Raw genomic sequence first — 57046 nt, forward strand, 5'->3', positions numbered from 1 at the left:
CACAAGCCACCTGTCACATCACAATCGATTCATCGATCGCAGGACATGCTCTAGACCGGTCCCGAGAAAGTCACGGAAGCAGCTGCAGGCCCGCCGGTCGCGCAATTCCTAAAGCTTCTTACGCATCGGTTATTGCCGCGTAATGTGTCGCAAATTCCGGGTATTTTACAACGCAGACAATCAAGCGTGAGCGTCAATGAAATGAGAGAAGTTTCTCATACCCTTCAGTGAGAAGAAGCTCTCGATAGGGATTCATGGGAGCGACCGCGCACGCCTGCTGAATTAGGTAACAAGGACGCGATCCATCCCACTACACGGCCGGTTGCGGCAGCGACGTGAGGTCTCCCCGATACTCAAAGGTCCGGCCACCGCGCGAGCACCCCGCTATCAGTGTGTAAAGCAACTCCCCGAGTTCGCGGCCACGATCTTCCACTCGTTCAGTGAGAGGTAGTGTGCCGGTTATGACCAGCCACAATCGGAAAACGGAAGAGTCGAGAACCAGAGCGGCATCGGCGCTAGTCAACATCCGGAAAGCCTGTCCTTGTTCAGGAGGCCTATGAGCCAGATGAGGCGGTGAGCATTGTTGCTCGGCGCCACGGCATCCGGCCGAACCGATTGTTCGACCGGCGTGAGTTGGCAACGAGGGTCGCAAGCCGCCGACAACAGGATGAAAATCAGCCTATCGGCAGTGGCAGCTTCTTGGTGCGGCCTCCGTCCACGACAAAGACCTGCCCCGTCGCGAATGTACTCTCATCGGATGCAAGCCATACTGCGAGATTGCCGATGTCGCGCGGCTCTCCAAGGCGGCCTGCCGGATGCATGGCCAGGAGTTCGCGTCGGATCCGCGCGCTGTCGGGCATGCTTTCCAGGTAGATCTCGCTGAGGTCCGAATTGATCCAGCCCGGCGCGATCGCGTTGCAGCGGATACCGTCCCGCCCATGATCGACGGCGACTGCAGCGGTAAAGCCATGAATGCCGGCCTTCGAGGCTGAATAGGCCGGATGGCCGGGATTGGAGCCGATCCCCTCGATCGAGCCGATATTGATCAAGCTCCCACCGCCGCGAGACCGCATCAGCGGCACGGCCCTCTTGGTGAGCAGGAATGGCGCCTTGAGGTTGACCGTCATCATCTGGTCCCAATCTGCCTCGGACATGTCCTCGACGGTCTTCTCGAACATGATGCCGGCATTGTTCACCAGGATATCGAGGCCGCCGAAGCGCTCGACGGTCCGGTCCACGGCACCGGCTATCTCGTCGGGGAGGGTGAGATCGGCCTGGATGAAGACCGTCTGTTCGCTCAGGATCGAGGGCGGGGGCGCGTTTCGCTGCACGATCGCGATGCGCGCGCCTTCCTCGGCAAAGCGCTGCGTGATGCCCAGCCCGATGCCCCGCCCGCCGCCGGTGATGATCGCAACCTTGCCTTCAAGTCTCTTCGACATGGAACTTCTCTCAATATACCGGCTTGGCGCCATTGACCTCGACGGCGGTGCCCGCGATGTAGCGGGCCGCATCCGACGACAGGAAACAGACCACGTCGGCGATGTCCTCCGGCTCGGCGATCCGGCCGAGGGGGACGCTGCGGTTGAGCTCGTCGATGGCCGTGTCGGGATCGAAGCCGCGCTTGATGAAGCCGGTGCGCAGCATCGGGGTGTTCACCTCGTTGGGGCATACCGCGTTGATCCGGATGCCATCGGGGGCATGGTCGCGCCCCAGGCATTTCGACAACGTGGCGACTGCGCCCTTGCTGGTGCAATAGGCTGGATGGCCCGGGCCGGGATAGAGACCCCAGCAGGACGCGATGTTGACGATGGCACCGCCGCCTGCCGCCTTCATGTGCCCGATCGCCCTGCGGCAGGTATAGAAGACCGCCGTGAGATTGACGTCGAAGGTCCTGATCCAGTCGTCGTCCGAGGTCTCGAGGATGTTGCCGCGCGTGATGATCCCGGCGTTGTTCACCAGAACGTCGATCCGCCCGGTCCTGTCGAGCGCCGCATCGACGAGATCTTCGCAATAGGCCTTGGTTCGAAGATCCCCGGGCACCGCCCAGGCCACCTCGCCGTCAGCGTTGAGGTCCGTACAGAGCGAAGCGAGCTGATCGGCGTCAACATCGCCGAGAACCACGCGAAAGCCGTTCCCGATGAATTTGCGGGCAATCGTGCGCCCGATGCCGCCCGCCGCGCCGGTTATCACTGCAGTCTTGATGATATCGTCAGTCATTCCCATGTCCGTGAACGATGTGCCTGGAATTGGGGCAGGTTTCCCTCAAATCGGGCTGGTTTCCAGTGTCTTGAAGCTGCAAAAGTCTCATGTCTTGGTTGAGTTCCCCGCGCGCCGCACAGGTCTCATGGGCGCGGCCAAAGACGCGGGAACCCCGCGCGGTCTGACCGCACCGTCGCAATGGGTCCCGTGCCGGAAGGGCGTCTCAGGCGGTCGGATCGACCTTCTGGCTGATGCGCTTGGAGAAGCGATCGATGACGATCGCCAGAACCACCACGGCCAGGCCCGCCTCCACCCCCTTGCCGACCTGAAGCCGGGAGATGGAACGGATGATCTCGTCGCCCAGCCCGCCCGCGCCGATCATCGAGGCGATGATGACCATCGACAGGGACATCATGATGCATTGATTGACGCCGGCCATGATCGAGCGGAAGGCCTGCGGCAGCTTGATCAGGAACAGGATGGTCATGCGGCCCGCGCCGAAGGCCTCCCCTGCCTCCACCATTTCGCTTTCGACCATCCTGAGGCCATGCGCCGTGAGACGCGTCGGCAAAGGAATTGCGAAGAAGATCGTGGCGATCACGCCGGGAACCGTGCCGACCCCGAAGAAGAACACCGCGGGGACCAGCAACACGAAGGGCGGCATGGTCTGCATGAAGTCGAGGACCGGTTCGACGACCGCATTGACCTTCTTGGACTCGGCGATGAGCATGCCGAGAGGAATGCCGATCAGGAGGGCGATGAAGGCGGCGGTCAGCACGAGGGAGAGGGTCAGCATCGCCGCCGCCCAGAGGTTCATGGCAAGGATGAAGGTGAGGCCTACCCCGCCGAGAACGGCGAGCGTGATCCGCCCGAGCAGAATGCCGCCGACGACGGCGACGGCGATGATGACCCAGGCCGGGACGCTGGTGAGTGCCGTGGCCAGCGGACCGTTGATACCGTTGATGATCGAGCCGATGAAATCGAAGATGAAGCTGTAGTTCGTCGAAAGATAGGTAGTGAAATCATCGATCGACGTGGCGATCGAGTCGGCGAATTCCGAGAAATCCATCACGCGTCTCCTTGTTCATGCGCCGGGCGCGATGATCAGACTGCTCGCTGCATGGCCTCCGCCACGCCTTTCCTGCTCGACGTGCCGGCGACGGCAGCGGGCTGAGGCTTCCTGTTCGGAGGCGAGATATTGGCCGCCAGCGCCTTGAGCAGGGAGGCGCCGGTGACCTGGCCGGCAAAGCTGCCATCGTCCCGGACCACCGCCAGGGTTTCCGAATCCGACGAGAGCCGGTCGAGGTAGGGCGCGATGAGATCATCGGCGCCGACCTTGACGACATCCTGCTTTTTCCATTCGGCGGCCTGGAAGCCCTCATCCGCCTCCATGACCTGGCCGGCGGTGAGCACCTTGAAGACGTCGATGCCCTTGACGAAGTTGCGCACATAGTCGTTGGCGGGCGACAGCACGATGTCCATCGGCGATCCCTCCTGCACGACTTCGCCCTTCAGGAGGATGGCGATGCGGTCGCCCAGCGTCGCGGCTTCGTTGGGATCATGGGTGACGAAGACGATCGTCTTGTTGAGCGTGGCCTGGAGGCGGAGCAGTTCCTGCTGCATTTCCTCGCGGATGAGCGGATCGAGGGCGCTGAAGGGTTCGTCCATGAGCAGGATGGGCGTATCCATCACCAATGCACGGGCGAGGCCGACCCGCTGGCGCATGCCGCCGCTCAAGCTCGAAGGCTTGCGGTTGTCGAGATCCTTGAGGCCGACCAGTTCCAGCGCCTTGGACGCCTTGGCGCGCCGTTCCCTGCGCGGCATGCCCGCAATGCGCAGCCCGAAAGCCACATTGTCGACGACGGACATGTGGGGGAGCAGCGCGAAATGCTGGAACACCATGCCTATCGTGCTCGAGCGGATCTGCCTGAGATCCTTCTTGCCGGCGCCGATGATCTCGCGCCCGCCGATGAGGATCCGGCCACCGGTTGGATCGATGAGCCGGTTGATACACCGCAGCAGCGTGGACTTGCCGCTGCCCGAAAGCCCCATGATCACGCAGATCTTGCCCGGCTGGATCGAGAGATTGATGTTCCTGAGGGCCACGAAATGCCCTGGCACGCTGGCGGCGCTCGGATCGTCCCTCAGCGCGTCCAGCGCTGTCTGCGGGCTATGGCCGTAGAGCTTGTACAGTCCCTTGATTTCGATGGCCGGTTTGCTGGCGTCCATCCAACCCCTCCCTCGTCAAATGGGATGGCGTTCAGGAACGAAGAGATCCGCTCCCGAACGTCGTGGCGAAGTGAGAAGCAGGATTAGGCGATCCACTGCTCGATGAGGCCCTTACCCTTGTTGTCGTCGATCCACTTGGCAGCGGCTTCCTCGGGCTTCATTCCCTTGTCGATCCAACTCATGACGAGCGCTTCCTGATCGTTGGGAATGTGGAACTTCTGGAAGAATGCGTGCGCCTTCGGGAAGTTGTCCTTGAAGTCCTTGCGCACGGCATGGAAGCAGTAGAACGGCTCTTCCATCATCGTCGCCTTGGGGTCCTTGAGGTAGCGCATCTTGTACTGGGTCCACATCGGCAGCGGCTCCCACGTGGTGACGACGATCCAGTCCTTGCGGCCGACGGCCCGGCCGAAAGCGGCTTCCATGGCCGCTTCGCTGCCCGCCACGAGCTTGAGCTTGAGGTCATAGGCTTTCATGGTCTTGTCGGCCGACTGCATCAGGCCGGAGCCCGCATCGATGCCGACGATGCTGCCGCCGAACTTCTCGGCGTGCGCGTTCAGTTCCTCGATCGAGTTGATCTCGACATAGTCGGGCACCGCCAGGCCCTGCGTCATCGGCCCTTCGGAGACGCCGAGAATCTCGATCGCGCTGGCGACTTTCTTCACATAGTCCGCCTGGCCGCCCTTGTAGTCGCCCTTCAGCGGGCCCATGCCCTGCATGTAGGAATTCGAGAAGGCATCCACCTTGCCGGACTGGAGCGAGGCGTAGATGACGCCGGGATCGGCCTGCAGAGGCTGGACCTTGTAACCAAAATTGTCCTCGATCAGCTTCTTTCCGATAAAGGTAATTGCGAGAGCATCGGACCAATTCGCATAAGCATAGACCAGCGGACGCGAGGCATCAGCAAGAGCTGTTGTTGAAAACCCCGCCGCCGTCAGGGCCACACTACCACCCAACTGTAGAAATTGTCGCCGTGAAGCCTCGAAGCTCGGCATCTTCGACATCGTACCCTCTCCTGGTGATGGTTGCTTGACAATTCATGGATTGCCGAGCTTTTCAGTTTTGTTCAGGCCACCCTTATCAGGTGAGAAATGCGTAACATGGATTTGCTCTAACCAGCGGGCGCAAAAAAGTAGCCTGCCGATTGACTTTATTTCGACTGTCCAAGCGCCCGGACTTCTGTAGCGTCTCTTTGCAATCCTTCCGTGAGCTACAGCGGAGCTAATCCATGTCCTTCAAAGGCGTCATCCCGCCGATCATCACGCCATTCCACGAGGACGGGTCGATCGATCGAGCCGGCTTCGAAACCGTCCTGGAGCATCTCATCGCGGCTGGTGTCCACGGCGTCATCGTCGGTGGAACCACGGGCGAGTACTATGCCCAGTCACGGGACGAACGGGTGGGCCTGCTCAAGCTGGCCGCGAAGATCGCCCATGGCCGTGTGCCGCTGATTGCCGGCGTCGGCGCCATCCGGACCGAGGATTGCATCGAATATGCGCTCATCGCCCGCGATCTGAAATATGACGGTATCCTGATCGGCTCGCCCTATTATGCGGTGCCCACGCAGCAGGAACTCGCCAACCATGCATTGGCGATCGACCGGGCGGCCGACATGCCGATCATGCTCTACAACTACCCCGGCCGCACCGGCACGATGATGGACACCGAGTTCCTCGACCGCGTCGGCCGCAACACCAATTTCCGAGCGATCAAAGAATCCAGCGGCAGCGTGAACCAGTTGCACATCCTGGCGCGCGACTATCCGCATATCGATCTGTTCTGCGGCATGGACGACCAGGCGCTGGAATTCTTCGTCTGGGGGGCCAGGGGCTGGGTGTGCGGCGCGGGCAATTGCCTGCCCGAGGAGCATCTCGCCCTCTACAATGCTTGCGTCGTCGAAAAGGACTTCGCCAAGGGCCGGCTGATCATGTCCGCCCTGCTGCCGTTGATGCGCGTGCTCGAGCAAGGCGGCAAATTCGTCCAGGCCATCAAATATGGCTGCGAGTTGGCGGGATTGCCGGCGGGGCCCGTGCGCAAGCCGATGCGCGGGCTTGAAGAAGACGAGCGGCGGGAACTCGCGAATACGATCCGCACGCTCAAGGCGGTGATCGCTTCCATCGACAACAAGTCCATCAAGAAGGGTGCCCCGAATGTCGTTGCTCTTAACGCGTGATGAGTACGCGGCCCTGGCCCAGAGCCTGCCGCTGCCGACCAATGCGGTGATCGACGGCAAGGCGCGGCCGGCTCTGTCCGCGGATACCTTCGATTCCATCAATCCGGCCACGGGCGAGCGTCTCGCAAGGATCGCTAGCTGTGGCAAGGCTGACGTGGACCTCGCCGTCGAGAAGGCTCGCCAGGTCTTCGAGGCCGGCACCTGGTCGCGGGCCCATCCCAGCGAGCGCAAGGGCGTGCTCAAGCGCTTCGTCAAGCTGCTGCGGGACAACGCCCACGAATTGGCCGTCATCGAGACGCTGGAGAGCGGCAAGCCGATCTTCGACGTCGAGACGATCGATATTCCCGAGGCCGTGCATTGCCTGGAATGGCATGCCGAGGCCGCCGACAAGGTCTACGGCCAGACCTCGCCTTCGGGCGACAACGTGGTCTCGATGATCGTGCGCCAGCCGCTCGGCGTGGTCGCCTGCGTGCTGCCCTGGAATTTCCCGATCCTGATGCTGGCCTGGAAGATCGGGCCGGCGCTCGCCACCGGCAATTCCGTCATCGTCAAGCCGGCTGAGCAGACCAACATGTCGGCGCTGCGCATGGCCGAGCTCGCCCACCAGGCCGGCCTGCCGAGCGGCGTCCTGCAGATCCTGCCCGGCCCCGGCGAGGTGACGGGCCAGGCGCTTGGCCTGCATCCCGATATCGACATGGTCGCGTTCACGGGCTCCACCGATATCGGCCGCAAATTCCTCGAATATTCGGCCAGGAGCAATCTGAAGCGCGTCGTGCTCGAATGCGGCGGCAAGAACCCCTGCATCGTCATGGACGATGCCGAGTGCCTCGATGTCGTGGCCCAGCACGCCACCCAGGCCGTGTTCTGGAACATGGGCGAGAACTGCTCGTCCAACTCCCGGCTTATCGTGCATGAGAAGATCAAGGAGGCGCTCGTCGAGCAGATCATCGCCAAGTTGAGAGACTGGCCGCTCGGCGATCCGCTCGATCCGGCCAACCGGCTCGGCGCTATCGTCTCCAAGGAACAGTTCCAGACGATCATGGACTACATCAAGAAGGGCAAGGCCGAGGGCGCGAAAATCATCGCCGGCGGCGAGGCTCGCAAGATCGGCAAGGGCTATTTCATCGAGCCGACCATCTTCGACGACGTCAAGCCGGGCATGACGATCGCCAGGGAGGAGATCTTCGGCCCCGTCCTGTCGATCATCACGGTGGCAAGCGCCGACGAAGCGGTACGCGTCGCCAACGACAGCCAGTATGGCCTTGCCGCCTCGGTCTTCTCGGCCAATCTCGGCCAGGCGCATCGCATGGCGCGCGATATCCGGGCTGGCACCGTGACCATCAACTGCTATGGCGAGGGTGACATCACCACGCCGTTCGGCGGCTTCAAGCAATCGGGTTTCGGCGGCCGCGACAAGTCCCTGCATGCCCATGACCAGTACACGGAGCTGAAGACGGTCTGGGCCGATATCTCCGACCCCCGCGCGACCAAGACTCTCGACTGAACCGGCTTCGCCATGGCTCTCCACACTGCGATCAGGGCTCCGGCCGACCTGGCCGGATCGGGCTGGTACGAACTCCTGCCAAAACCGCCACCGCCGCGCGTCCTGGAGGGCAGGCGCAGGGCCGATTGGGTCGTCATCGGCGGAGGCTTCGCCGGCATGGCAGCCGTACGCCGCCTGAGCCAGCTGCAGCCCGGCGCCCGCATCGTCGTCCTCGATGCGCAGCGGATCGGATGGGGTGCCGCGGGCCGTAATTCGGGCTTCATGATCGATCTGCCGCACGAACTGGCGAGCGACAACTACGCGGGCGGCCGCGACCACGACATCAAGCAGATCCGCATGAACCGGGCCGCGATCGAATTCGCGGCCGGTGCTGCCGCTGAATACGGGCTGGAACCTCATTTCATTCGGGCCGGCAAATATCATGGCGCCGCCACGGAACGAGGCCAGCGGGTCCTGGCCGAGTTCGAGCAGCATTTGTCCAGCCTCGGCGAGCCGTTCGAAAAACTGGGCGCCGACGATCTGCGCCGCGTGACCGGCACCTCCTACTATGCCGGAGGCACCTTCACGCCGGGCACGGTGATGATACAGCCGGCAGCCTATATTCGCGGTGTCGCCCGCGGCCTCGCCGATAAGGTCGAGATCTTCGAGAATTCGCCAGTCGTCTCGATCAAGAGCGGGGCGACGCATACGGTGTCGACGCCGCAGGGCGAAGTCGAGACTCCCCGCATCATCATGACGGTAAACGGGCAGGTCGAGAGCTTTGGCTTCTTTCGCCGCCGCCTCATGCATATTTTCCTCTATGCGAGCATGTCGCAAAAGCTGAGCTCGTCACAGATGTCGCAGCTCGGCGGCGAGGACTATTGGGGCCTCATCCCGGCCGACCCGCTCGGCTCGACCGTCCGACGCTTCGGAGACCGGATCGTGGTGCGGAATTCCTGCACCTACAATCCCTCGATGCGGGTTTCGGAAGATTTGGTCAAAAACTTTGGCCGGGCACATGACCGCTCCTTCCGCGAGCGGTTCCCGATGCTGCCCGATGTGCAGGCGGAGTTTCGCTGGGCCGGGCATCTGTGCCTTTCCCTCAACAGCGTGCCGGCCTTCGGCGAGGTCGAGCGGGGCATCTATTCGGCCTGCTGCTGCAACGGGCTGGGAACGGTCAAGGGCACGCTCTATGGCAAGCTCATCGCCGACTTGGCGGCCGGCAGCGGCGAGCCGATGGTCGAGGAGACGCTGTCGGAAGCCGCGCCTCGCAAGCTCTATCCCGAACCGTTCATGTCCCTTGGCGCCAAGGCGAAGCTGTGGTGGCTGCAAAGGCGCGCGGGCCGGGAAATGTGAGGGAACAAAGCCCAGGGTGAAACGCGTTCTGCCCGCCGGTCCCGCGTTCAGTTGAAGGCTTGCCGTTCGCTCTCGGCGATCTCTCTCAGCCAGCTACGAAGGGTTTCGGCCGCCGGACTCAGCACCCTATTGTCGTTCCAGGTCAGATAGTAGCCGCCCGGTGCCGGTATTTCCAGGTCCGTCAGGCGCGTGAGCCGCCCCTTCTCGACCAGGGACCGCACCAGTCGATGCCAGCCGACGGCCACGCCCTGGTCGGCCTGGGTGGCCTGAAGCGCGACACTGAACTTCCCGTAGCGCCGGCCCCGCAGGGGACCGTGCGGAATGTTGGACCGGCGCAGGACCTCGTCCCAATCCGACCATTCCGGATCGACCCAATCCACGTGAACGAGCGGCAGTTCGGCCAGCGTTTCGGCAGTTGCATCCCGATGCTCAGCGGCGAAACCTCGGCCGCAAACCGGATAGATGGTGTCGTCGAACAGAAGCTCGGCCGTTTCGTCCGCCCAGGAGCCAAGTCCGTAGCGCACGCGCAACTCGACCTCGGCCCGGCGGAAATCGCGCGGATTGTCGGAGATGAGGTGGTCGACGGTGATCTCGGGGTAGCGCTGCCAGAAGCCGCGCATGCGGGGCACCAGCCACATCGTGGCGAAGGCGTCGGTACAGGCGATGGTGACGTTCCTCGAGCGGTCTCCCCGCTTGATCGTCCGCACGACCTCGGCGGCTCGCGAAAAGCTGTTCGAGAGTACCCCATAGAGATCCTCGCCCGCGCTCGTCAGCGCTACGCCGGTACCGAGGCGCGCAAAGAGCGGCACACCCAATTCGTCCTCGATCGCCTTGATCTGCCGGCTCACCGCACCGGGTGTGACATTGAGCTCGCGGGCGGCAAGCTTGAACGAGAGATGCCGAGCCGAGGCTTCGAAAACCGCCAGGGTGGTAAGAGAGGGCAGATCGTAATAGCGGCGGACCATGCTGAGCCGGGCTTCTTTCCAAGGTCGAATGGGGCAGCAATTAAGTCAACACGCGCGTGAGACTTTTGCATTAGGACATCGCCCTAGCTTGCAGCAATAGTCCCTGTAACTGCAAGGCCTTAGCCGCAGTATTGTTAAGACAAGCGGAGGCGAGCGTGACCATTCAGGAGAGCACAACTCGAAGGAGCGGGCGTGATGCCCGCCGCGCCATCCGAATGGCGCCCAAGGTCGACATGCTCCCCACGCTCAAACGTGCCTTGCCCGTGGTCGAGCCGATGGATGCCGATCAGGTCGAGCGCATCCACCAGGCGTCCTTGGCCATTCTCGAAGAGATCGGGGTGGTGTTTCGCGATCCCGTCGCCCTCGAAGACTGGAAAAAGGTGGGCGCGGATGTACGAGGCGAACGCGTTCATCTCGATCGCGGCCTGGTGATGGACCTGATCGCCACCATCCCGCCCGATATCACCTATCATGCGCGCAACCCGGCCAAGAATGTGGAACTCGGCGGTCCCAATTCCATCTTCGTGCCGATGACCGGCGCGCCCTATCTGCGCGACCTCGACGATGTCAGGCGGCTGCCGACGAACGAGGATCTCGGCACTTTTCATAAGCTCGCTCATATGATGCCGGCGCTGCATTCGTCGGCGCATCACATCGTCGAGCCGATGGACATCGTGGTCGCACACCGCCATCTCCACATCACCTATTCGTCGATGAAGCATTCCGACAAGATCTTCATGGGGATGACCACCTCGGCCAGGAATGCCGAGGACGTGCTCGACATGTGTGATATCCTGTTCGGCGCCGGCTTCCTGGACAATCATGCGGTGACGACCGGCAACTGCAATGGCAACTCGCCGCTGGTATGGGACCAGGTCATGTTGGGCGCGATGCGGGCATTCTGCCGGCGAAACCAGCCGGTATTGTGCTCTCCTTTCGTGCTGGGAGGTGCGAACACGCCGGCGTCGACGGCTGCCGCGGTCGCCCAGCTCAATGCCGAAGCGCTCTCGGCGCTGGCCTATACCCAGGTCATCCGCAAGGGATGCCCGGCGATCTATGGGCATTATCTGTCGACGGTTTCGATGCAATCGGGGGCGCCGATGGCCGGCACGCCCGAGATCTCCCTGATGAATTTCATGATCGGGCAGATGGCGCGGCGCTACAATATCCCCTGGCGCACGTCGAACCTGCTCGGCGGCGCCAAGGTCTTCGACGCCCAGGCCGGCTATGAAAGCGCCATGACCATGATGGCGGTCCTCATGTCGGGCGCCAACTATATCTGGCACTCGGCCGGCTGGAACGAGGCCGGCATGCACTGCTCGATCGCCAAGTTCGTGGTGGATGCCGAAGTCTGCGCCATGGGATATCGCATGACCCAGGGCATCCAGTGGGACGATTTCGAGGAAGCCCTGCAGGCCGTGCGGGATGTCGGTCCGGGCGGACACTATCTTGGCCATCCGCACACGCAGGCCAATTTCCAGACGGCGTTCTTCATCCCAAAGCTCTTCGACAACAATTCGATCGAGCAGTGGAAGGCCGAGGGCGAGAAGGACATCAACCGCCGGGCGCTCGAACACGCCAGGCATCTGTTAGCCGACTATCAGGAGCCGGTGTTGGACCAGGCTAAAGACGAGGAACTGCGTGATTATATCGCGCGGCGCTCCCGCGAAATTCCGGCTGTTGACGCCCTGAACGACGAATATTGAGCCCGACAATGCGCATCAAGACCATCAACGTCTATAAAGTCCTTCTGCCCGTGAAGGGTGGGATCTACCGGATGGCAAGCGATGACGTTCAATCGCTCGATAGTACTCTGGTGGAAGTGGTGGCGGAGGAGGGGCTGACGGGCTGGGGCGAGACGTGTCCCATCGGCCCGGTCTATCAGCCCCAGCATGCCCTCGGTGCTCGTGCAGCGATCGCCGAGATCGCTCCGGGCCTGATCGGTCAGCAGGTGCAGTCCATTCGGCTGCTCGCCAAGCGCATGGATGAGCGTTTGAACGGTCACGGCTATGCCAAGGCCGCGCTCGATATCGCTTTCCTCGATCTCCTCGGCCAGCAGCTCGGCGTTCCGGTTTCGACGCTGCTCGGCGGCGCGCTGACGGATCGCGTCGAGAGCTACTACTCCCTGATCGTCGGCGAGCCGGACGAAACGGCGCGAATTGCCGCCGACAAGGTCAGGGCAGGCTATCCCCGCCTTCAGGTCAAGATCGGCGGCCGCAGCCTCGAGCAGGACGTCGCAACAGTCCGCAAGGTCTGGGAGGCGGTCGGCTTCAAGGCGCGCATCGCCGTCGACGGCAATCGCGGCATGACCGTGGCTGCCGCCATGCAGCTCAGCCATTTGTGCCAGTCCATCCCTTTCGTGCTCGAACAGCCTTGCAACACCATGGAAGAGATCGCCACCCTGAAGGGAAGGGTCAGCCATCCCATCTATCTCGACGAAAGCACCGAGGATCAGAATGCCGTGCTGCGGGCGGTCTCCATGGGCATAGCCGACGGCTTCGGTTTCAAGGTGACCCGGCTCGGCGGTCTGACCAAGATGACGACGGTGCGTGACATATGTGCCATCCGATCCTTGCCCCACACCTGCGACGACGCCTGGGGTGGCGACATTATCGCGGCGGCATGTACGCATCTGGCTTCGACAGTCGAACCGCGCCGTTGCGAAGGGGCCTGGATCGCCCAGGAATATATTGACGGCCATTACGACGGCGCCAACCCGATAAGGATCGTCGAGGGACACATCGCCGTTCCGCAACGCCCCGGCCTTGGCGTCAAGCCGGAACCCGGCATGTTCGGGCCGGCTGTCGCCAGCTATGGGGGATGATTTGCGAATTGTCGCCAAAGCACCACTGCGGCAACGTCGCATACGAAGCAGCGGCCATGCGATCGTTTGACCGCCATAAGTAGGTCATTGCTCGCTGCAGACGAGGATCCGAAGTTCATGCTTCCACGGGGTGCTCAAAAGGATCTGCTCGCTGGTAGACGCGCGGTCGAAGTAACCGATCTGGATGAAGGCGTTTGAACATTCAACGCCAGCATACGATGAACCTATGCGGCGGCATGATCTCTGCCGGAGAAGGCGGCCGGCAGGGATGAGGAGACCTTATTCCGAAGATCTCTGCGGGCGTGCACGGGCTCGATTTGAGGCGGGGGAAACGATCCGCTCCATTGGACTGGCGCTGAAGATCAGCCCGTCCTGCGTCTCGAAGTGGCGCAAACTCAAGGCGGAGACGGGTTCGCTGGAAGGCACATCAGGCCTGGATCAATCTCATCCGCCTCGTCTTCATCGACGAGACCTGGGTGAAGACCAACATGGCGCCGTTACGAGGTTGGGCGCCGCGGGGACAGCACCTTCCAGCTCGCGTACCGCACGGCCGTTCGGAAACGCTCACTTTCATCGCAGCGCTCCGGGCCGATCGCGTCGATGCACCTTGGGTCATCGATGGCCCGATCAACGGCGAGATCTTCACCCTCTACGTCCAGAGGGTTCTCGTCCCGACCCTCGCCAGGGGCGACATCGTCATCCTCGACAACCTCGGCAGCCACAAGGGCCAGGCGGCACGACGCGCCATCCGGCAGGCAGGCGCCCACCTTCTCTTCCTGCCGCCCTACAATCCCGACCTCGATCCGATCGAACAGTTCTTCGCCAAGCTCAAACACCTAATCAGAAAGGCCGAACCCAGAACCGTAGAGACGGCTTGGCGAAAGGTTGGAGACCTGCTCCACGCCTTCTCGCCAAGCGAATGCAATAACTATCTTACAAAATCCGGATATGCCTCCGTCTAAATGAAGCACGCTCTAAATCCATGCTCAGCGAATAATTAAAATCATGCAAAGTTATATTTAAGAATATCTTCATTCAAATATAGAATAGCAAATAAGAAAGAATTCGTTTCTCTGTCGAATATTCGAAAATAAGAAAAGATTCCTCAACGCCATATCGCCGCTATCGGCTGGTTGTAGCCTCTCCATCCTTGGGTTAACCTGCGGAGCGAGTCGATCTACGAATAGCGGCCGGGGTACGGCATGAATGTACTGCGCAGGGCAGGGGGACCACTGCTCGTCGTGTTCGCCCTCCTTCTTTCGCCAGTTTCGCTTGTGCGAGCCCATGCACAGCTCATTACCAACGGAGGTTTTGAGACAAACAATTCCGGTTGGACGTATGGCGGGGGATCCGGGCGAACAGCGGGAACGTTGTTGGTACCGGCGCACGGAGGAGGCAATTTCGGTTCGCTCGCCCTCAATGGCGGCACAATTTCGCAAACTATCAATATTCCGATTGCGGGTTCTTACCGATTGAGTTTCTACCTGGCGCCACAGATTTCGCTTTCGCTAGGCACCCTCAACTTCAGCGTCCAGCTCGGTGGACAGACCTACCTCGGAACCTACAACGTAACGATACTCGGTTTGGGGGGATACAACCTCTATACGCTCACGGTTAGCCTGCCTGCCGGTTTAACGAGCCTTGTCTTTACGAACCTGCCCGGATTGTTGACGGCACCGCTGCGGGTGGACGATGTATCGTTGGTGCAGATTCCCGGCCCCGTCCCCGGTACGAGCATGATCTCCTATTTGGCAGTGGCGCTCCTGGTGCTCTCGTTGGGACGAAAACATGTTGCGGCCGGACTGAAGTGGCTCAGAGACAATTGTCGGCGCTTAGGTCGCAGGCTCCTTCACCGCCATCGTTGGGAGCGATTTGACCGGACTTAGCGGGCGACCCTAGCGCCAGCGCCCCCAAGGTATTGGCGAGATCGCGAATGAAATACAGCAGCACGAGACAGCGGCAATTAGGATGGCTTTTGTAACCTGCGACAATTGAAGCAGATCTTCGGGCCGCACGAGACGCCAGCGCGCCAGAAGCACGCCGGCGTGGAAGCAGCTGGAGAAATGCAGCGCGGAGACGAGGCCGTTTATGTGTGGCTCGGCGCCTGGCCGGCCGCTTGCTGATCGTGGACGAACCCCGAGATTGTGGCCTGGAAAGGGGTCGTCGGCCGCCCGATCAGCCGGGCCAGGTCGCCGCCCTCATCGAGCAGTGCCCCCTTTGCCACGCCGGCATCGGTGTCCGACAGGATCTCGGCAAACATCTCCGGTACGCCCGCGCTGGCGGCCGCCGATCGGAATTCGTCCGGGGTCATGTTCTGGTAGACGATCGGTTTGCCCGAGGCTTCGGACACGACGGCAGCCAATTGGGCCAGTGCGAAGGAGGCGTCACCCGCCAATTCATAGATGCGGCCGGCATGCTCTTCTCCGGCCAGCACCGTCGCCGCAGCCAGGGCATAGTCGGCGCGGGCAGCGGCCGAGATGCGCCCTTCTGCCGCTGCGCCGATGAGCACGCCTTGGCTCAGGGCAGCGGGCAGGCGCCATGTGAAGACCTCGGTATACCAGCCGTTCCGCAACAGCGTGAACGGCACGCCGGCCTCCGCCAGCGCGGCCTCCGTCTGGCGATGCTCATCGGCGAGGAACAGCGGAGACGAATCCGCGTGAAGGATGCTGGTGTAGGCGATCATGCCGACGCCGGCCTCCTTGGCGGCGGTGATGACATTGCGGTGTTGTACCGTTCGCTTGCCGATCTCGCTGCCGGAGATCAGGAGAAGTCGATCCACGCCGGCAAACGCGCTCGTCAGCGTCTCCGGCCTGGAGTAGTCGGCAATACGGACCTCGACGCCTCTGTCCTGGAGCCTGGCTGCAGCTTCCTTGGTGATATCCCGCACGCCCGCCACGATGGCACGGGCAGGCACCATCTCGAGCAGCGCGTCGATGACGAGCGTGCCTAGCTGGCCGGCTGCGCCGGTCACGAAAAGCTTCGGCGTCGTGGGCATGGGTCGTTCTCCTTGTGGTTCATATCTGGCACAAGGTAATTAAGTGAGACCGATGCCGTCGTGAAGGAGGCAGAATTTTGGGACAGGGTGAGACAGAAGTAACCGTGCCGGCACCTGATACCACACCGAGCGGATTGGTATTGGCGCGCCGGCCCGACGGGTCACTCGACTCCCAATGCCCGGTGCGGGATGTTCTGGACCGCATCGGTGACAAATGGTCGACGCTGATCCTGGCCACCCTCGCGGTGGGCCCGCACCGATTCAGCGCTTTCCTGCGGGCGATTCCGGACATATCCAAGCGGATGCTGACGCAGACCCTTCGCGATTTGGAGCGTGACGGCCTGGTCGCGCGCACGGTGTTCCCCACCAAGCCGCCAAGCGTCGAGTACCGGCTGACGCCCCTTGGCGCCACAATTCTTGAACCGTTGGCATCCCTCGTCCAATGGGCCAATCGAAGCCAAGCCGCAATCAAGGTCGCCCGTATGGCGTTCGATGCGGCTGGTTGAAGCTGCCCGTTTGTCCAACTTCGTTTTCGAAAGGGATTGGAAACAATCTCAACAACAAGAAGCGCTCGCGAAGGGCAACTGAGGGGCCGGAAGCGGAATGTCTGGTTTTGGCGCATTTAGAATTGAAGCGGACCAACCAACCAGACGCTTTTTGAACTCCGGCACCCGAACAGCCGCCGCTGGGCGGCAACGACCTTTCCAGGGACCTAGTGCTCACTATCGACGACGGCGAACGCTGGAGTGTAGGTATGATGTGTCCATGCGGCGCCACTATCGAAATGCTCGTCGTCGATGGCGCGAACCCTCGGTGGGACATTGCCGTCAATGCAAACGGTCGGCCGACTTTGCGACCATCGGTCTGGCGAAATACAGGATGCAGATCGCATTTCTGGTTGCGCTCAGGCCGGATTGTTTGGTGCGGCGATTCCGAAACGGCCTAGCCGCTCTGACTACCCGGATCGATCAAACGAGCCGGGTAGTCTTGCTTATTGTCAGAGGCGGTCACGCCTTTGGAACGGCAATCGCCCCCTCGACCTCATGCAGCGTACTGACCACGCTCTCCAGCAGTTGCAAGCCCTGCATGGCGTGTGGCTTTCTATCGTCGACGCCAAGGCGCTCAAGACCACTTTGCACGAGACTGGAACCAAGGTGCGATCCTGCATTGCGAAGATCGTTAAGGCCAAACAGTGGCCCCATCATCTTCCTTGCCTGTTCCTCGGGTAGGATTGTGCCCAACAGCCGCTCAATAGCCTTTAGCGACGCCGGCTTTTTCTCGCCCTTGGCGAGCGGTGGGCAGTGCGCAAGTACGGCATCAACATCAACGCGTTCGGTGAACAGCCGCGTCACCTGCTTGGAAAGGTCCAGCAGCCCCTCCGTCTCCACACAGCGAAACCGGTGAGCCCGCCTGAGAATATCGGATACTTGGGCATTCTCACGCAGCAGTTCCTGACCGTACCTTTCGCGAAAGCTCGAAGCGAGGTTATTAATAGCCTTTTCAATAAGGGCCTCGGGCGCCTTAGTTGATGCCGGCTGCACCATCATCTGCGCTGAGAACAGCTCCTCTGACACGCCCCCATCGGGGGTGACATTGTGGGCCGCCCAAGTCCGCTGCTCCCAGGGCTTGAGCATGCTGATATCCTTGGCAAAAACGGTGATCAGGCCAAGGTCGTTTACGCCAAAATGGACTGTGTCCGAAGTCGCACCAACACCACCGGTATCTCTCGATGCCCAATGGAGCCGTCCACCGCGATGTCGGAGAAGCGCATTGACCACTCCTGCGTCAAAGTAGAGCCAGCCGATATCTCCATCAAGCCGACCTGCTGCCACTCGGGTACCGTCCGGCTTGGTCACAAAAGAGACTTCATCGGTCGCCTTATCGCCGCGGATGCGCGTGCTGATCGTACCGGGGTCCAGCCACTCCGTTCGCCATATGGCACCCCTTGTGAAGAAGGTTCGGTGAGGATGGGGCCAACCCGCCGGCGCGGTAATGTACTCGAGCTGATCTCGGCCTTTTTTCTCATTAATGGGTTTGCGAGACCAGCCATAGCCAGGGTCTTTCTCGGTCACTGCCGTCCGTTCGGTATAACTAGAGCAAAAGAAACGCATGTCCCGCGCCACGAGGTAGTCGTTGAGGAATTCGGTCTTGATCTCAAGGCAAACCGGCTCGCCGGCATCGTTGCGGGTTAGGCGAACGACCTCCGGCCACCCTTCTTCGGGCCGGTACCAGCGATCGCCTTCCCGAATGAGCCGGAGCGCCACCACCAGATCAGGATGCAGATGCCAAATCTCTTTGCTCGGCTCCTCGAGGTGTTGGGCAATGACCAGGTTGATGCCAAGCTCGGTGTCACCCCAGCCGCGGAACACATCCGATGACTGGTAGCCCCATGATTCCATGCCTGCCCGATGCGGGTTGAGCCCGACATCGCCCCATCCCATCGTGTCTACATCAGCTGACTTAGCGGAATGAACCGCAACGGTCGCTATCCCGTGAAATTCGGTTACAGAAATGACGCCAGGCGGGAGATCGTTAAGCGTAGACTTCGTCACCCTCCGCAGGGGTGTCCAGGTGCGCGCCGCAAGCTTTGGCAGGTCAGCCAGATTGAAGAAGGTCTGCTTGATTGTCATATGTTCTCCCTTACCCGCTGGCGCGGACCAAGAATCGGTACCGCAGTGGGCGTCGTCGCACTAAAATTTAGTGAAAACAATGCTCTTTCCCATTGTGTCGACGGGACGCCAAGAAGATAGTTGTACTTCGATCAAAGTGTGGAGCACGTATGTCTGTTCTAGATATCCCTCTCCGAAAGGCGCTGCAGTTGTTCTATTCGCCCAATTCACTGCGACGATCCATTTTGAAAGAGGACATCCGACTTGATCGCAAAAAGGAGGCGGGCGGTACTAGAAGTCGAGGTGGCGACTTCTACCTACCCTTTTGGTCGGACGTTAAGACGCACATCTCTGGCCGAGGTGACCTAACGCAGTTGACCCAGGATCGCATCCTGTCGAACAGGAACTTCAAAAGACTATATCCGCTACTGAGCGACGGAGTCCTCGAACTGCTTAGCGCAAAACTGCGTTGGTCAAACGAGCCTGTAGAGATCGTTCCTACAAGCATGCACGGCAGCCTGCGGATTGAAAGCTTGGGCGCCACAGTTCGGATAAGGGATGCACTCCATGCGCGCGTCCGGGGGGAATACACACGCGTGGTATACCCGTACTTCAGTGAAGAGCCACCGCTCTCAGAAGAAGGCGGGAGGCTAGGGCTCTGGGTAATGCAACAAGTACTAACCGACGCGGACCCCGCTGATATGCGTGTTATCGATGCCCTGCGTCGTACGTTCTTCTCTCCGCAAACGACGCCGCTGCAGGGCAACGAGGAGACAGTTTTTCATGAAAAGTACAGGACGTTGATTGGCGAGTGGGAGCGACTGAAGTTAGAGTGAGCTAGTGCGCAAATGTCGAGCAGGCTGTTTAGCCTTCAGCTGTCATAGGCAACGCCAGTATGAGGTGAGCTCATGGTGACGGCCTGTGCTTAAGTCCCGTAACCACAAATCGCAGCACTATATCCCAAGGAGCTACCTTTCCGCCTGGTGCGATCCGAATACGCCTGCGGGAATGCAGCCATTTGTGTGGACCTTTGATCCTAGTGGCGGCGTCGGCCGCAAACGAGCACCCCAAAACCTGTTCACCGAGACTGACATCTACACGATCTTCGGGCCCGATGGTTCCCGGGATCTGCGGATAGAGTTTGAGCTGGCGAAACTTGAGCAGGGGCTAAAGACACTCATCACAGACTTTGTAGCCGGCCACCGCCAGTTGCCTCGGCTTCGGCAATCGCAGTTGATAGCCTTCATCGCAGCTATGCACGGGCGCACGCCTGAAGCGAGAGAGATCCAGCGGGCGCTTTGGCGGCAGACCTTGGATGCAGCTGAGGCGAAGACCGTCGCCCTGGGCTCAACCGCAAATTCTGAGGCGGAACTGCGCAACCTTCGAAAAGCGGTGGCGTCGCCCATGCAGTTTTTGCTGCCTGGAGCTATGATGGATGGCCTGCCCACGCTCAGTGAAATGACGATGACTATTATGTACTCCGTTGAGCCGGGCTTCATTACCTCAGACAGTCCGGTAACTTGGTTCGATCCAACGGTGCCTAGGCATAGATTCCTAACTCACAAGAGTTCGCTGGCGGACCCGGGCATCGAGGTGGTGATGCCGCTTTCGCCGCGGCATACGATCATCCTGCATCACCCTATGACGCGCTTCGAAAAGTCGGTGCGATACGTCAGGGCGAGTGCAACCACCGTTGCGGCACTGAACAGACGCACAGCCCATTACGCCCACAAGGCGTTAGTGTCGTGGAGAGACGGGTTTGATCCTGCATGGCGAATAGGAGTGCCAGAACGCCCGGATTGACGTGATTCAATGCGAGCACTTTGCCGGCGTATGTCTGCTTTCGGGAATTCAAACTCACAGATCGAACGGCCGGAATGGGGCGCGTTGCGGACAGTCAAATACGGGGCCGGGAGCGAGCTGGCGGCGCCGGCGCTGGCCGTTCGAAAAACCGACATCATGGACGCCTGTGGGCAGTCCATGATCATGCTGTCCATGGGCTGGCGGCTAGCGCCGGAATGTCAGGTGAATGGTGCCGCTCTCTGCGGTTTCCGACTCCGCCGTGTAGCCAAGCTCGAAGCCACGCAGATCGTCCCAAAGGCGGATGCCGCGTCCGAGCAGGATCGGGACGATGGCGACGTGGAGGCGGTCGACGAGCCCCGCCTTGAGGAAATCGCGGACGGTGCTGGCGCCGCCGCCAATCCGCACGTCCTTTCCACCCGCGACGGCAACGGCCTGCCGGAGCGCCTCGGCCGGCGTGGCGTCGAGGAAATGGAATGTCGTGCCGCCGGCCATTTCGATCGAGGGCCGCTTCCTGTGGGTCAGGACGAAGACTGGGACACGGAACGGTGGCTCGTCGCCCCACCACCCCTTCCAGTTCGGGTCATCGGGGAAGCTGTGCAGCCCGAACATGCCGGCGCCCATGATCTCCGCACCTATATTGTCGAAATAGGCCCTGGCATATCTGTCGTCGATGCCGGTCGTGCCTTCACCGCTGGTGTCCTTGAACACGCGCTCCCGCATCGTCCTTGTCGCGATGTAGGCGCCGACGAGGCGCATCCAGTCGGCGCCCATCGGCTGCTCGGGCGTCTGGTCCGTCGTTGTCGCGAAACCGTCGAGCGAGAGGTTGAAATCGACACGAACTGCCACCGGGGCCTCCTTGCGTGTGGTTGCATGCTCGCCCTGTGCGAGCCAAATACTAAGGCAGATACCTTTATGTTTGAACGCAGACACTAAGGCAAGTACCTTTTTGTCGTTGACCGGAATCCGCGACCGCTTTACGGATGCACATGCCTTACCATTCGACCCCCCTCGACCTTGCCTTTCATGCTCTCAGCGATCCGACCCGCCGCGCGGTGGTGTCGCGGCTTGCCGAGGGCGAGGTGCCGGTCAGCGTCCTGGCCGAGCCGTTCGACATGGCGCTGCCCTCGTTCGCCCAGCATCTCAGGGTGCTGGAGGATTGCGGGCTGATCGCCAGCGAGAAGCGCGGGCGCAGCCGCTGGTGCCGGCTGGTGCGGCCGCGTTTCGACGAGGCAGCGAACTGGATGGAAGCGGAGCGCCGGCGCTGGGCCGAACGGCTGGATCGACTGGAAGCCTATCTGGACAAGACGGAAGAGGACGAGGAAAGACATGGCAAGCCAGTTTGAGACCTGGTCGCTTGACCGCGAGATCGTGCTGGTCAAGCTCTTGAACCACCCGCGCGCCAAGGTCTTTGCCGCTTGGATGGATCCCAAGGCACTCGCCCAATGGTTCGGCCCGACCGCCCTCAAGATCGAGAGCCACGAAGCCGATATCCGCGAGGGCGGGGTCTGGCGTTTCGATATGGTCGGCATGTTCGAAGGCAAGGAGCAGCGCTTCCCCAACCTCATGCGTTTCTTGGAAATCGTGCCGAACGAGCGGATCGTGATGGACCATGGCACGCCCGACCCGGACGACCCCAACCGTTTCCGCGTCACGGTGACCTTCGACGAGCAGGCCGATGGCAAGACGGTGCTGACCATGCGCCAGCTCCACCCCAGCCGCGAACGGCGCCAGGCAGTCATCGGCTTCGGCGCGGTGGAATACGGACTGCAGACGCTGGACGGCCTCGCCGCCTGGCTGGACGGGCGAGCAAAAGCTGAGGCCGACTAGTCGGGCCGTGGCTTTCAGGGGCTGCGTCGAAGGCGTCGAATGGCTGAGACGGGGAACGGGCCGAGGACATCGCCCGCCGCGGCACGCTGCTCCAGAGCCTGAATGTCCGTCCGGTGCTCGATGCCAAGGGCTCCGAAACCGGCATGTTCGAGGTACCGGCCGGTGGCCGCCGCTATCAGGCGCTTGCATTGCTCGTGAAGCAAAAGCGTCTGGCCAAGACCACGCCTGTACCCTGCGTCGTGCGCGAGCCCTCGATTTCGATCCTCGCCGAGGACGACAGCCCGGCTGAGAACACCCAGCGCGTGGCGCTCCATCCCCTCGACCAATTCCGCGCTTTCCTTGAGCTGCACACCAAGGGCCTGAGCGAGGAGGCCATCGCCGCCGCCTTCTTCGCCACGGCCCAGGTGGTGAAGCAGCGCCTGCGGCTTGCGGCGGTACGCCGATACGCTCGAGCTTGGGAGCAAGAGCGCGACGCGATCATGGCGCAGGCGTTCATTCCGCTGTGTTTTGCAGAGGGCGATGCCCACCAGTTCGACTGGGGCCGCGAGGCCGTCCTGATCAACAACGCCACGGTGACGGTGAAGGTAGCAAATGTGAGGCTGTGCCACAGCCGGGCCAGGACGGGGATTTTTGGCGTTTTATGATGTCGGAGGTCGGCGATGCCGGTGGCAAACGATTTAGCGGCCTCCTTGCGTATAATACACATTCGTCACCGAAAGCAGGGTTCAAGCTTTGGGCTGTCTGAAAGGCGGCGCCGACCCGTTCCGGTATTCGCCCGCCTGCCGTCCTTATGCTCGCAGTACAGTATTTGGAAAATGATGAGTCCAGATTCTGGATTCTGCTCTCTCCAAGATGAGAGCCTCACGGCCGGTCGCCATGAGCAGTGTGCCGGAAACTAAAGCAACTCATTGTTATATCTTATATATTCATAGTTTTTTCGAGAGTTTCCCGTTGTTGGCACACATCTTGCGGAGGCATTCGCAAGGTCCCTCATGCTGTTGCGGAGAACACAATTGGCGCTGCCTATCCCACCACTCGAACTGCTGATGCGGTTCGGCATCGACATCATTGCCGTGCTTTTGCTGATCTTCGGCATGTACTACCGCCGTCGCTACGATAAGGAATTCGCAACGACGGCGGTGATGTTCAACGTTGCGACATTTTCGGTCCTCATCATCCTGTCTTCGGTCGAGTTCGGTGTCGCTGCCGGTTTTGGCCTCTTTGCAATCCTGGCCTTGTTCCGGCTGCGGTCGGAGCAGTTCGACAAGGTCGAAATCAGCTATTTCTTTGCCTCCATCGCCATCGCGCTGGTCTGCTCAGTAACGGGTACGATGCTCGGGCTGGTCGCCACGGTGGTGGTGTTTCTGCTGCTCAGCGCATTCATTCTCGATCATCCCCGCTTCCTGCAAGCCGTCAGTGGCGTGAAGATCGTACTCGACGAGATCGACCATCGCGCCCTTACCGATGAGCCGGCGATGCGCACTGACCTTGGCAAACGCCTGGGAGTTGAGGTGATCTACTATGAAATCAAGGCATTCGACTATGTGAACGAAACCGCCTTGATCAACGTCTTCTTCCGCAACAAGTGACGCCCTGACAGCGGCGCCAGACAGGCAGTGCCCGGTCGTCCCGTGCGCTCGCGACAATGAGAACTGGAGAGGCTATGCCATGTTCACCAGAGAAAGAGGCTTTCCGATGGGAGGCAGCATTGGCCAAGATGCCGCGGCCCAGGCTGATATGCAGCCCTTGTTCAGTTTTCCGGCGCCTCGCACCATTGTTCCTCGCTGGCTGGTTGAACCCTATCGGCCGATTGGGCTCGAGCAACTCGACGCAAAGGCCGATATGCTGGACCGGCGTGACAACAAATATGTGGTGCGTGCCGATATGCTCCACCAGGCGATCGGTGAACTGATCCAGCAATTCGATATTCTGGAGATCGACGGCAAGCGCAATTTCACATACGATACCTGTTATTTCGACGATGCGGAACGCTCCGCCTATTTTGATCACCACAAGGGGCGGCGTATCCGCTGCAAGGTCCGGATGCGCAAATATGTCGATGCAGATCTTTGCTTTGTCGAAGTCAAGCTCAAGCATATGCGCGGGATGACGATCAAGGAGCGGCTTCAGTGTCCGGTGGAAATGTACGGGACGATGGACGATGAGGCACGTCAGTTCGTCGCCTCCAGTTATCGCGACCTTTACCGGCGCGAGTTCACGCGTGAACTGCAACCCACGCTCGCGATGCGTTATCAGCGCGTGACGCTCGTGGCCAAGCGGGGCGGCGAGCGTGTAACGATCGATACCGGAATTGTGTTTGCGGGCACCTCGGGATCACAAACCATCGACGGCGATCTGATCCTGGTGGAAGTCAAGTCGGGCAACGCCAACGGCATTGCCGACAAGATCCTGCGGCGGCTGCACCAGCATCCTACCAACACCTGTTCGAAATATTGCGTGGCGATGGCGGCATTGAATGAAGTCTCCAAGTCCAACAAGTTCTTGGGCGCCTTGCGCAGGCTGGGTGTGGTTCCGACCTCGAGCGGCGCATGGCTGGCGAAGCCGTCGCAGCCTGTCAAGACCGCCTCGCTCGAACATCGGCATCCGGCAACCTGTTGAGAGGAAGGCCGTTGGCTGGTTGAAAAGCAGGGCCACCACGGCCCGGCTGTTATTGGAATGGACATCTACGTATCATGCTGAGCTATATCGAGTGCTGGACAAGAGCGGATAATCCAGACCCGATGCCGATGCAGCCTGCCCGATAGGGCAACGGGAATCTGCGGAGGGCACACCTTGTCAAGCAAGCGCATATTGATCGTCGACGATGAAGATAGCATTCGTTTTGGGGTGCATGCCTTTCTGGAATCGCAGGGATACCGCGTTTTCGAAGCCGACAGCTGCCAGAAGGCGAAGGAGCTGTTTCAGGCGTCCACACCGGACGCCGCGGTTATCGATTACCGGTTACACGATGGCACCGCCCTCGATCTGTTGCGCGCATTCAAGCAGGTCGACCCCGGTGTTCCCCTCATCGTGCTGACGGCCTATGGCACCATTGAACTGGCGGTTGAGGCGGTCAAGGAAGGCGCCGAGCAATTCCTGACCAAGCCTATCGAACTGCCCGTGCTGCACGCCATCCTGAAGCGCTTGTTCGCCAATCAGCGGCTTCAGCGTCAGCAGCGCGCCGTCGCCACCCGTGAAAGCCGCGAACGTGTCGATCCGTTTGCCGGCCAAAGCGCGGCGATCAAAAAACTGGCGGCTCAAGCGATCAAGATACGTGGTACATCGAGCCCAGTCCTCATTCTGGGAGAGACAGGCAGCGGCAAGAGCCAGCTTGCAAAATGGCTGCATCGCAATGGTCCGCGCGCCGAAGAGCCGTTCGTCGACCTCAACTGCGCGGGATTGTCCCATGACTTTCTCGAAGCCGAGTTATTCGGGCACGAAAAGGGCGCCTTCACCGGCGCCGTAGTCGCCAAGTGCGGGTTGCTGGAAGTCGCCGATGGCGGAACCGTGTTCCTCGACGAGATCGGCGACATGGATATGCGCGTGCAATCCAAATTGCTGAAGGCGCTGGAAGAAAAGCGTTTTCGCCGCCTGGGCGCAGTTCGCGAGCGCGAGATCGACATTGCACTCATTGCAGCCACCCACAAGGATCTGGCCGAGGAAGTCGGGAAAGGCACTTTTCGCAGCGATCTCTATTTTCGGATCAGCGCGATTCCGCTTCTGGTTCCTGCCCTGCGCGATCGGATAGAGGATATTCCCGTGCTTGCCAGCACGTTGCTAGCCCAAATTCCGGCCAGCCGTGGTCGCCAGCTGGACCTTTCCGACGAGGCGATGGGAACTCTCTGCAGCTATGCGTGGCCTGGGAACATACGCGAACTGCGAAATGTGCTCGAGCGTGCGACATTGCTGTGCGAACACGACCGCATCATGCCGCATGACCTGCGCTTCAACCTCATGCTCGGTGGGACCTTGGCCTGCCCCGATACCAACCTCACGCTCGAAGAGGTCGAACGGCAACATATCGAACGCGTCCTGGCGGAAGAGGAGGGCAGGGTGGCGCAGGCGGCGCTACGCCTTGCCGTCCCACGCAGCACGCTGTACCTGAAAATCAAGAGCTACGGCATCAAGACGTCGTAAAAGGCCTGTTACCGGCCGCCATTCCGCAGCTTGGACCTGGGTATTGGCGTCCTTCTGCGGTCGCAGGGGCGATATGTTCAAGGTCAAGATTTATGCCAGCATCACCATCATCGTTACGCTCGGCTTGCTGGTGCTGCTGCACGTCTACCGCAATCTGGACAGTGTCGCCGGCTATTTGGCGACGCTCGACAGCGTCAGCGTGCCGTTCAGTATCGCCGCGCTGGAGATGGAGAAGAATGCCGAGGAATATACGAACGGGGTGTTGCGCTATGTCCGGGACCCCCAGCCCAAAGTCAAAGCCGAGATAGCACGGGACGAAGAGGACTTTACCGGACGCCATGCCATCTACATGCAACTCGCTACGAGCGATCGGGCACGCGGATTGGGGCGCGAGGTCCGTGCACAGCAAAAAAGGCTCGTCGCTGCCGGCGTAGAACTGATGGACGAGCGCGACCGGCTCGACGCGATATTCGGGGACACGACGGCCCTGCTGGAGGAAATCGACACTCTGATCGACGCCCAACACGAAGGGGCGGCACCGGATGGCCGGCCCGACAGGAACGACAGGTTGCTAGCCCTCACCAACATCGAGGCCGAAACCGCTGAAATTGGTTTCTGGCTGACCATGTTCAAGTACCGGACGGCCGATCCGGAACGCCAGTATCTGGTTAAGAAGGTTGGCGAGCAGCACAATGCCCTGGCCCGGTATCGCGAATTGATCTCGGTGGACCGGGACCGGCAACTCCACGAAGGATTGCGCGGGCGGCATCTAAAGGTATTCGCCAACACCAGGGCGCTGATCGCCGGCGAGACCCGGATCAGCGCGGATGCGCGACGGTTCGCCCAACTCGCCGAACAAATAGACGACATTTTTGACGATCAGATCCAGCCGATGCTGACAAGCAATCTGTCGGAGCCCCAGGACAAGGCGGACACCGCCATCGAACATGTGAAGGCGACGCTCCGATACCTCATTCCTGCCTATTTCCTGGTGGCGCTGGCCGTTGGAATATGGCTCGCCCTCGCGACCAATCGACCCCTGAAGAGGCTTGCCGACGGCACCAAAGCGATCAGGGCGGGCGATCTCGATCATCGTATCGACATCCGTGGCCGCGACGAATTCGGCAGGCTTGCCGAACAATTCAATCTCATGACCGAACGGTTGCAGGAGACCACGGTTTCGCGGGATCTGCTGGAGGCGAATGAGCGAGAGTTGCAGCAGAGCGTGGGAGACCTGCGCCAGGAGATTGCCGACCGTAAGCAAGCCGAACGGGAACGGGAAGCGTTGCAGGCGAAACTGCGGCGCAGCGAAACTCTGGCGACTATGGGGCAGTTGGTGGCCGGCGTCGCGCATGAGGTGCGCAATCCCCTGTTCGGGATTTCCTCCACCCTTGATGCGATCGAAGCGAATGCAAAACTCGGCCAGATCAATCCGCGCTTCAGCGGCGTGCTGCGTCGCGAGGTGAACCGGCTGAACAAACTAATGTCCGCCTTGCTCGAATATGGCCGCACATCACCGGATGATCGCGCGGTTGAATCGGTGGCCAAGGGACTCGTGGAGGCCCTCCGCTCCTGCCGGGCGGCTGCCGAGGCCGTGGGTGTCACTCTCGTCAATCGGGTATCGGAAGACGCCCTGGTGATGATGAACTACGACCGCCTGGTGCAGGTGCACGTCAATCTGATCGAAAATGCGCTGCAGCATGCGCCTAGGGGATCGGAGGTGATCGTCACCACGCGGGCGACGGTGGATGAAGGGGGAAGCCGATGGATCGAGTATTGCGTCGCCGATTCAGGCCCCGGGCTTGCGGCTGAGGATTTGCCGCATCTGTTCGATCCATTCTTTACGCGACGACGCGGAGGTACTGGGCTCGGACTCGCCATCGTTCGGCGGATCGTTGACGAGCATCACGGGGTCGTCGAGCCCGGCGACAATCCAAAGGGCGGCACTGTCATGATCGTACGCCTGCCGGCGGCAGTGTCGAAAGATTGAGATGCCGCCGCCTATCGCCGGCCACGGCCGTTCGCCAGCGGTGGCCGGTTTCGCTGCCCAAGGTCTCGGGAGCGATGCCGCCCGAGACGCGGCTGTCGCGTTCGCCCGGCGTCGAGGACATTGATCGCCGAATGGTCCATTGCAGATCCTGAATGCTGTTCTCTTTTTCGACCGGACCTTTACGCGCAACGGTTTTCATCTATGACCGCTATGTGACAATTCTACAGCCGGATTCGATGCATGCTCAGCTGGTTCAAGAAGCTCCTGCCGCGTGAGGACAAGTTCTTTCACCTGTTCGAGCGCCATTCGAAGACGGTCGTCGGCGCAGCAGAGGCGATGAAGGCGATGCTGGCGGGCGAGGGCGATATCGAAAAGCACTGCAGCCGCATCGTGGAGCTCGAAGACGAGGCAGACGAGATCACCCGCGAGGTGCTGCTTGCAACCCGCCGCAGCTTCATAACGCCGTTCGATCGCGGCGACATCAAAGATCTGATCCAGTCCATGGATGATGCGATCGATATGCTCAACAAGACGGTGAAGACCATTCGGCGCTTCGAACAGCACGTATTCGAGCCTGGCATGCGGGAAATGGGTGTGCTGATCGCCGAGGCTGCGCATCTGGTCGCCGAAGCGATACCGCTGCTCACGCAGATCGGGCCGAATTCGGCAAGGCTCAGCGCCCTCGCCGAAGAGGTCACGCGGGTCGAGGACAAATCGGACGAGCTTTACGAAGAGGGGCTGAAGAACCTTTTCCGCATCAACGGCACCAGCAATGCCATGGCCTATCTCATCGGCAGCGAAATCTATGGCGAACTGGAGAAGGTCGTCGACCGCTTCGAAGACGTCGCCAACGAGATCAGCGGCATCGTCATCGAGAACGTCTGATGGAAACAGCTCTCGCCTTGCCGCTCCTGGTCGGTCTCATCACCGTCGGGCTCATTTTCGATTTTCTCAACGGCCTGCACGATGCGGCCAATTCGATCGCCACCATCGTTTCGACACGCGTGCTCAGGCCGCATTATGCCGTGTTCTGGGCGGCATTCTTCAATTTCATCGCCTTCCTTTTCTTCGGCCTGCACGTGGCCGAGACGCTTGGTACCGGCATCATCGATCCCGGCATCGTGACGCCGGCGGTGATCTTTGCCGCTCTCATGGGCGCGATTGTGTGGAACGTGCTCACTTGGCTGCTCGGCATTCCGTCGAGTTCCTCGCACGCACTCGTTGGTGGGCTTGTGGGGGCAGGTCTCGCCAAGACGGGCGGAAGTGCCGTCGTGCTCTCAGGCCTTGCGAAAACGGTCTCGGCGATCTTCCTGTCGCCGGCGATCGGCTTTTTTCTCGCTTTGGTGCTGATTCTGGCGGTGTCCTGGATCTTCGTTCGGCAAACGCCTTTCGCCGTCGACCGTACCTTCCGTATTCTGCAATTCGTCTCCGCTTCGCTCTATTCGCTGGGGCACGGTGGCAATGATGCGCAGAAGACGATGGGCATCATCGCGGTGCTGCTGTTTTCACAAGGCTATCTCGGTTCGAGTTTCTACGTGCCGTTCTGGGTCGTATTGTCCTGTCAGGCGGCAATGGCCCTCGGTACGCTCGCCGGCGGCTGGCGGATCGTGCATACGATGGGATCGAAGATCACGCGGCTCAATCCGATGCAGGGTTTCTGCGCGGAAACCGGCGGTGCTTTGACCCTTTTCGGTGCGACCTGGCTGGGCATTCCGGTCTCGACCACGCATACGATCACGGGTGCCATTGTCGGTGTTGGCGCGGCTCGTCGTGTCTCGGCCGTTCGATGGGGGCTGGCCAGCAATATTGTCGTCGCCTGGGTCGTGACGCTTCCCGCCGCGGCGATCATTTCGGCTCTGGTCTACTTCCTGGCGGCGATGTTTGGCTAAGCGATCATGGACCCGAGCTAGATAGGGCAGCGCGCCCAGATCCGCTACCCCGGCCGCGATGCCGCCGGCAGCGACCAGGGGGCGGTGCGCACAAGGATGGCGGCTTCGTCACCGTCCTGCTGCAGGATACGACGCCGGGCCTGCGTATTCGCACCGAAGAAGGCGTCTGGATCGATGCGCCGCCCGTACCCGGCACCTTCGTCATCAACAGCGGCGAGCTCCTGGAAATGGCGACGAACGGCTTCGTGCGCGCCGACGTTCACGACGTCGTCACGCCGCCGCGCGGCACGGAACGCTTTTCGGTCGCCTTCTTCCTCGGTGCCCGCTATCACGCCAAGATACCGGTTATCCCGTTGCCGGATCAGCTTCGGGGCAGCGAGCGGGGCGTAACGGTCGATCCACTCAACCCGATCTTCCGGGAGGTGGGCATCAACCATCTCAAGAGCCGCCTGCGTTCCCATCCGGATGTTGCCGCCAAACATCATCCGGACCTGCTTCACCTCCTGGAAAAGGCGGGAACTGCGTAGCCCGCCGGCCTTTCGTGTGAGACTCCCCTCGGCTCTCCTGCACGGTACCCATGATCGGCAGGAGCCTGAGGCCGATAACAGGGGCCGCCTGGCCAACTCATCGCCGGTGGGGTGCCGCCGGCTTACAGTGACGCGGCCGGGCGGATGGCCTTCATCGCGACAAGTGGCGTGGCGCGACTATCGCACCGCTACGCTACCTGAGAAATTGGGTGGTCGCCCACGGCTGCCCGCCGGCCATCCCGCGGCACGCTTTCGTCATGGGAATTGATCCACCAAGTCTTCTGTCGCCAAAGCGGCGTCTCCTTCAAAGGCGTTTTAAAGTACGGATATCCGCCAGCGGAGTGCCGTCATTGCTTCGATTGATGCGGCAGCAAAGAAGTCGCAGGTCACGCCGGACATGCAAGGTGCCGAGGTGGACCGTGATCGCCTCGCCCGGATCGAGGTTCGCGAAGTAGGTGATGTCGCGTCGCGCAACGTTGCAGATCCGTGTTGGCGGCGGCGTGAGGGCCCACTCCGTCCTGTCGGCGAAGGCCAGAAAGCTCGTGAAATACAGAAAGCCGGCTCCGTTGAAATCTTGGCTCGGGCACGGCGTGAACTCCAAGCACTCGAAGGTTATCCGAGGGTCATGGTCGGGCATGCGCGGCGCAAGTTGGGGCGGCGTTACGGCAGCAAATGGGGGCAGGCCTGCAACCTCAATGCGGGCAATCGAATGGTTGGAGGCCCCCGCCTTTCGATGCACGAAGACCGAGGTCAGGATGACCGAGCCGATGGAAGCGCCATCGATCGCCAGTTCATGGCAGCTGCGCATCTGCGTGCGCGAGATCCGCGACAGCGCGCTGCGGATATGCAGGACATCATTCTCCCGAGCCTTTTCGAAGGCCGCCTCGCAGACTTCCACCGAACGAAAGGCGGCATAGACGGGTGCACCGGCTGCGTCCCTGAAGTCGGGTACCGGCCGGCCGACCATCTGCGCCAGCATCAGCCAGTGCCGATGCCCCAGTTCCTTGAGCAGCCAGGTCTCCGACAGGCCGTTCAAGGCCAGATGCGGCATGCCGAGGAGCACCGGGCCAAGGCCGGCCTGCGCCTTTTGCGGTTCGTGTGCGAGCGGTCGGTCGATCAGAATCGGAGCGTTCATGGGGAAGTACCTTCAGACGGCCATTCGGGCAGGCGTCGAGCCCATCTCGTTCGCCCGTAGCGCCGCGAGATGATCGACTACGAAGCCGGCGTCCCGGCCGACGCTCAGGAAGCGCCCCGAACCCCAGGTCCAGAGCCAGGGCATGCCGATCACGTAAAGGCCTTGCACATCCGTCACGCCGCGCCGGTGCGCGGGATAGCCGGTCTCGTCGAGGAAGGGCAGGTCCACCCACGACCAATCCGAACGGAAGCCGGTGCTCCATATGATGCCGGTAATGCCGGCGGCTTCCAGGTCGAGGCTGCGTACCGGCTCGCCGGGTTGCCAGACGGGGCTGTAATGCGCCCCTTCCGGCGCAATGATGGCCTTCTCGGCGATGTGTCGGTCGATCAGCGCGCAGATGCCGTTATAGACCGCATCGGCGGCATCGAGGTTGCGGGCGAGGTCGTCGGCGAGTGCCAACCGCCCGTTCTCGATGCCGGTGAGACGGCCATGCAGGACCATGCCTTCGTTCGCAAAGCGGCGCAGGTCGATGTCGCGGCCGCCGCCTCGTCCGGTGAGGTAATGGTTGGCATTGCCTCGGACTTTCTCTCCGAGCGGATGGTCTTCGACCGTCATCTCGTACTGGCCGAGGTCATCGAGCCAGTCCACCGCATCGCGCCCGCGATAGAAGCGAGGGCAGCGCGGTGCGCTGCCGACGACGAGATGCACGGTGCGGCCCGCCAGATGGAGATCCTCCGCGATCTGACAACCTGATTGGCCGGAACCGACGACCAGGATCTTGCCGGACGGCAACTGGTCGGGGTTCTTGTAGGCAGAGGAGTGAATCTGGACGATCCCCTTGGGGACGCCGGCGGCCATGGCCGGGATTTTGGGAATGTGGTAGGCGCTGACGGCGAGGATGACGGCGTCCGCGGTGACATGGCCCTCGCTCGTCTCGACCAGGAACCCTTCGTCTCTCCGGGCCACGCGCGTGACGGCGACGCCTTCCCGGACCGGCACACCGGTCCGCCGTGCAAAGGTCTCGACATAGGCGACGATCTCTTCGCGCGGCATGAAACCGTGCGGCTCTGAACCAGCATAGGGAAAGTCCGGCAGCTGGCATTGCCAGTTCGGGGTCACCAGACAGAAGGCATCCCAGCGCTGGCTGCGCCAGGTGTGGGCAATGCGGTTCTTCTCGAAGACGACATGGTCGATGCCATGCCGCTTGAGATGATAGCTCGCAGACAGGCCAGCCTGCCCGCCGCCGATCACGACGACGCTGTGATGGATGGGAAGAGGGGCACGCATGGGCAGCTCCTTCATTCGATAAAGGTGATGCAGGTGACGAAGGGGGCGGGGTTGTCGGCGAAGCGGCGGGCGCGGACCTCGATGTCGTGCAACTGCCCGAGCGCTCGGGCGCAGGGCACGCCGTATCGGGCTTCCACACGGCCGCTGGCGACGTTGAGGGCGGTGCGGCAGCGTTCGAGAAAGTCGGTGAGCGGATAGGAGCCACCTGGCGCGAAATAGTCCTTGATGACGAGGGAGGGGGAGTAGCAACTCGCCTCCTCGCCATCAGGCCAACGTATGACAAAGCGCATCTCAGGCATGCTGGCGGGCTCCAAGGGTTCGATAGGCGGGTAGGTGGGCGCGTGCGGTATCGGCCCAGTTGTGCCGCGCGGCGATCGCCAGGCCACGCTGGACCAGCCTTTCGCGTTGAGGAGAACGCATGGCCGCGACCATCGCGTCCGCGATCGAGCCCGTTGACAGGGGATCGCACCAGATCACGTCGTCATCGGCGAGGTAGTCGGTGAAGGGCGCGATGTGCGAGGTGATGACCGGGATCCCGCATGCCATGGCCTCGATGACGGCAAGGCCGAATCCTTCCTTGAGGGAGGGAAAAGCCAGGGCCGAGGAGATCCTGTAGAGGGCAGCCATCTCCGCCTGGGGTATCGGTCCCGCCAGCACGACGGAGCCTGGCAGCAGGCGGGACTGGCCGAGGGCCAACCTGAATTCGGCCTGATAGGCGGCATGGTCGAGAACCGAGGCACCGCCCGCCAGCACGAGCTGGGAACCCGGCAAGACGGTCTGTGCTTGGCTGAATGCCTGCAGGATGCGGAGTGTGTTCTTGCGTTCCTCCACCCCGCCGACGCTCAGGAAGACGGGGCCTCGTCCAAGTCCGAGGCGACGCACCAGGCCTGATTCCGAGCCGTCCCTCTCAGGCTGGAAGAAGGCGGCATTGACGCCATTGCCGACCATTGTCGCGGCGATCCCCATGTCGCGGTCGAGCTTGCGGCGCCAATGCTCGCTGACGACGAAATGGCGGTCTGCGCCATGGATGGAGCGGGCCTGCAGCGCTGCGACGCGGGGATCCTCGAACCTGTCGACATGGTGCACGGTGCGGGCGAAAGAGTTGATCAGACGTTCCTTGCGCAGCGTCGCCAAGGCGTTGCCCGAAATGCCGTCATGCGCATGGAACACATCGAAGCGTCGGTGGGCATGGTCGCTGAAATAACGCAGATAGTCGGCAATGCGTGTTTCCACCATTCCGAAGGTATCCCCCTCGAAGGGGGAGGCGGGGACACAGGCGGTTTCGCACTGCGCCTTCCGGAAGAAGCCCGCTGCCCTCGCGTCCGGCGCATGTACGACCGCCTCATGACCGAGGGCCGTCAGGGCTTCTCCCAGAGCCAGGGCGTGCACGACTCCTCCGCGCGGATTGGTCGAGTGGGTGAGAATCGCGATGCGGAGCGGACCAGGGATGCTCACGCCGCAGCCTCCTGTCGTGGCAGGCCGAGCAGCGGATGGGCTGCATGGTTGCGGATGACTTCGCGGCGACCCTCCAGCGAGATAGCAACTTCGCGAGAGCCGTCGAAACATCCGACTGCAGCTGCAGCAATGTCGCGCTCGGCGAAGCGGTCGACGACGGCTTGCGCATCCGCCGGCCTGGTGGCGATCAGATAGCCGAAGCTCGGAAAGGTGGTAAGCCAACGTTCCATCGGGACATCGGGCGGCATGGGGACCGCGCCGAGATCGATATCGATGCCCACACCCGAACATTCGGCTAGCATGATCGTGGTACCCACGATGCCGCCCTGGCTGATGTCCTTGGCCGCATGGGCAAGACCGGCTTCGGCGAGGGCTGGCAGGATTTCAAGGTCAGTTCGTAGCCGAGCGGGCGGCGCATCCGTCGCCGCTTCCCAGTTGGAGAAGGGCTCGCGATAGCGTCCCCTCAAGTCGATGGCGACAATGAGCATGTCGCCCAGCCGCGCGCCGAAGCTCGTCAGGAGCTTGTCGGCGCGTCCGAGTATGGCGACGGAAAGCTGCCCGCGGTCCGTCCTCACATTGGTATGGCCGCCGACGATCGGCACGCCATAGGCCCGCGCCGCTGCCCTCAGACCAGCCAGGACCGGAGCCGCGCCTTCCTCTCCGTCGGCCCACACGGCATCGACCACGGCGATAGGGCGTCCCCCCATGGCAGCCACGTCGGAGACGTTGACCATCACCCCACACCAGCCGGCGAACCAGGGGTCGCGCGCGACGAATTCGTTCATGAAACCTTCTATGGCAAAGAGGAGATGGCCGTCTTCGGCAGCTATGACGGCACAATCGTCGCCGACGGGGACGGGCATGTCGGCAGAGAGGCCAAGGCTGGCCGCCACCGCGGCGATATTCTGCTTGCTGTTGATCCCCTTGTTGTCGCGAAGGGATGCTGCAAGGTCGGCGAGATCGATCGTCATCGCTACCTCCTCAAGCAGCCTTGCGGGCAAGGGCGCGAAAGCCCTGCTCGGCGTTTTCGAAGGGGCGATAGTGATCGAGGTCGGCCATCATCAGATGATGCCGGCGACCCAGGAGTTCGATCTCCTCGATGCTGCGCCAATGCAGCCGGCGAAAGAACAGCACATTCTGCTCCTGCACACGGGCAAGAAAGCGCCGGCACCCTCTCGCATGGGCTGATGAGACCGCGAGGCGGATGAGAGAGGCACCAAGGGCACCGACCTTGCGATAGTCGGCAGCGACGGCAAGGCGTGAGCCCCACCAGACACCGTCCGTCTCCTCGTGGATGCGGACCGTGCCGACGACCCGGTCGGCGGTGACTGCCAGCATCGAGAGTGCCACGATGGGAATGGCACATGCGTCGACGGCGTCGGTGTCATCCTCCCCGAACAGGCCCTGTTCCTCGCAAAAGACGGCGCGCCGCAGCGCCTTGGCCCCCACACGTTCCCAGTCCTGCGTGGCGAACTTGACCTGGAACTCGCTGGCGACGAACGGCTTGAATGGCTCGAAGATCATTTCGCCAATCCCTTCTCATAGGCGGAGAGCGCCGAGCAGGCGCCACAGCGCCCGCAGCCGGCCTTGATGTCGGCGGCTTTCAGGCCGGCCTTCACGAGCATCGCCGACAGGGGGGCGAGGATAGCGTGCATGAAGGCGGGCGGCGGCGTGGGGTGGCTTTCGAGCGGGGTGCCGGAAATCGGCACGAAGGGCACCACGAAAGGATAGACGCCGATCGCCACCAGCTTCTCGCAGGTCGAGAGGACAGCCTCCGGCGTGTCGCCGAGCCCGGCCAGGATATAGGTCGAGACCTGGCCACGGCCGAAGACCGGCACGGCGGCGGCGAAGGACGACATGTATTTATCGATCGATACCTGCGCCTTGCCGGGCATGATGCGCGCGCGGACTTCCGGGGTGACCGCTTCAAGGTGCATGCCGAGCGCGTCGACACCCGCTTCGCGCAGCCGGGCGAGCCAGGCGTCGTCCTCCGGTGGTTCGCACTGGGCCTGTATCGCGAGGTCGACGGCAGCCTTGATCGCTCGCGCGCTGTCGGCGAGGACTGCAGCACCGCGGTCCTCACCGCGCGGAGTGCCCGTCGTCATTACCATATGCCTGACACCGTCGAGTTCGACGGCTGCCTTCGCCACTTCCGCCAGCTGGGCCGGCGTCTTATGCGCGATGGTGCGACCGGCGGCGAGGGACTGGCCGATGGCGCAGAATTGGCAGGTCTTGGTGCGGCTCTGATAGCGAATGCAGGTCTGCAGCACGGTCGTAGCCAGCACATCTCGGCCGTGGAGTACCGCGATCTTGGAATAGGGGATACCGTCGGCCGTGGTCAGGTCATAGAAGCGCGGCCGCAGCGGGAAGGTGACCTGCCCGACAGGCCGACCCTCCCGGCTGATGCGGCTTCGGCCCAAGGCATCGGGCTTTTCCACGAGATAAGGGCTTTCGAAGGCCGGAGCGGTGTGGACGGGTACCATCACGGTCATGCCGTCGATGGTCATGGCCTTGTGGTCGGATGGTCCGGCGCCGCCCCTGCGGCTTTCATGTCCGGCCTTCGGGTCAACCAGCCGCGCTCCGAAGGACTGCAATTCGTTGATCAGCTGCGTCGCCGGCAGGGTTGCTCGGTTCTCCATCGGACAGGCTCCTCGGATTGGGTTGTTCGGCAAGGGGGGCGGCGAATTCGAGGGGGCTGGCGGCGCGGCCGTCGAGCACCAGGTGCAGGAGCTCGGGGCGCGCATAGTGGCCGACCGAGTCCATCATTCGCTTGCGCTTGAGGATCAGGCTCATGTCGAGGTCGGCCAGGAGAATGCCCTCGCCCTCGGTAAGGGGCGGCACGACATGCCGGCCCTCGGGCGAGACGATCGCCGTCATGCAGCCGCCGGTGAGGCCGCGCTGCAGGCCCTCGTCCGGCGTGATCGAGGCGATCTGGGCCTGCGTCAGCCAGCCGGTGGCATTGACGACGAAGCAGCCGCTTTCAAGCGCGTGGTGGCGGATGGTGACTTCGATCTGCTCGGCGAAGATCGGTCCCACCAGCGAGCCGGGAAACTGCGCGATATGGATTTCCTCATGCTGGGCCATCAGGGCGTAGCGGGCGAGGGGATTGTAATGTTCCCAGCAGGCGAGGGCGCCGATGCGCCCGGCAGCAGTGTCGACCACCGCCAGGCCCGATCCGTCGCCCTGGCCCCAGATCATGCGCTCGTGGAAGGTCGGCGTGATCTTGCGCCGCTTGAGGCGCAGGGTGCCGTCGGCATCGAAGACGAGCTGGGTGTTGTAGAGCGAGCCGTGATCGCGCTCGTTGATGCCGAGGACCACGACGACGCCGTGCTGCCGGGCAGAGGCCGCCACGGCGTCGGTGGCCGGGCTGGGGACGGTGACGGCGTGCTCATAGAGGCGCAAATGCTCCTTGCCGGTGAGCACAGGGGGGAGCACGAAGGAGAAATAGGGATACCAGGGCACGAAGGTCTCGGGAAATACCACGAGTTCCGCGCCCTTGCCGGCCGCCTCCGCGATGGCGTTCAGTACCTTCGCGATGGTGCCTTCTCGCGAGGCGAGGTCAGGCGCGATCTGCACGGCAGCCGCCCTTATCGATGTCTTTGCGGTCATTCCTGATCCTCCGCTCGATTGGTCGGGCGGCGGGGCGGGCCCGCCGGCGCGGTGCCTCACAACGTCCAGGTGTCGAGGATGAAGGCGTTGTCCTTGCGGTGGAGCAGGATGAGGTCGAGCACGTCGAGCGGGCTGATCGGCTGGATGCCGGGAATGAGGGAGGGTTCGCCATGGCCATAGAGGGCCTGCAGGGCAAAGCGGCAGGCATAGGCCTTGCCGCCCTCGGCCAGGAACTTCTCGATCTGGTTGTTGAAGTTGAGATGCCCCGGAAAAGCCTCGTCCCCGAGCTTGGGAAAGCCACGCTGGACGCCCAGCGTCACGCCGGGCCCATAGAGGAGGACGGAGGTATCAAAGCCCTTGCGCTTGAGGCGCGTGGCCTGCAGCAGGTTGACGAAGCCGATGGAGCCTTCGAAGGCCACGGTGTGGAAGGTCACGAGGGCCTTCTCGCCCGGTCCGGCTTTGACGTCTTCGAAAAGCTTCTGCTCGTAGTCGACGAAATAATCGCCCTTCTGGTGCGCGGGCTTGGTGACGGCTGGCATGCTGAACTCCTCTATGGGCAGGACGCGCCCCTCGGCGGTCGCTCTCCCTGCAAGGCAATCATCGTGCCAACATTGAAACAGTCAATTATTTGCAGAAAGGCAGTAAAATGCATTCAATTTTCCTATCAATTTTCTCTTGATATGGCTGAATGAAGCTGAAATCTGTGCGTGTATTCGGTTCAAAATGCCTCGGATTCCAACAGGAGCCTTTCCTGCTAAGATGCAGTCAATTTTTTCTAAATTGACAGATGACAGGTAAGAAGGCCTTCAATATACAGTCAATTTGTCAGGCGACTGGAGACTTGCATGAAGGATTGGCGACCCGACCTGGTTCGCGGCGACGGCCCGCTCTATCTTGCGATTGCCGACGCCATCGCGCAGGACATCGCACAGGGAATCCTCGCGGTGGGCGCGCGGCTCCCGCCGCAGCGCAAGCTCGCCGCAGCATTGGATATTGACTTTACCACCGTAGCGCGCGGCTATGTCGAGGCAGGCAAACGCGGGCTGATCGAGTCGATCGTCGGGCGCGGAAGCTTCGTGCGCAGCAATGCCACCCTGCGGGACGATGGCGATCCGCGGCGCCAGCAGCTTGCCGATTTCTCGATGAACATGCCGCCCGAGCCCGACGATCCCGAACTCGTCGCCCGCATGCAGGATGGCTTCGTCAGCGTCGCCCGGGATCTGTTGCCGTTGCTGCGCTATCAGGGGTTCGGGGGCGCGCCGATGGACAAGGATGCGGCGTCCGCCTGGCTCGGCCGTCGTGCCCTGGTACCTGCCCAAGAGCGAATCTTCGTTACGCCAGGTGCACATGCCGCCCTCGTCGGCATCTTCAGCCTGCTCGCGAGAACGGGAGATACGGTACTGTCCGAGGCGATCACCTATCCTGGCGTGCGCTCCATCACCGCACAGCTTGGCCTCAATCTCGTCGGCCTCGAAACCGATGGAGACGGCATCCTGCCCGAGGCTCTCGAGGAGGCCGTACAGCGTCATCGCCCCAAGGCGCTCTATCTCAATCCGACATTGCAGAATCCCACGACGATTACCATTCCCGAAAGGCGGCGTTCCGAGATTTGCGCGGTGGCGCGCCGGCATCGGTTGCCGATCGTCGAAGACGATGCCTATGGCTTCATTCCAACCCACGGGCCGCCGCCCTTGGCCGCGATTGCGCCGGACATCTGCTGGCACATAGCGGGACTGGCCAAATGCATCGGTGCAGGTCTGCGCCTTGCTTATGTGGTGGCGCCCGATGCGCGCGCCGGCTGGTCCTTCAGCGCGGCACTGCGAGCCCTCTCCGTCATGGCCTCGCCGGTGACGGTCGCCGTGGCTACGCGCTGGATCGAGGATGGCACGGCCGACACTATCCTGCGCTTCATCCGCGCGGAAGCCGCCGCTCGCGAGAGGCTGGCATCGCAATTCTTCGAACCGGGCACTTATCTCTCCGATCCCCTGAGCTTCAACATCTGGTTGCCGCTGGGCAATGGCTGGACGCGATCGGCTTTTGCCAGCTATGTCCGCCGCACCGGTATCGGCGTGGTCGTGAGCGATGTCTTCACCGTCGCAGGTGAGCCAAGCGAGATCGTGCGCGTCGGTCTGGGCGGACCGATAGGCCGCGAGCGGCTGCGCGCTGGATTGGAGTTCATGGCTCACGCGCTCGAGGGATCGCCGCAAACTGCCGCAGCTTTCTTCTAGCATTCCATCCAATGGAGAAACGCCGTCGATTTGGCTGACCGATTGGCTTTCGGCTGCGACAGTTGCAGTTTTGGGGCACGCTGCGAATAGCGCCGTCTACATTCCGGTGTACATGCTGGAAATTGTCCAGGCGCTATACGAGATCGAGATAATGATGGGGGAGACGCATTGCCATCATATCCTTACGTCGTACCACATTGGTCGGGTAACAGCTGTCTAGATTGCTGGTGTCGATATCTGCGCAGACGAGCGAAGTGCCGGGCCCCGCATTCGCTTCGCGTCGGGGGAATTCGAATGTGTCGGGACCAAATACGCCACTTCTGCCGGGGAAGCCGTTGAGTTCATCGGCAATGTTGGCAAAGGCGAAGAAGACATTGTTCTCACCGGCCCGCACCCGGAAATGATGCCAGTGGCTGGGGTCTGCCCCTGTTGGGATCGGATAGCTCTGACGTATCGCCGAACCAGGGTGACCGGCGTAGAAGCGCTCCCGCATTGCAGCTGGACATGCGATCAGATCACAGCCGCGCAGTGACAGAATGCGCGCTGCCTCGGGGAACATCGCGTCATGGCCGATCAGAAGGCCCAGCCGTCCCAGCCGCGTGTCAAAGACCCGCCAGTCCTCCCCTGACGTTGCCCAGCCATGGTCCTCGGATGTCAGATGGATCTGGCGATAGCTGCCGATGAGCCCTTCGGGACCGGCGAGCACCGCCGCGTTGTGGATGCGCCCGCCTGCCCTCTCTGCCATACCCGCTACGATGTAGATGTTCTCCCGTGCCGCTATCGAGAGCAGACGCTCCACGGCAGGCCCGGAGACGCTCTCGGCGAGGCCGTGCCCCAGTCCGGTGATCGAGCGCTCGGGAAAAACGATGAGGTCTGCATCGCGATCGTGTCTGGCGGCGACGACCATCTCCTCGATGCGTGCCAGATTATCTCCCACATCGTCGGAGGGAGCGAATTGCGCGACTGCAACACGGGATTTGCGGCCAGGCGGGAGAGGACGATGGCCATAGAGGCCGAAGAAATCCAGCGGGTTCCAGGCATAGGTGGTGGTTGGCAGTTCCTTGTAGAATTCGGGTCGGCGCTGTTCGAGCACTTTCCGCCCCAGCACGTCGTGGTCGCGCGCCAGTTCGAGGTCGATCGTTGCGTAGGCAATGCCGTCGCCCGCATCGATGATTGCGGCTATCGAGCCGTCAGGCCCGATCACGCAACTCCCTCCGCTGAACTGGACGGTGCGCTCCAGTCCCCAGCGGTTCGACTCGATCAGATAGCATCCGTTCTCGAAGGCGCGGCTGATCCAGTAAGGTGCCGGTGTGCGCTCGGCCAGCCAGTTGGAGACGTGACAGATGACGTCGGCTCCCTTCAGTGCGACGATGCGCGCGGTCTCGATGAAATGGATATCCATGCAGATCAGGAGTGCGATGCGTCCGATCGGCGTTTCGAAGACCTGGTGCCCAAGATCGCCGGGCGCGGACCATTTGGGTTCCGCGATGTAGGGATGCGTCTTGCGGTGCTTGCCGATCACACCGTCCGGTCCGATCAGCACCGCAGCGTTGTAGTAGAGCCCGTTCGAAGGCTCGATTTCGGGCATGCCGATCACGATGTAGCAGTCATGGGCCTGGGCGATGGCCTCGAAACGCGCGGTGGTGGCGCCGGGAATGGTTTCGACGAAGGGGGCGGCCTCGGCCCGGTCGAACCAGCAATATCCGGTAGTCCCCATTTCCGGCGTGACGATCAGGCGGGCCCCTGCCTCGGCCGCCTCGGTCACCAGGGCAATCAGGCCAGCGATATTGCGCTCCTTCTCGAACATCGTCGGCTCGAACTGGACGGTGGCAACCTTGTGGAGGATGGGCATCTGGCACCTTCGGGCAGGACTATGGCGTCCGGCGCGCGGATACGCGCCGCGCAACCGGTTGGGATCTGGCAGGATGGGGAGGGCGTCAGCCCAGGAAGGACTTCTTGATGGAAGCGCCCAGCGTATATTTGGGATCGACCATGTTGCCGAGACGAACGCGCCCAGCTTGGGTCAGCAGCATATAGGCATCGATGTCTTCGAAGCCGTAGTCGGTCGCCATCCAGCGAACCAGCTCGCGATAGGCGATGCGCGCGGCATCTTCCATTGGCCGCGAGGAGCCGATGGTCATGATGAAATCCCTGGTCTCGAGGCGCGGCCACTTGATGGTCCAGTTCTTGATCAGGTCGACCTGCACGGTGGTGACGGTCGGATGCTCGATCGCGACACCGCAGAGCTCGCCATCACCTTGCGCGGCGTGGCAGTCGCCGAGATAGAGAAGGGCGCCCTTTGTGTTGACGGGCAGATAGATCACCGCATCTACGCCGACATCGGGCAGATCCATGTTGCCACCGTAATAATCGGGTTGCAGGGCCGATATCGCCTCGATCTCCGGTGATGTGCCGATCGTGCCGATGAAAGGTTCATAGGGCAGGGTGATCTTGTCGTTCCACTTCGTGCCCGTCTCGGCATCGATGTGGAGTTTCTTGACGCGCTCGGGCAGGGGCGGGTTGAGCAGCGCGGTGTCGGCCGTCCCCACCAGCCCGCCGAATTCGGGCATGATCAGCGTCGTACCGCATGGCTGGGGACCTCGCGGCACGATGCTCTTGATGTAGACGGCGAGCGTATCGCCCTTTTCCGCGCCATTCACGAAGATCGGCCCATTCTGCGGATTCAGATAGGGAAAATTGAGGATCTGCGTGGGTTTGTCGGTCTCATGCCGGATACGTCCCTCGAAGGCGTCGTGTGTCTCCGCGGAAATGACGGCGCCGGGATCAACCGAGAGCACGGGATCGACATAGGGACCGTAGACGTAATGGTATTTGCCCTGGTCGGCTTCGGTGATGGTGTGGGACGCTCCCGTCTTGCCTTTGGCGACGCCCTTGCGCGCCATGATGGATTGGTCGAGCCACGGCGTCTGGGTCGATGACATAGTCTTCTCCTTTTCGAGGTGTGGATCACACGGCGAGATGGCGGCGCATGGCCTCGCCGTCCGCGAGGGATTCCCGATCGAGCGCCGCGACGATGCGGCCCTTGTCCATGACGTAGCAGCGCTGTGCCATGGCCCGGATCATGTCGATGTTCTGCTCGACCAGGACGATGGTGACGCCGGTCGCCCGGTTGAGCTCGACCATGATGCTGGCGATGTCCTGGACGATGTTGGGCTGGATGCCCTCGGAGGGTTCGTCCAGGAGGATCAGGGAAGGTTCCGCTATCAGCACGCGGCCGATGGCCAATTGCTGTTGCTGCCCTCCCGACATGGTCCCTGCACGCTGGCTCCAGCGCTCGCGCAGGATCGGGAAATAGTCGAGCGCGCGCCCGCTGCCGGCGTTGGCTGGTTTGCGCATCGCACCCACCGCCATGTTCTCGGCGACCGTCAGGCGGGGAAAGACATCCCGCCCTTGGGGCACATAGCCGATGCCCAGTCGCGCTCTTTTGTGGGCAGGCAGATCGTTGATGGGCGTACCGCGATAGATGATCGAGCCGTCCATGACGGGGACCAGGCCGATCAGGCTCTTCATCAGCGTGGACTTGCCCACGCCGTTGCGGCCGATGACGGCGACGATCTCGCCCTCGTGCACTTCGAGATCGAGGCCCTGCAGGACGGGCTTGCCGCCATAGCCGGCACGAAGTCCGAGAGTGGAGAGCAGGACTTCCTTACGCATGAGCTTGTCCCAGATAGATGGCCGCCACTCGCTCATCTGCGACAATCGCGTCGATCGAGCCCTGGGCAAAGACCTGCCCCAGATGGAGAACGGTAACCTTGTGGGCGACCTGGCGGACGAAAGCCATGTCGTGTTCGACTGCCAGAACGGTCATGCCGTCGGCATTCAGGCGCTTGACCATCTCGCCGGTGGCGTGGGTCTCCTCCGGCGACATGCCTGCCGTCGGTTCGTCCAGGAGCAGGAGCCGGGGCTTGAGACTGATGGCCATGCCGATCTCCAGCCATTGCTTCTGGCCGTGGCTGAGATTGCCGGCGGCCTGGGCCGCCTCCGAGCCGAGATTAAGGAATTCCAGGAGGCGGTCGATCTCACCGGCCAGGGCGGACGGATCGAAATGATGCTGCATGGCGATCTGGAGATTCTGGCGGACACTTAGTGCCTTGAAGATGCCGGGCACCTGGAATTTCACACTCATGCCGCGGCGGATCCGCTGGAACGGCTTGAGGGTCGTGATGTCCTCTCCCGCCAGCAATATGTGTCCATCGCTCGGGACATGCTCGCCGAGGATCAAGCGGAACAATGTGCTCTTGCCGGCACCGTTCGGGCCGATCAGGCAATGCACCTCGCCGGTTTCCAGGCGAAGGTCGACATTGTTGGTGACGTGCAGGCCACCGAAATGCTTGTTGAGGGCCCGCGTTTCGAGCATCGGCATCAGGCTCCTCCTTCCTTGCGTCCGCGCAGGAGGCGCCCCAGCAGATCGGCGCCGGACAGGACGAGACCTCGCGGTGCGATCAGGACAGTGAGAACGAGCAGCAAGCCCATGACGACCAGGGCGTACTGGCTGCCGTAGATCGTGAGAGTCTGGAATGCCGACAGCACGACCAGAGTGCCCACGAGAGTGGCGGTCAGATCGGAGCGTCCGCCGACGGCTACCCAGATCACGGGCAGTGCAGCCGCCGTCATGCCCATGCTGGATGGCGTGATGTACTGACCCCAACTGGTATAGAGGACGCCGGAGAGCCCTGCGAGACCAGCCCCTATCACAAAGGCGCCCAGCTGATACTTGCGGATGTCGTAGCCGAGCATTTCCGCCCGTTCGGGGTTCTCCCGGATCGCGACGAGCACGTTGCCAAAGCGCGAATTCACCAGGATGCGCAGGCTCAGATAGGTCACGACGAGCAGGCCAAGCACGACATAATAGAGGCCGATGTCGGGAAACAGCACGGTATTGCCGCCAGGCCAGGGAATGGTCAGAGCAGGCATGTTGCTCATGCCGTTGAAGCCGTTGAGGCGAGCCTTGCCGATGTGCCATTCCGGGCCGGCCGTCTGTGCCATGAAGCGCTCGAGCACCAACGTTACCGAAAGCGTGACGATGCCCAGGAAGACCCCTGTAATGCGGCCGAAATAGAGGAAATAGCCAAGCAAGGCAGCAAAGAAGGCCGCGAGGGCGACTGCCAGTACGACCGCAATCAGGGTAAAGCCGTAGTTCGCCCCGAAATTGATGGTGAGAATGCCATAACTGTAGCCGGCTATGCCGAAGAAGGCCGTCTGTCCGAAGCTCAAGGCACCGCCATAGCCCCAGATGAGGCTGAGGCCGAGGGCCATGAAGGCCCAGGTGAAGAAATAGACCGTGTTACCGACCGTGTAGCCATCGCTGAAGGCCGGGTAGGCGCATGCCGCGGCCAACACCATGAGGAAGCCGATCCAGAATGACGGACCCCTTCCCATCGTCTGTGGACCTTCGAGGCAGCCCAGGAAACGCAGGAGACTGTTCATATGCCCGTCTCCCGGTCTCAGGCTCGTTCGCGCAGGATGAAGCCGGAAATGCCCTTGGGCAGAACCCGGATCACGATGATGACGGCGATCAGCAGCCCGATTTGCCCGAAGAGCTGGCCCTGCCAGGAGGTCATGCCCGACTTGACGATGGCAAGGATGGCCGCGGCCGGAGCCGTTCCAAGAAAGACGTCAGCGCCGCCGGCGACCACCGTGACGAAGGCCTCCATGATGAAGGTCGTGCCCATGGTTGGCACCAGCGTCATCGTCGGCGCATAGAGCCCGCCGGCCAGTCCGGCCAGGCCTGCTCCCAAAGCGAACGTCAGGCTGTAGACCAGACGCGTATCGATACCGAGAGCGGCGGCCGTGTGCGGTACCTGGATCGTGGCCCGGGCCATCACCCCGAAACGTGTCCAGTTGAACAGGGCATAGAGGCCGACAAGCACCCCGATCGCCATGAAAAAGAGCACGACGCGATAGAGCGAATAGGAATAGCCCGCCATCTGAAAGCTGCCGAGAGGCGTCCCGACTCCCATCATCGTCGACCCAAGCACGATCAGCGTGCCTTGCGTGGCGATCAGGCTCAGGCCCCACGTCGCGACGATGGTGTCGAGCGGCCGGTGGTAGAGATGGCGGATGATGACGATTTCCACCAAGGCTCCCACGGCCGCCGACACCAGGGTACCCACGCAGATGGCCAAGGGAAGGGGAAGCCCCGCATGAGCCGCGGAAACCGTGACATAGGCGCCGCACATGATGAATTCGCCGTGGGCGAGATTGATCACGCCCATCATGCCGAAGATGACGGCGAGGCCGCAGGCGGAGAGAACCAGGAAGGCGAATGCGTCGCCGAACTGGTAGAGCGAGGAAAAGACAAATGTGCCGACATCCATCGGGAGGAACAACCCTGATTTCGAGATCCAGGCCGCCTGCAAGGCGGGCGAGGGACCTGGAATGGGCGCCGCTGCGGGAGCGGCGCTTCTTCCAGGCCAGACAGTTGCTGCCTTGCTTCAAGATTTCGGAGGGGGATTGGACGGGGTGTACTGCGCCTGCGGATCGTTCTTGGTGAGATCACAGCCGGCATCGCCCAGCCAGTAGGGCTTGATGTCCTGCCAAACCTTGGGGAAGGTGATGGAATGGTCCGCCCCGACCTTCGCCAGATAGATCGTGTGGGACATGTGCTGGCTCTTGGGGTCGAGGCACACCTTGCCCTCCGGCGCATCCATGCACACGTCCCCCTGCGCAATGATCTTGCGCAAGTCGTCACGCTTGGTGGAGCCGTTGGCCCGTTCAACCATCTGCTTGTAGAGATAGACCGCCAGGTAGGAGTTTTCGGCCTCCTGGTTCACATAGGGTTCGCTCGGGAACTTCGCCTTGAATTTGGCGACGAAATCCTTGCTCGAAGGCGAGTCGATCTCCTCGATGTAGTTGGTGGTGACATACATGTCCTTCAGGCTCGGCGGCTTGAAGCGCTTGTGCTCATAGCCTTGGCCGACATTCACCGAGGACGCCATCGGCAAGCCGACATTCGCTGCCGCAGCCTGCTCGTAGTAGGAGGCCTGGGCCGTGCCGACCAGGAGTGTCACCACGAAATCGGGCTTGACCTTCTGGATGTTCTGGATCGACTGCGAGAACTGCGAGACGCCGAGCGGGATGAACTCCTCGCCGACCATCTCGCCGCCATTCTCCTTGACGATGTTGCGCACCCATTCGGCGGAGATCTGTCCGAAATTGTAGTCGGCGGCGAGGGTGTAGACCTTCTTGCCGTACTTCTCCATCATCCAGGGGATGAGTGTGGAGAACTGCTGCTCGGGGACCGCCCCGGTAACGATCATATGGGCGTCGCAAACCCCGCCTTCATACTGGTTGTTGTAGAAGGCGAATCCGTCCAGTTGGTCGACGATCGGCCGATAGGCTTCGCGGGAAGCCGACGAGAAGCCGGCAAAGACAGCGTCGACCTTGTCTCGCTGCAGCACCCGGCGCATGAATTCCTGGTAGCGGGTGTTGTCGGACTGCGTATCGTAGACGACCAGTTCCAGCGGGCGCCCCGCGATGCCGCCCTTGGCGTTGATCTCGTCGGTGGCCAGTTGGATCGCGTGAACCTTGCCGATGGTGGCGACGGCGAAGTCGCCTGATTGATCTTCCAGTACGCCGAGCTTTATCGGGTCGGCTGCGAGCGCTTGGGACATGCCGAGCAAAAGTGTCCCTGTGAGGGTTGCGGCTCGCAGCCCCCTTTTGGTCTTCCCAGTCATGTGAGTTCTCCTCTGTCGACGCTTATTTTGTCTCGGCACGCCGGCCGGAGGGCCCTTCGCGCACCGTTATTTTGGGCGTTGCCGCCCATCTGCCGAGGAACTCCTCGCAGTATTCTTCCAGGCTGACCCGCAAACGCATGCTTTCGCGCCGCAGCCGGTTGTAGGCTTCATCGTCATCGATGCCGGTCTGTGTCGTTAGCGTCAGCACGGCCTTGATCACCGAGCGGCGGCCACGCCGTCGTCGCTCCATGTCGTCGAGGCGGTTCTGCATATCATTGCGCAGCAGGAACTGATTCACGCCCAGGAACAGTGCGGTGTAGATGGCTGCGCTGTGCACCGGCTTGCGCAGGAAGGCCGTCGCACCGAGATTGACAAGACGCTTGAGCCGGCTCGGTGCCTCCACGCCCACCAGCCCGATGACTGGCACTGGTGGCAGGCGTGGATCACCCTCGGTCTCCAGGGGAAGAGTGCCGTCCAGATCGCCGTCCACGAAGAGGATATCCCGCTCCTGCTTCAAGCTTGTCATGTCGAAGTCGACGCGGCCATCGGCGACGATGAGGAACTCGCTGGTCACCCCCAATTTCGCGAGCGTTGTTTCGAGAGCTTCGACCGCGGTGCGGTTGGCGGTAACGATCAGGGCCCTGCTGCCGTTGAAGTTCTGGAGGAGGCGAGCAACCATCACTTTGCGATCCTCAAATTTGGCGTGTGGGAGACAACGGCATATCGTGGCGAGGACTGAACGAGGTAGGGGTCGGGCTGAATGGGGCCGGCCTCCTCGACGATCACATCAAAGCGCGCCTTCCGGTTCGAGCGGCCGATGCGTGGCGTGAGCCAGGCATGGGATGTCTGAGGATCGATCCAGACTTCGCCTTGCGGTGCTGTGAACCTCTGGCGAGCGACGGCGTTCTTGACGGCGGACACCTCGTCCGTACCTGCCGCCGACAATGCGCGTGCCAGCAACTGCACGGCGATATAGGAGGCCTCGGCATCGGCCGATGTGGCCGGGCCATTTGGGAAGGACCGCTCATAGGCCGTGGTGAATGCCTTGTTCGCTGGAGTCTCCAGTGAGGAGAAATAGACAGACGAACTCAGATGACCATCGACCATTTCTTGGCCGATCTCCTCCAGTTCCGGTTCGGAGAGCGTGCAGCTGGCGATGGGGATCTGCGCGGCCTGATCGATGCCGCGGGCTTGGCAAGCTGATCGAAACGCACGGAAGAACGCATAGGCGCTCTCACCGATGAGGTTGTTGAACACGAAATCGGGACGGGCCGAGAGGATCGCGTCGACGACCTGGCCGAATTCGGTGTCGCCGATGGCGACATAGCGTTCCGCCAGAACTCTGCCGCCCTGTGCCGTCATGGCCTCGCGAAAGATGCGGTTGTTTTCCCAGGCCCAGATGTAGTTCGATCCGACGCAGAAGGCGTTCGAGCCGATATTGGCCAGCATGTAGCGTACGAGCGGAAGCACGTGCTGGTTGGGTGAAGCGCCCGTGTAGATGACATTGTTCGAGGTCTCGAACCCCTCATAGTGTGAGGGATACCACAGCAGGGCATCGTATTTTTCAAAACAGGGGATGACTTCCTTGCGGCTCGATGACGTATAGCACCCGATCACATGACGTATGCCGTCGCTGGTCATTTGCCGGCTATGCTCGGCATAGCGTGCCAGGTCACCTCCGGGGTTCACCACGACAGGCTCGAGCCGGAGATCCGGAAAGGACCGGGAGATCTCCTCGAAGGCCAGCAAGGCGCCGTTCAGCATGGAGCGCGCGACCACGCTATAGGAGCCGGTCGTCGAGAACATTACTCCGATGCGATGCCTTGTTGCCGACATAAGCCCATTCCAAAACAAAAAACGCCCAGCGGCTGGTCTGCCGTGGGCGTCCGTGCCACCAACCATACGCGTGCAGAGCGCACTCGCCTGTTGGAAATGTAATCAGATGTGGCGCGTAAATAGGCAGCTCTGCCTAGCGCTCTAAAATTAGGCTCCTCCAGATTTGATCATTTGTCAAGTCGTTAAATGTCGGCGCGGCTTCTTATCTGCCGGATTGGTTCCGGCACTTGCCGCCCGATCTGCCGGCGGCGATGAGCCGCTCGGGATCGGAACGCCAGACAAAGGGCTGGGACGGCTGGCTATGCTCGCTGATGAAGTGCTTGATGGCGACGTGGAGAGAGGCGGCGGATTGGAAGGCGTCGTTCTTCAGGCAGTAGCGGCGCGACTTGGTGACGAGGTCATCGACCTTGTTCGGTCGCGAATATACAGTAATTGCCACGGATTTTTATGAATAAAACCGATGTGCGACTTTATGCGTTGCAGGAACCGGGCCTAAAAATAATATATTATATCGGCGTTTTGGAAATTCTGATGGATTCTTCGATTAATAAGTCATGTAAAATAAATAGTTAAAGAAAAATGGTGATTCGAAGAAAGGTCATTTTTCTCTAACGTGCAAGAAAAAGGAAGCGACTGCGATTACAGGTTCAAATCAGAGTACCCATGCCGCGCAACCAATTGCGGAAGTCAACTTCCTGTGCGGCATATGACGGAGCGGACTTCTTCACACCTCAAACAACCGTCCCGGACTCATGATGCCCTTGGGGTCAAAGAGACGCTTAACGCCTTCCGTCAGGGCTTTCTCCTCAGGTGCCAGGCCTTTGAGGTAGGAGCCAAGCTTGGCGCGGCCAATCCCGTGCTCGGCGCTGATCGAGCCCGCGAATTCAGGCAGGGCGGCGTAGACCACCTGCTCGCACCGCTTGAGAAAAGCTGGCTTGTCGCCCTCTGCCATGTGAGGCGGCGGGAGCACATTGTAGTGGAGGTTGCCATCGCCGACATGTCCATAGGCTACGGGAATGGCGTTGGGCTCGGCCTGCGCCAGCGCAGCATCCGTTTTGGCGAGGAAGGCGGCGATGTCCGAAATCGGCACCGAGACATCTGTGCGCAGATGACGGCCGCGGCGGGCCTGCCCCTCCACCAGGTCCTCGCGGATGCGCCAGAGCGCACCGGCCTGCGCGCTGTTGGCAGCAACCGTGCCGTCGAGGACATGGCCTGCTTCCATCGCGCTCTCGAGAAAGCGTTGCATCAGGGCAGAGAGGTCGACCAGGCCGCTGGCCGAGGCCTCCATCAGCACATAGTGCGAGGATCTGGTTTCCAGGGGATGGCGCAAATCCGGCGTTGCCTCCTGCGCGAGTTCCACGCCGACATGGCCGATGAGCTCGAACGCCGAGAGCAGGTCGCTGAGGTCTCGCCGGGCAAGTCCGTAGAGCGCGACGGCAGCTGCGGGGTTCTCCACCGCGAGGAAGGCCGTCTCCACTTGCGTCGGTTTGGGGAAGAGGCGCAGGCTCACCGCCGTGATGATGCCGAGTGTGCCTTCCGAACCGATGAGAAGCTGCTTGAGGTCGTAGCCTGTGTTGTTCTTGTGCAGCTTCCTCAGGCCGTTCCAGATCTGCCCGTCCGGCAGCACGGCCTCGATGCCGAGCACGAGATTGCGCGTCATGCCATAGCGCAGCACATTGAGGCCGCCGGCATTGGTGGCGACATTGCCGCCGATCTGACAACTTCCCTGGGCGCCGAGCGCCAGGGGGAAGAGGCGCTCATGCTCGGAGGCGACGGCATGGAGATTGGCGAGGATGCAGCCTGCCTCCACTGTCATCGAGAAGTTGGCCGGGTCGATTTCGCGGATATGGTTCAGCCGTTCCAGGCTGACGACCACTTCTGTGCCGTCAGCCGAAGGCACCCCACCTGCGACAAGCCCGGTATGGCCGCCCTGGGGTACGACGGGAATGGCGGCGGCGGCGCATAGACGCACAATCTGCGCAACCTCCTCGACGGTGCGTGGGCGCAGGATAGCGCGAGCCCGTCCCTTCGCATCGCGCGGCCAGTCGGTGAGATAGCGCTCGGCCTGGTCGGGATCGGTGACAGGATCGAAAATGGCCAGATGGTCATCGATGGGGGGCATGGCTGGTTCGCCTGGGAGAGGGGTTGTCAGGTGGTCTACGTCGCGCTGCGCATAGTCGCCATCGCGTTTGGGATTTCCGGTGGTTCCACGCCGTTGCGGTTCGACCGATGCCGGCAGGGCGGCAGGCAGGACAAGGGTATCGAGCTGCGTGAGGAAGGTTCATCCGGGCCAGCGCCAAGGCAACGAGTTCTCAAATGCATGTATAGCCTCCATCGGCGTTGATGATTGAGCCCGTCAACAAGCTCGATGCATCCGAAGCCAGGAATTGAACGACGGAGGCGATTTCATGCGGTTGCCCCATCCGGCCGGCGGGAGTCATGTCCAGCCAGCGCGACAACAAGCCTGGTTGGCTTTCGAGACCATGCAGGAGCGGTGTCTCGATATAGGTGGGTGCGACCGCATTCACCCGCACGCCGCGCTTGGCCCATTCGACCGCCAGTGATTTTGTCAGGTGGTGCACGCCTGCCTTTGAGGCGTTGTAGTGACACTGCGGCTGCGGGATGTTGACGATCTGGCCGGACATCGAACCGATATTGATGATCGAGCCTGCCCCAGCTTCCAGCATCCGCCGGCCGAACCCGCGGCAGGTGCGAAACACGCCCGTCAGGTTGACGGCAATGACCTGGTCCCATTCCGCGTCGGTCATGTCCTCGGCGGGCGTGTTGGTCACGATCCCCGCGTTGCAGACCAATATGTCAAGCGGGGGCAAGGCGCTCGCCAATGCGTCGATCGACGCGCTGTCGGTGACATCCAGAACCTCCGCCCGTGCTTTGTGGCCCCTGGAGCTCAGATCGAGTGCGGTGGCTTGTGCCCGCTCGCGCTTGATGTCGGTGCAGATCACTTCGGCTCCGGTCGCCGCGAGCGCCTCGGCGATAGCGGCTCCGATCCCTTGTCCTGCGCCGGTGACCAGCGCAAGCTTGCCCATCAGATCGTACTTCGCCCTATAGTCCATTCGTTCCTCCATCGGCTTGGCAGACAGGGTGACGGCTTGCTGCCATCAGCGTGCGAGGCAGCAGGGCAGCGCGGTTCGACATGGCTATAACCCGCAGACTCGCAGCACGGGTTTCCTCCGAACGGCAGCCCTGACATTCAGCAAAGAGGGCGTGACGGCCCTCGTTCACGCTGGGAATTTCCAAGGGCCCGGGGTGTCGGACAGTCTGGCTCGCCCGCAGCTCAAAGAAGTCCTCGCCCTGCCAGATTGCGCATGAGCGAACGCGTGCCGAAGGTCCATGGTGCCGCTTCGTCGGAGTAGACGACAGTGTTTTGCAGCGTGCCCAGAAGCGGCGTCGAGATTGCCACGACATCGCCCTTTGCGTGCGTGAAGCCCGAACCCTTTTCTGCGCGGTCCTGCGTGGGCGCGAACATGGTCCCCAGAAACAGCATGAAGCCGTCCGGATATTGGTGGGACTTGTTCAATGTCTGCGAGACCAGACTGGCGGGCTTGCGGCTGATTTCCGCCATGTTCGAATGTGCCGACATGCGGAAGCCGTCTGTTCCCGCAACCGACATGGTCAGGGTCGCAGTCTCGATATCGGCGAGCGTGAAGTTGTCGTCGAACAGCCGGATGAATGGACCGATGGCGCAGGAGGCGTTGTTGTCCTTGGCTTTGCCGAGAAGGAGGGCAGACCGTCCCTCGACGTCGCGCAGGTTCACGTCATTGCCGAGCGTCGCGCCGCGGATAGTGCCCTTGCTGTCGACGGCCAGCACGATTTCGGGTTCGGGGTTGTTCCAGCTCGAGATCCGGTTCACCCCGATCTGTGCGCCCGGGCCCACGGCCGACATTGGCTGTGACTTGGTGAAGACTTCGGCGTCCGGGCCTATGCCCACCTCGAGATATTGCGACCATAGCCCTTCGGCGATCAGCGCGGCCTTGACCTCCGCGGCCTTCGCCGAACCCGCCTCGATGTTCGACAGGCTCCCGCCGATTGCCGCTCCTATCCGCCGGCGCAGTTCGTCCGCGCGGCCCGGATCGCCGGACGTACGCTCATCGATCACGCGCTCGACCATGCTTTGCGCGAAGGTCACCCCGCAGGCCTTCAGGGCCTGGAAGTCGGCCGGGGCGAGGAGGCAAGGGCGGTTCGAATGATAGCCCATCTCGGTCGGATCGAGGACCATGTCCTGCGGCACTCCGATCGCCTCGCCGGTGAGAGCATCGAAGCGACCTGCAGGATCGGTATCAAGAAAATCGGCCATGGAGACCACGCTCTCGGTCACATCGATGAGGGTACCGTCGCGCAGTATGACGATCGAAGGGCCCTTGCCTGGCCGCCATACGCGGCCAACGAGTTTCCCGGCTTCGGGCGAAGTGGGCAGCATTGAACGTTTCCTCGTTATATCTAGCAAAACTACATATAGCGGAGGACATTGGTCAAGCGCTTTGAGAGGGGGCCCGGGTTCTTCCCTTCCTTCGGCTATTCCGGTAAATAAATTTAATCTAATATAATCAATTATTTGTATAAAATCGCTGTTTCTGCTCTTCGCCATTTTGGCAGCCTCTCCTCCAAGATTCCTCTTGCCAATATGTAGTGATGCTATATCACTCTGGGCACGGGCAGCGATAGCTCACAGCGGGAGGTGGCGAAGATACGTCATGACAAACCAGACCCCCTACGACCTGATTTCCCAGATGGATGGCATGCTCTTCATTGAAGGTGCGTTCCGAAAAGGCGGGGGCGGGCGTCTTCCCGTCGAGAACCCGGCGACAGGCGAGATCATCGGCCAGATCGCCGCGGCAACGAAAGCCGAGGTCGAGGAAGCCGTCCTCGCCGCACGCCGTGCTTTCCGTCCCTGGGCGAGGCAGCTGCCCAAGGTGCGCGCGGCCGCGCTTCATCGGCTTGGGGATGCGATCGCAGCCGATGCTCTGGCGATGGCAAGGGTCATGACGGCCGAGCAGGGAAAGCCCGTCAACGAGGCAAAAGGCGAGATCCTCAAGCTCGCCGAGGCCTGTCATTTCTATGCCGAGGAAGCCACCCGCGTTCATGGCGAGATCATCCCGAACGAGCAGCCTGGATTCCAGAGCCTCGTCGTACGCGAGCCGATCGGCGTGGTTGGCGCCATCACTCCGTGGAACTATCCGGCCGAGCTCGTGGGCTGGAAGCTTTGCGCGAGCTTGGCGTCGGGCTGTACGATCGTCATCAAGCCCGCCGAGATTACGCCGTTCACCGCGCTCGCCATTGCCGCCAAATGCGCCGAGGCGGGAATCCCGGCAGGGGTGGTCAACGTGCTGACGGGCAAGGGGGCGCAGGTCGGACAGGCGCTGGTGGAGCACCCTCAGGTCGACAAGATCGCCTTCACCGGATCGAGTGCGGTTGGCCTGCATATCCAGCAAAGCTGTCCCCAGGTGAAGCGCCTGTCGCTGGAACTCGGCGGCAACTGCCCAATGGTCGTGACGGCGAGCGCCGATATCGCTGCGGCGGTCAAAGGCGCGGCACGCCGCAGTTTCCGGAACTGCGGCCAGATCTGTATCGCGATCAACCGGATCTATGTCCACCGCTCCGTCTACGAGGATTTCCTCACGGGACTGGGCCAGGCGGCCGAGGCGCTCAGCGTCCACAATGGGCTCGAACGGCCCGACGCCGATCTGGGGGCGATGGCTTCGGGCGAGCCGCTGGCCAAGACGCGGGCACATCTGGACGACGCACTGGCCAGGGGCGCACGACTGGTCGCGGGCGGCAAGGCGCCCGAGGGCGCCGACTATGCCAAGGGGCATTTCTTCCGTCCGTCCGTGGTGGCCGACTGCACGCACCAGATGCTGGTGATGACCGAGGAGACCTTCGGCCCGCTGGTCGGTGTTGCCGTTTACGACGAGCTGTCCGAGGCGATCGCCTTGGCCAATGACACGCCCTACGGATTGGCTTCCTATGTCTATGCACGCGACCTGACCGAGATCCAGACCCTGTCTGCGGGCCTGGATTACGGCAATGTAGCGATCAACAATGTCGATGCCGGGATCATGAACGCTCCCTATGGGGGACGTAAGCAGAGCGGTGTCGGTTATGAACATGGTCGCGAGGGGCTGCTTGAATACTTCAATTTCAAGCATGTCCGGCTGCATCACGGTGTGGGGGCTTGAGCGATGCAGGCGCTGTTGGGAATCGACATCGGCACCTCCGGGTGCAAGGCGTTGTTGATTGCGGCCGATGGCGCCGTCATCGCGGCGCAAACCGAGACTTATCCGCTATCGCAACCGCATCCGGGATGGTCGGAACAGGATCCTGAACTCTGGGTCGAAGGTGCGCGCAAGGCGGTTGCCGGCGCGCTGGCCAAGGCGCCAGAGATCGAGATCTCGTGCATCGGCCTTTCCGGCCAGATGCACGGGCTCACGCCGCTGGACGAGGGACATCGGGTGCTGCGGCCGGCGATCCTCTGGAATGACCAGCGCAACGGCGCCGAATGCGCTGCGATCACCGAGGCGGCTGGGGGGCTCGAAGGAGTACTGGCCGCCACGAACAACCGGATGCTGGTCGGCTATACCGGGGGCAAGATCCTGTGGATGCGCAATCACGAGCCGGAGCTGTTCGCGCGCATGAAGGTGATGCTCAATCCCAAGGATTATCTGCGTCTGCGGCTGACGGGGGAGGTCGCGTCGGAGGTCTCGGATGCTTCCGGCACGGGGCTCTTCGATGTGCGGCGGCGCCAGTGGGCCAAGGGCTTGATCGAGGTGGCTGGGATCGA

52 protein-coding genes and 4 pseudogenes (1 of these 56 cut by a window edge) are annotated in these 57046 nt (G+C 61.8%); 25 read left to right on the forward strand and 31 right to left on the reverse strand.

Annotated elements, in window-relative coordinates; translation table 11 throughout:
* Window positions 1–552 precede the first annotated feature (552 nt).
* A pseudogene (locus tag QM672_RS22805) lies at window positions 553–630 on the forward strand (hypothetical protein); the annotation flags it as partial.
* 44 nt (window positions 631–674) lie between these two features.
* Here the strand turns inward: QM672_RS22805 and QM672_RS22810 are convergent.
* The 5 genes from QM672_RS22810 to QM672_RS22830 all read right to left on the reverse strand — a co-directional run bounded on the left by QM672_RS22810 (window position 675) and on the right by QM672_RS22830 (window position 5429).
* A complete protein-coding gene (locus QM672_RS22810; RefSeq protein WP_311940181.1) occupies window positions 675–1439 on the reverse strand; it encodes an SDR family oxidoreductase in 765 nt (254 codons plus the stop codon).
* A 10-nt stretch (window positions 1440–1449) separates the two neighbouring features.
* The gene (locus QM672_RS22815; RefSeq protein WP_311940183.1) at window positions 1450–2217 is read right to left on the reverse strand and encodes an SDR family oxidoreductase; all 768 of its coding nucleotides are present in this window, start codon (window positions 2215–2217) and stop codon (window positions 1450–1452) included.
* Between the two features lie 205 nt (window positions 2218–2422).
* The gene (locus QM672_RS22820; protein ID WP_149250092.1) at window positions 2423–3268 is read right to left on the reverse strand and encodes an ABC transporter permease; all 846 of its coding nucleotides are present in this window, start codon (window positions 3266–3268) and stop codon (window positions 2423–2425) included.
* Window positions 3269–3303: 35 nt separating this feature from the next.
* On the reverse strand, window positions 3304–4428 hold the full coding sequence (locus tag QM672_RS22825) for a quaternary amine ABC transporter ATP-binding protein (protein WP_415085318.1): 1125 nt from the start codon (window positions 4426–4428) through the stop codon (window positions 3304–3306).
* A gap of 83 nt (window positions 4429–4511) precedes the next feature.
* Window positions 4512–5429, reverse strand: a complete 918-nt coding sequence (locus QM672_RS22830) for a glycine betaine ABC transporter substrate-binding protein (protein WP_415085320.1) — start codon at window positions 5427–5429, stop codon at window positions 4512–4514.
* Window positions 5430–5653: 224 nt separating this feature from the next.
* On the opposite strand from QM672_RS22830, the gene QM672_RS22835 reads away from it, so the two are divergent.
* From QM672_RS22835 to QM672_RS22845, 3 genes are read left to right on the forward strand one after another with little or no spacing between them, the layout of a single operon-like run.
* Window positions 5654–6598, forward strand: coding sequence for a dihydrodipicolinate synthase family protein (locus tag QM672_RS22835; RefSeq protein ID WP_415085322.1), 945 nt, complete (start codon window positions 5654–5656; stop codon window positions 6596–6598).
* Window positions 6576–8102 carry an aldehyde dehydrogenase gene (locus QM672_RS22840; RefSeq protein WP_415085324.1) on the forward strand — a complete coding sequence of 509 codons (1527 nt, stop codon included), beginning with the start codon at window positions 6576–6578 and terminating at the stop codon, window positions 8100–8102. The genes QM672_RS22835 and QM672_RS22840 overlap by 23 nt, the downstream gene beginning before the upstream one ends.
* 12 nt (window positions 8103–8114) lie before the next feature.
* Window positions 8115–9437 (forward strand): NAD(P)/FAD-dependent oxidoreductase, encoded by a 1323-nt coding sequence (locus QM672_RS22845; RefSeq protein WP_415085326.1) that lies wholly within the window; start codon window positions 8115–8117, stop codon window positions 9435–9437.
* Window positions 9438–9484: 47 nt separating this feature from the next.
* Here QM672_RS22845 and QM672_RS22850 read toward each other — a convergent pair whose 3' ends face one another.
* Window positions 9485–10402 carry a LysR substrate-binding domain-containing protein gene (locus QM672_RS22850; protein WP_415085328.1) on the reverse strand — a complete coding sequence of 306 codons (918 nt, stop codon included), beginning with the start codon at window positions 10400–10402 and terminating at the stop codon, window positions 9485–9487.
* Window positions 10403–10557: 155 nt separating this feature from the next.
* Between QM672_RS22850 and QM672_RS22855 the strand changes: the two genes are divergently transcribed.
* From QM672_RS22855 to QM672_RS22870, 4 genes and pseudogenes are all read left to right on the forward strand, one after another.
* Window positions 10558–12108, forward strand: a complete 1551-nt coding sequence (locus QM672_RS22855; protein WP_415085330.1) for a trimethylamine methyltransferase family protein — start codon at window positions 10558–10560, stop codon at window positions 12106–12108.
* A gap of 8 nt (window positions 12109–12116) precedes the next feature.
* Window positions 12117–13226 carry a mandelate racemase/muconate lactonizing enzyme family protein gene (locus tag QM672_RS22860; RefSeq protein ID WP_415085332.1) on the forward strand — a complete coding sequence of 370 codons (1110 nt, stop codon included), beginning with the start codon at window positions 12117–12119 and terminating at the stop codon, window positions 13224–13226.
* A gap of 401 nt (window positions 13227–13627) precedes the next feature.
* A pseudogene (locus QM672_RS22865) lies at window positions 13628–14188 on the forward strand (IS630 family transposase); the annotation flags it as partial.
* A 240-nt stretch (window positions 14189–14428) separates the two neighbouring features.
* Window positions 14429–15112 (forward strand): hypothetical protein, encoded by a 684-nt coding sequence (locus tag QM672_RS22870; protein WP_415085334.1) that lies wholly within the window; start codon window positions 14429–14431, stop codon window positions 15110–15112.
* 200 nt (window positions 15113–15312) lie between these two features.
* On the opposite strand, the gene QM672_RS22875 is transcribed toward QM672_RS22870, so the two are convergent.
* Window positions 15313–16221: an SDR family oxidoreductase gene (locus QM672_RS22875; RefSeq protein WP_415085336.1), complete on the reverse strand. Its 909-nt coding sequence runs from the start codon at window positions 16219–16221 to the stop codon at window positions 15313–15315.
* Window positions 16222–16355: 134 nt separating this feature from the next.
* Between QM672_RS22875 and QM672_RS22880 the strand changes: the two genes are divergently transcribed.
* The gene (locus tag QM672_RS22880) at window positions 16356–16727 is read left to right on the forward strand and encodes a winged helix-turn-helix transcriptional regulator (RefSeq protein ID WP_415085417.1); all 372 of its coding nucleotides are present in this window, start codon (window positions 16356–16358) and stop codon (window positions 16725–16727) included.
* A 248-nt stretch (window positions 16728–16975) separates the two neighbouring features.
* Window positions 16976–17167, forward strand: coding sequence for a DUF6527 family protein (locus tag QM672_RS22885; RefSeq protein ID WP_415085419.1), 192 nt, complete (start codon window positions 16976–16978; stop codon window positions 17165–17167).
* 61 nt (window positions 17168–17228) lie between these two features.
* On the opposite strand, the gene QM672_RS22890 is transcribed toward QM672_RS22885, so the two are convergent.
* The gene (locus QM672_RS22890; protein WP_415085338.1) at window positions 17229–18851 is read right to left on the reverse strand and encodes a hypothetical protein; all 1623 of its coding nucleotides are present in this window, start codon (window positions 18849–18851) and stop codon (window positions 17229–17231) included.
* 149 nt (window positions 18852–19000) lie between these two features.
* Between QM672_RS22890 and QM672_RS22895 the strand changes: the two genes are divergently transcribed.
* Window positions 19001–19666, forward strand: coding sequence for a hypothetical protein (locus QM672_RS22895; RefSeq protein WP_415085340.1), 666 nt, complete (start codon window positions 19001–19003; stop codon window positions 19664–19666).
* 85 nt (window positions 19667–19751) lie between these two features.
* On the forward strand, window positions 19752–20633 hold the full coding sequence (locus tag QM672_RS22900) for a DUF4238 domain-containing protein (RefSeq protein ID WP_415085342.1): 882 nt from the start codon (window positions 19752–19754) through the stop codon (window positions 20631–20633).
* Window positions 20634–20837: 204 nt separating this feature from the next.
* Here QM672_RS22900 and QM672_RS22905 read toward each other — a convergent pair whose 3' ends face one another.
* Window positions 20838–21479 carry a dihydrofolate reductase family protein gene (locus tag QM672_RS22905; protein WP_415085344.1) on the reverse strand — a complete coding sequence of 214 codons (642 nt, stop codon included), beginning with the start codon at window positions 21477–21479 and terminating at the stop codon, window positions 20838–20840.
* A 140-nt stretch (window positions 21480–21619) separates the two neighbouring features.
* Here QM672_RS22905 and QM672_RS22910 point away from each other — a divergent pair, with 140 nt between their 5' ends.
* From QM672_RS22910 to QM672_RS22955, 10 genes and pseudogenes are all read left to right on the forward strand, one after another.
* Window positions 21620–21976 (forward strand): ArsR/SmtB family transcription factor, encoded by a 357-nt coding sequence (locus QM672_RS22910; RefSeq protein ID WP_149250183.1) that lies wholly within the window; start codon window positions 21620–21622, stop codon window positions 21974–21976.
* Window positions 21960–22460: an SRPBCC family protein gene (locus QM672_RS22915; RefSeq protein ID WP_415085346.1), complete on the forward strand. Its 501-nt coding sequence runs from the start codon at window positions 21960–21962 to the stop codon at window positions 22458–22460. Before QM672_RS22910 ends, QM672_RS22915 begins: the two co-directional genes overlap by 17 nt.
* Before the next feature lie 143 nt (window positions 22461–22603).
* Window positions 22604–23074 (forward strand): annotated as a pseudogene (locus QM672_RS22920) (hypothetical protein); the annotation flags it as partial.
* Window positions 23075–23473: 399 nt separating this feature from the next.
* The gene (locus tag QM672_RS22925) at window positions 23474–24049 is read left to right on the forward strand and encodes a DUF4956 domain-containing protein (protein WP_367626363.1); all 576 of its coding nucleotides are present in this window, start codon (window positions 23474–23476) and stop codon (window positions 24047–24049) included.
* Between the two features lie 79 nt (window positions 24050–24128).
* Window positions 24129–25079, forward strand: coding sequence for a polyphosphate polymerase domain-containing protein (locus QM672_RS22930; protein WP_415085348.1), 951 nt, complete (start codon window positions 24129–24131; stop codon window positions 25077–25079).
* Between the two features lie 174 nt (window positions 25080–25253).
* Window positions 25254–26597, forward strand: coding sequence for a sigma-54-dependent transcriptional regulator (locus QM672_RS22935; protein WP_415085350.1), 1344 nt, complete (start codon window positions 25254–25256; stop codon window positions 26595–26597).
* Window positions 26598–26670: 73 nt separating this feature from the next.
* Window positions 26671–28587, forward strand: a complete 1917-nt coding sequence (locus QM672_RS22940) for an ATP-binding protein (protein WP_415085352.1) — start codon at window positions 26671–26673, stop codon at window positions 28585–28587.
* Window positions 28588–28827: 240 nt separating this feature from the next.
* Window positions 28828–29472, forward strand: coding sequence for a DUF47 family protein (locus QM672_RS22945; protein ID WP_367626359.1), 645 nt, complete (start codon window positions 28828–28830; stop codon window positions 29470–29472).
* Window positions 29472–30476 (forward strand): inorganic phosphate transporter, encoded by a 1005-nt coding sequence (locus QM672_RS22950; protein WP_367626358.1) that lies wholly within the window; start codon window positions 29472–29474, stop codon window positions 30474–30476. The genes QM672_RS22945 and QM672_RS22950 overlap by 1 nt, the downstream gene beginning before the upstream one ends.
* Window positions 30477–30515: 39 nt before the next feature.
* A pseudogene (locus QM672_RS22955) lies at window positions 30516–31003 on the forward strand (2OG-Fe(II) oxygenase family protein); the annotation flags it as partial.
* Between the two features lie 304 nt (window positions 31004–31307).
* Here the strand turns inward: QM672_RS22955 and QM672_RS22960 are convergent.
* From QM672_RS22960 to QM672_RS23000, 9 genes are all read right to left on the reverse strand, one after another.
* Complete coding sequence (locus QM672_RS22960) at window positions 31308–32066, reverse strand: Pnap_2097 family protein (RefSeq protein ID WP_415085355.1); 759 nt, start codon at window positions 32064–32066, stop codon at window positions 31308–31310.
* An 84-nt stretch (window positions 32067–32150) separates the two neighbouring features.
* Window positions 32151–33425, reverse strand: a complete 1275-nt coding sequence (locus QM672_RS22965; protein ID WP_415085357.1) for an MSMEG_0569 family flavin-dependent oxidoreductase — start codon at window positions 33423–33425, stop codon at window positions 32151–32153.
* 11 nt (window positions 33426–33436) lie between these two features.
* Window positions 33437–33724 carry an MSMEG_0570 family nitrogen starvation response protein gene (locus tag QM672_RS22970; protein WP_415085359.1) on the reverse strand — a complete coding sequence of 96 codons (288 nt, stop codon included), beginning with the start codon at window positions 33722–33724 and terminating at the stop codon, window positions 33437–33439.
* Window positions 33717–34880 (reverse strand): MSMEG_0565 family glycosyltransferase, encoded by a 1164-nt coding sequence (locus QM672_RS22975; RefSeq protein WP_415085361.1) that lies wholly within the window; start codon window positions 34878–34880, stop codon window positions 33717–33719. Before QM672_RS22975 ends, QM672_RS22970 begins: the two co-directional genes overlap by 8 nt.
* Window positions 34877–35851 carry a sll0787 family AIR synthase-like protein gene (locus QM672_RS22980; RefSeq protein WP_415085363.1) on the reverse strand — a complete coding sequence of 325 codons (975 nt, stop codon included), beginning with the start codon at window positions 35849–35851 and terminating at the stop codon, window positions 34877–34879. Before QM672_RS22980 ends, QM672_RS22975 begins: the two co-directional genes overlap by 4 nt.
* A 10-nt stretch (window positions 35852–35861) precedes the next feature.
* Window positions 35862–36404 carry an MSMEG_0567/Sll0786 family nitrogen starvation N-acetyltransferase gene (locus QM672_RS22985; protein WP_311940235.1) on the reverse strand — a complete coding sequence of 181 codons (543 nt, stop codon included), beginning with the start codon at window positions 36402–36404 and terminating at the stop codon, window positions 35862–35864.
* Window positions 36401–37519: an MSMEG_0568 family radical SAM protein gene (locus QM672_RS22990; RefSeq protein WP_415085365.1), complete on the reverse strand. Its 1119-nt coding sequence runs from the start codon at window positions 37517–37519 to the stop codon at window positions 36401–36403. The genes QM672_RS22985 and QM672_RS22990 overlap by 4 nt, the downstream gene beginning before the upstream one ends.
* On the reverse strand, window positions 37446–38489 hold the full coding sequence (locus tag QM672_RS22995) for a Nit6803 family nitrilase (protein WP_415085367.1): 1044 nt from the start codon (window positions 38487–38489) through the stop codon (window positions 37446–37448). Before QM672_RS22995 ends, QM672_RS22990 begins: the two co-directional genes overlap by 74 nt.
* A 56-nt stretch (window positions 38490–38545) precedes the next feature.
* Window positions 38546–39028, reverse strand: coding sequence for an MSMEG_0572/Sll0783 family nitrogen starvation response protein (locus QM672_RS23000; protein ID WP_311940241.1), 483 nt, complete (start codon window positions 39026–39028; stop codon window positions 38546–38548).
* A 306-nt stretch (window positions 39029–39334) separates the two neighbouring features.
* Here QM672_RS23000 and QM672_RS23005 point away from each other — a divergent pair, with 306 nt between their 5' ends.
* Window positions 39335–40717 carry a PLP-dependent aminotransferase family protein gene (locus QM672_RS23005; RefSeq protein ID WP_311940243.1) on the forward strand — a complete coding sequence of 461 codons (1383 nt, stop codon included), beginning with the start codon at window positions 39335–39337 and terminating at the stop codon, window positions 40715–40717.
* Window positions 40718–40850: 133 nt separating this feature from the next.
* Here QM672_RS23005 and QM672_RS23010 read toward each other — a convergent pair whose 3' ends face one another.
* The 13 genes from QM672_RS23010 to QM672_RS23070 all read right to left on the reverse strand — a co-directional run bounded on the left by QM672_RS23010 (window position 40851) and on the right by QM672_RS23070 (window position 54688).
* Window positions 40851–42569, reverse strand: coding sequence for a nitrilase-related carbon-nitrogen hydrolase (locus tag QM672_RS23010; protein WP_415085370.1), 1719 nt, complete (start codon window positions 42567–42569; stop codon window positions 40851–40853).
* Between the two features lie 85 nt (window positions 42570–42654).
* Window positions 42655–43659 carry an acetamidase/formamidase family protein gene (locus QM672_RS23015; protein WP_367626347.1) on the reverse strand — a complete coding sequence of 335 codons (1005 nt, stop codon included), beginning with the start codon at window positions 43657–43659 and terminating at the stop codon, window positions 42655–42657.
* A gap of 25 nt (window positions 43660–43684) precedes the next feature.
* Window positions 43685–44392, reverse strand: a complete 708-nt coding sequence (locus tag QM672_RS23020; RefSeq protein WP_311940249.1) for an ABC transporter ATP-binding protein — start codon at window positions 44390–44392, stop codon at window positions 43685–43687.
* The gene (locus QM672_RS23025) at window positions 44385–45101 is read right to left on the reverse strand and encodes an ABC transporter ATP-binding protein (RefSeq protein WP_311940251.1); all 717 of its coding nucleotides are present in this window, start codon (window positions 45099–45101) and stop codon (window positions 44385–44387) included. Before QM672_RS23025 ends, QM672_RS23020 begins: the two co-directional genes overlap by 8 nt.
* Complete coding sequence (locus QM672_RS23030; protein ID WP_415085373.1) at window positions 45101–46165, reverse strand: branched-chain amino acid ABC transporter permease; 1065 nt, start codon at window positions 46163–46165, stop codon at window positions 45101–45103. The genes QM672_RS23025 and QM672_RS23030 overlap by 1 nt, the downstream gene beginning before the upstream one ends.
* Window positions 46166–46182: 17 nt before the next feature.
* Window positions 46183–47055 carry an ABC transporter permease subunit gene (locus QM672_RS23035; protein ID WP_415085375.1) on the reverse strand — a complete coding sequence of 291 codons (873 nt, stop codon included), beginning with the start codon at window positions 47053–47055 and terminating at the stop codon, window positions 46183–46185.
* 117 nt (window positions 47056–47172) lie between these two features.
* Window positions 47173–48414, reverse strand: coding sequence for an urea ABC transporter substrate-binding protein (locus tag QM672_RS23040; RefSeq protein WP_311940256.1), 1242 nt, complete (start codon window positions 48412–48414; stop codon window positions 47173–47175).
* 22 nt (window positions 48415–48436) lie between these two features.
* Entirely contained in the window at window positions 48437–49093 is a 657-nt protein-coding gene (locus QM672_RS23045; protein ID WP_311940258.1) for an ANTAR domain-containing response regulator, read from the reverse strand.
* Window positions 49093–50250, reverse strand: coding sequence for a transporter substrate-binding domain-containing protein (locus QM672_RS23050; protein ID WP_415085421.1), 1158 nt, complete (start codon window positions 50248–50250; stop codon window positions 49093–49095). Before QM672_RS23050 ends, QM672_RS23045 begins: the two co-directional genes overlap by 1 nt.
* 202 nt (window positions 50251–50452) lie before the next feature.
* On the reverse strand, window positions 50453–50689 hold the full coding sequence (locus tag QM672_RS23055) for a hypothetical protein (protein ID WP_367626344.1): 237 nt from the start codon (window positions 50687–50689) through the stop codon (window positions 50453–50455).
* A gap of 285 nt (window positions 50690–50974) precedes the next feature.
* Window positions 50975–52372, reverse strand: a complete 1398-nt coding sequence (locus QM672_RS23060; RefSeq protein WP_415085378.1) for an FAD-binding oxidoreductase — start codon at window positions 52370–52372, stop codon at window positions 50975–50977.
* Between the two features lie 190 nt (window positions 52373–52562).
* Complete coding sequence (locus tag QM672_RS23065) at window positions 52563–53324, reverse strand: SDR family NAD(P)-dependent oxidoreductase (RefSeq protein ID WP_415085380.1); 762 nt, start codon at window positions 53322–53324, stop codon at window positions 52563–52565.
* Window positions 53325–53545: 221 nt separating this feature from the next.
* On the reverse strand, window positions 53546–54688 hold the full coding sequence (locus QM672_RS23070; RefSeq protein ID WP_415085423.1) for a fumarylacetoacetate hydrolase family protein: 1143 nt from the start codon (window positions 54686–54688) through the stop codon (window positions 53546–53548).
* A 274-nt stretch (window positions 54689–54962) separates the two neighbouring features.
* Between QM672_RS23070 and QM672_RS23075 the strand changes: the two genes are divergently transcribed.
* A complete protein-coding gene (locus QM672_RS23075) occupies window positions 54963–56444 on the forward strand; it encodes an aldehyde dehydrogenase family protein (RefSeq protein WP_415085382.1) in 1482 nt (493 codons plus the stop codon).
* Between the two features lie 3 nt (window positions 56445–56447).
* Window positions 56448–57046 carry the beginning of a xylulokinase gene (gene xylB, locus QM672_RS23080; protein WP_415085384.1) on the forward strand. 919 nt of this gene lie beyond the right edge of the window, so the window shows 599 of its 1518 coding nt (coding positions 1–599); it begins with the start codon at window positions 56448–56450; the stop codon falls past the right edge of the window.

The sequence above is a fragment of the Labrys sp. (in: a-proteobacteria) genome (assembly GCF_047605565.1).
GTDB lineage: Bacteria > Pseudomonadota > Alphaproteobacteria > Rhizobiales > Labraceae > Labrys > Labrys neptuniae.

What these genes read in the sequence shown, in the direction of transcription:
- QM672_RS23000 (WP_311940241.1), bottom strand. Translation starts at nt 39,028, where the DNA reads ATGCCAGCCGTCACCAAGCCCGCGCACCAGAAGGGCGATTATTTCGTC.
- QM672_RS22995 (WP_415085367.1), bottom strand. Translation starts at nt 38,489, where the DNA reads ATGACCGCAAAGACATCGATAAGGGCGGCTGCCGTGCAGATCGCGCCT.
- QM672_RS23045 (WP_311940258.1), bottom strand. Translation starts at nt 49,093, where the DNA reads ATGGTTGCTCGCCTCCTCCAGAACTTCAACGGCAGCAGGGCCCTGATC.
- QM672_RS22870 (WP_415085334.1), top strand. Translation starts at nt 14,429, where the DNA reads ATGAATGTACTGCGCAGGGCAGGGGGACCACTGCTCGTCGTGTTCGCC.
- QM672_RS22860 (WP_415085332.1), top strand. Translation starts at nt 12,117, where the DNA reads ATGCGCATCAAGACCATCAACGTCTATAAAGTCCTTCTGCCCGTGAAG.
- QM672_RS22980 (WP_415085363.1), bottom strand. Translation starts at nt 35,851, where the DNA reads ATGACGATCGATCTCGCCGACCTTGCAGCATCCCTTCGCGACAACAAG.
- QM672_RS22990 (WP_415085365.1), bottom strand. Translation starts at nt 37,519, where the DNA reads ATGGAGAACCGAGCAACCCTGCCGGCGACGCAGCTGATCAACGAATTG.
- QM672_RS22885 (WP_415085419.1), top strand. Translation starts at nt 16,976, where the DNA reads ATGATGTGTCCATGCGGCGCCACTATCGAAATGCTCGTCGTCGATGGC.
- QM672_RS22930 (WP_415085348.1), top strand. Translation starts at nt 24,129, where the DNA reads ATGTTCACCAGAGAAAGAGGCTTTCCGATGGGAGGCAGCATTGGCCAA.
- QM672_RS22845 (WP_415085326.1), top strand. Translation starts at nt 8,115, where the DNA reads ATGGCTCTCCACACTGCGATCAGGGCTCCGGCCGACCTGGCCGGATCG.
- QM672_RS22850 (WP_415085328.1), bottom strand. Translation starts at nt 10,402, where the DNA reads ATGGTCCGCCGCTATTACGATCTGCCCTCTCTTACCACCCTGGCGGTT.
- QM672_RS22950 (WP_367626358.1), top strand. Translation starts at nt 29,472, where the DNA reads ATGGAAACAGCTCTCGCCTTGCCGCTCCTGGTCGGTCTCATCACCGTC.
- QM672_RS22945 (WP_367626359.1), top strand. Translation starts at nt 28,828, where the DNA reads ATGCTCAGCTGGTTCAAGAAGCTCCTGCCGCGTGAGGACAAGTTCTTT.
- QM672_RS22890 (WP_415085338.1), bottom strand. Translation starts at nt 18,851, where the DNA reads ATGACAATCAAGCAGACCTTCTTCAATCTGGCTGACCTGCCAAAGCTT.
- QM672_RS22910 (WP_149250183.1), top strand. Translation starts at nt 21,620, where the DNA reads ATGCCTTACCATTCGACCCCCCTCGACCTTGCCTTTCATGCTCTCAGC.
- QM672_RS23060 (WP_415085378.1), bottom strand. Translation starts at nt 52,372, where the DNA reads ATGCCCCCCATCGATGACCATCTGGCCATTTTCGATCCTGTCACCGAT.
- QM672_RS22815 (WP_311940183.1), bottom strand. Translation starts at nt 2,217, where the DNA reads ATGACTGACGATATCATCAAGACTGCAGTGATAACCGGCGCGGCGGGC.
- QM672_RS22835 (WP_415085322.1), top strand. Translation starts at nt 5,654, where the DNA reads ATGTCCTTCAAAGGCGTCATCCCGCCGATCATCACGCCATTCCACGAG.
- QM672_RS23015 (WP_367626347.1), bottom strand. Translation starts at nt 43,659, where the DNA reads ATGTCATCGACCCAGACGCCGTGGCTCGACCAATCCATCATGGCGCGC.
- QM672_RS23040 (WP_311940256.1), bottom strand. Translation starts at nt 48,414, where the DNA reads ATGACTGGGAAGACCAAAAGGGGGCTGCGAGCCGCAACCCTCACAGGG.
- QM672_RS23025 (WP_311940251.1), bottom strand. Translation starts at nt 45,101, where the DNA reads ATGCCGATGCTCGAAACGCGGGCCCTCAACAAGCATTTCGGTGGCCTG.
- QM672_RS22825 (WP_415085318.1), bottom strand. Translation starts at nt 4,428, where the DNA reads ATGGACGCCAGCAAACCGGCCATCGAAATCAAGGGACTGTACAAGCTC.
- QM672_RS23035 (WP_415085375.1), bottom strand. Translation starts at nt 47,055, where the DNA reads ATGGATGTCGGCACATTTGTCTTTTCCTCGCTCTACCAGTTCGGCGAC.
- QM672_RS22820 (WP_149250092.1), bottom strand. Translation starts at nt 3,268, where the DNA reads ATGGATTTCTCGGAATTCGCCGACTCGATCGCCACGTCGATCGATGAT.
- QM672_RS22840 (WP_415085324.1), top strand. Translation starts at nt 6,576, where the DNA reads ATGTCGTTGCTCTTAACGCGTGATGAGTACGCGGCCCTGGCCCAGAGC.
- QM672_RS22875 (WP_415085336.1), bottom strand. Translation starts at nt 16,221, where the DNA reads ATGCCCACGACGCCGAAGCTTTTCGTGACCGGCGCAGCCGGCCAGCTA.
- QM672_RS22830 (WP_415085320.1), bottom strand. Translation starts at nt 5,429, where the DNA reads ATGTCGAAGATGCCGAGCTTCGAGGCTTCACGGCGACAATTTCTACAG.
- QM672_RS23020 (WP_311940249.1), bottom strand. Translation starts at nt 44,392, where the DNA reads ATGCGTAAGGAAGTCCTGCTCTCCACTCTCGGACTTCGTGCCGGCTAT.
- QM672_RS23065 (WP_415085380.1), bottom strand. Translation starts at nt 53,324, where the DNA reads ATGGACTATAGGGCGAAGTACGATCTGATGGGCAAGCTTGCGCTGGTC.
- QM672_RS22895 (WP_415085340.1), top strand. Translation starts at nt 19,001, where the DNA reads ATGTCTGTTCTAGATATCCCTCTCCGAAAGGCGCTGCAGTTGTTCTAT.
- QM672_RS23005 (WP_311940243.1), top strand. Translation starts at nt 39,335, where the DNA reads ATGAAGGATTGGCGACCCGACCTGGTTCGCGGCGACGGCCCGCTCTAT.
- QM672_RS22810 (WP_311940181.1), bottom strand. Translation starts at nt 1,439, where the DNA reads ATGTCGAAGAGACTTGAAGGCAAGGTTGCGATCATCACCGGCGGCGGG.
- QM672_RS22985 (WP_311940235.1), bottom strand. Translation starts at nt 36,404, where the DNA reads ATGATCTTCGAGCCATTCAAGCCGTTCGTCGCCAGCGAGTTCCAGGTC.
- QM672_RS23075 (WP_415085382.1), top strand. Translation starts at nt 54,963, where the DNA reads ATGACAAACCAGACCCCCTACGACCTGATTTCCCAGATGGATGGCATG.
- QM672_RS23010 (WP_415085370.1), bottom strand. Translation starts at nt 42,569, where the DNA reads ATGCCCATCCTCCACAAGGTTGCCACCGTCCAGTTCGAGCCGACGATG.
- QM672_RS23030 (WP_415085373.1), bottom strand. Translation starts at nt 46,165, where the DNA reads ATGAACAGTCTCCTGCGTTTCCTGGGCTGCCTCGAAGGTCCACAGACG.
- QM672_RS22940 (WP_415085352.1), top strand. Translation starts at nt 26,671, where the DNA reads ATGTTCAAGGTCAAGATTTATGCCAGCATCACCATCATCGTTACGCTC.
- QM672_RS22965 (WP_415085357.1), bottom strand. Translation starts at nt 33,425, where the DNA reads ATGCGTGCCCCTCTTCCCATCCATCACAGCGTCGTCGTGATCGGCGGC.
- QM672_RS23050 (WP_415085421.1), bottom strand. Translation starts at nt 50,250, where the DNA reads ATGTCGGCAACAAGGCATCGCATCGGAGTAATGTTCTCGACGACCGGC.
- QM672_RS22915 (WP_415085346.1), top strand. Translation starts at nt 21,960, where the DNA reads ATGGCAAGCCAGTTTGAGACCTGGTCGCTTGACCGCGAGATCGTGCTG.
- QM672_RS23070 (WP_415085423.1), bottom strand. Translation starts at nt 54,688, where the DNA reads ATGCTGCCCACTTCGCCCGAAGCCGGGAAACTCGTTGGCCGCGTATGG.
- QM672_RS22970 (WP_415085359.1), bottom strand. Translation starts at nt 33,724, where the DNA reads ATGCCTGAGATGCGCTTTGTCATACGTTGGCCTGATGGCGAGGAGGCG.